This window comes from Enterobacter sp. 22499 (assembly GCF_052044815.1).
GTDB lineage: Bacteria > Pseudomonadota > Gammaproteobacteria > Enterobacterales > Enterobacteriaceae > Enterobacter > Enterobacter bugandensis.
Genome location: NZ_JBQENR010000011.1, coordinates 1 through 56,601, shown reverse-complemented (window position 1 = coordinate 56,601; position 56,601 = coordinate 1). Strand labels below are relative to the sequence as shown.

At 56.4% G+C, this 56,601-nt stretch carries 52 protein-coding genes and 6 tRNA genes (1 of these 58 only partly in view); 15 read left to right on the top strand and 43 right to left on the bottom strand.

The window, feature by feature from the left end:
* Together yigL and pldB are read right to left on the bottom strand one after the other, a co-directional pair.
* A protein-coding gene (yigL, locus tag ACTJI7_RS22000; protein ID WP_028014784.1) for a sugar/pyridoxal phosphate phosphatase YigL crosses the window boundary here: on the bottom strand, positions 1-291 show its beginning. It extends 510 nt beyond the left edge of the window; only the first 291 of its 801 coding nucleotides appear in the window; the start codon lies at positions 289-291; its stop codon lies off the left edge, out of view.
* Between the two features lie 25 nt (positions 292-316).
* The gene (pldB, locus tag ACTJI7_RS21995; RefSeq protein ID WP_063155596.1) at positions 317-1,309 is read right to left on the bottom strand and encodes a lysophospholipase L2; all 993 of its coding nucleotides are present in this window, start codon (positions 1,307-1,309) and stop codon (positions 317-319) included.
* Positions 1,310-1,420: 111 nt separating this feature from the next.
* Here pldB and rhtB point away from each other — a divergent pair, with 111 nt between their 5' ends.
* Entirely contained in the window at positions 1,421-2,041 is a 621-nt protein-coding gene (gene rhtB, locus ACTJI7_RS21990; RefSeq protein ID WP_028014786.1) for a homoserine/homoserine lactone efflux protein, read from the top strand.
* On the opposite strand, the gene rhtC is transcribed toward rhtB, so the two are convergent.
* The 3 genes from rhtC to pldA form a co-directional block, all read right to left on the bottom strand.
* A complete protein-coding gene (gene rhtC / locus ACTJI7_RS21985) occupies positions 2,038-2,658 on the bottom strand; it encodes a threonine export protein RhtC (protein WP_010426287.1) in 621 nt (206 codons plus the stop codon). The genes rhtB and rhtC overlap by 4 nt on opposite strands.
* A gap of 61 nt (positions 2,659-2,719) precedes the next feature.
* Positions 2,720-4,549: an ATP-dependent DNA helicase RecQ gene (gene recQ / locus ACTJI7_RS21980; RefSeq protein WP_063155595.1), complete on the bottom strand. Its 1,830-nt coding sequence runs from the start codon at positions 4,547-4,549 to the stop codon at positions 2,720-2,722.
* Positions 4,550-4,639: 90 nt separating this feature from the next.
* Positions 4,640-5,509 carry a phospholipase A gene (gene pldA, locus ACTJI7_RS21975; RefSeq protein WP_028014788.1) on the bottom strand — a complete coding sequence of 290 codons (870 nt, stop codon included), beginning with the start codon at positions 5,507-5,509 and terminating at the stop codon, positions 4,640-4,642.
* A 162-nt stretch (positions 5,510-5,671) separates the two neighbouring features.
* Here pldA and yigI point away from each other — a divergent pair, with 162 nt between their 5' ends.
* The gene (yigI, locus tag ACTJI7_RS21970; protein WP_028014789.1) at positions 5,672-6,139 is read left to right on the top strand and encodes an acyl-CoA thioesterase YigI; all 468 of its coding nucleotides are present in this window, start codon (positions 5,672-5,674) and stop codon (positions 6,137-6,139) included.
* Positions 6,140-6,190: 51 nt separating this feature from the next.
* Entirely contained in the window at positions 6,191-7,087 is an 897-nt protein-coding gene (gene rarD / locus ACTJI7_RS21965; RefSeq protein WP_048959726.1) for an EamA family transporter RarD, read from the top strand.
* 42 nt (positions 7,088-7,129) lie between these two features.
* Here rarD and corA read toward each other — a convergent pair whose 3' ends face one another.
* From corA to lptM, 8 genes are all read right to left on the bottom strand, one after another.
* Complete coding sequence (gene corA, locus ACTJI7_RS21960; RefSeq protein ID WP_008501540.1) at positions 7,130-8,080, bottom strand: magnesium/cobalt transporter CorA; 951 nt, start codon at positions 8,078-8,080, stop codon at positions 7,130-7,132.
* Positions 8,081-8,230: 150 nt separating this feature from the next.
* On the bottom strand, positions 8,231-8,287 hold the full coding sequence (gene ysgD, locus ACTJI7_RS21955) for a YsgD/CorL family protein (RefSeq protein WP_212743980.1): 57 nt from the start codon (positions 8,285-8,287) through the stop codon (positions 8,231-8,233).
* A 149-nt stretch (positions 8,288-8,436) separates the two neighbouring features.
* Positions 8,437-10,599, bottom strand: a complete 2,163-nt coding sequence (uvrD, locus tag ACTJI7_RS21950; RefSeq protein ID WP_045631335.1) for a DNA helicase II — start codon at positions 10,597-10,599, stop codon at positions 8,437-8,439.
* Positions 10,600-10,678: 79 nt separating this feature from the next.
* Complete coding sequence (gene yigB / locus ACTJI7_RS21945) at positions 10,679-11,395, bottom strand: 5-amino-6-(5-phospho-D-ribitylamino)uracil phosphatase YigB (protein ID WP_150145472.1); 717 nt, start codon at positions 11,393-11,395, stop codon at positions 10,679-10,681.
* Complete coding sequence (gene xerC / locus ACTJI7_RS21940; protein ID WP_041911832.1) at positions 11,395-12,297, bottom strand: tyrosine recombinase XerC; 903 nt, start codon at positions 12,295-12,297, stop codon at positions 11,395-11,397. Before xerC ends, yigB begins: the two co-directional genes overlap by 1 nt.
* Entirely contained in the window at positions 12,294-13,001 is a 708-nt protein-coding gene (locus ACTJI7_RS21935; RefSeq protein ID WP_045260992.1) for a DUF484 domain-containing protein, read from the bottom strand. The genes xerC and ACTJI7_RS21935 overlap by 4 nt, the downstream gene beginning before the upstream one ends.
* On the bottom strand, positions 12,998-13,822 hold the full coding sequence (dapF, locus tag ACTJI7_RS21930) for a diaminopimelate epimerase (protein ID WP_320701028.1): 825 nt from the start codon (positions 13,820-13,822) through the stop codon (positions 12,998-13,000). The genes ACTJI7_RS21935 and dapF overlap by 4 nt, the downstream gene beginning before the upstream one ends.
* A gap of 35 nt (positions 13,823-13,857) precedes the next feature.
* Positions 13,858-14,061: an LPS translocon maturation chaperone LptM gene (lptM, locus tag ACTJI7_RS21925; protein WP_041911830.1), complete on the bottom strand. Its 204-nt coding sequence runs from the start codon at positions 14,059-14,061 to the stop codon at positions 13,858-13,860.
* A 135-nt stretch (positions 14,062-14,196) separates the two neighbouring features.
* On the opposite strand from lptM, the gene cyaY reads away from it, so the two are divergent.
* Entirely contained in the window at positions 14,197-14,517 is a 321-nt protein-coding gene (gene cyaY / locus ACTJI7_RS21920; protein WP_041911829.1) for an iron donor protein CyaY, read from the top strand.
* A gap of 43 nt (positions 14,518-14,560) precedes the next feature.
* On the opposite strand, the gene cyaA is transcribed toward cyaY, so the two are convergent.
* Positions 14,561-17,104: a class I adenylate cyclase gene (gene cyaA / locus ACTJI7_RS21915; protein WP_028014798.1), complete on the bottom strand. Its 2,544-nt coding sequence runs from the start codon at positions 17,102-17,104 to the stop codon at positions 14,561-14,563.
* A gap of 350 nt (positions 17,105-17,454) precedes the next feature.
* Here cyaA and hemC point away from each other — a divergent pair, with 350 nt between their 5' ends.
* From hemC to ACTJI7_RS21890, 5 genes are all read left to right on the top strand, one after another.
* Positions 17,455-18,396 carry a hydroxymethylbilane synthase gene (gene hemC, locus ACTJI7_RS21910; RefSeq protein ID WP_032644935.1) on the top strand — a complete coding sequence of 314 codons (942 nt, stop codon included), beginning with the start codon at positions 17,455-17,457 and terminating at the stop codon, positions 18,394-18,396.
* Positions 18,393-19,133 carry a uroporphyrinogen-III synthase gene (gene hemD, locus ACTJI7_RS21905; protein ID WP_100171256.1) on the top strand — a complete coding sequence of 247 codons (741 nt, stop codon included), beginning with the start codon at positions 18,393-18,395 and terminating at the stop codon, positions 19,131-19,133. The genes hemC and hemD overlap by 4 nt, the downstream gene beginning before the upstream one ends.
* A 20-nt stretch (positions 19,134-19,153) precedes the next feature.
* Entirely contained in the window at positions 19,154-20,341 is a 1,188-nt protein-coding gene (gene hemX, locus ACTJI7_RS21900) for a uroporphyrinogen-III C-methyltransferase (protein WP_041911826.1), read from the top strand.
* A 2-nt stretch (positions 20,342-20,343) separates the two neighbouring features.
* Positions 20,344-21,543 (top strand): protoheme IX biogenesis protein HemY, encoded by a 1,200-nt coding sequence (gene hemY / locus ACTJI7_RS21895; RefSeq protein WP_440671012.1) that lies wholly within the window; start codon positions 20,344-20,346, stop codon positions 21,541-21,543.
* 173 nt (positions 21,544-21,716) lie between these two features.
* Positions 21,717-22,928 carry an MFS transporter gene (locus ACTJI7_RS21890; protein WP_440671004.1) on the top strand — a complete coding sequence of 404 codons (1,212 nt, stop codon included), beginning with the start codon at positions 21,717-21,719 and terminating at the stop codon, positions 22,926-22,928.
* 506 nt (positions 22,929-23,434) lie between these two features.
* Here ACTJI7_RS21890 and ACTJI7_RS21885 read toward each other — a convergent pair.
* From ACTJI7_RS21885 to trxA, 17 genes are all read right to left on the bottom strand, one after another.
* Positions 23,435-23,511: transfer RNA gene (locus ACTJI7_RS21885), tRNA-Pro, on the bottom strand.
* Positions 23,512-23,557: 46 nt separating this feature from the next.
* A tRNA-Leu gene (locus tag ACTJI7_RS21880) sits at positions 23,558-23,643 on the bottom strand.
* 21 nt (positions 23,644-23,664) lie between these two features.
* A tRNA-His gene (locus ACTJI7_RS21875) sits at positions 23,665-23,740 on the bottom strand.
* A gap of 68 nt (positions 23,741-23,808) precedes the next feature.
* Positions 23,809-23,885, bottom strand: a tRNA-Arg gene (locus tag ACTJI7_RS21870).
* Positions 23,886-23,987: 102 nt separating this feature from the next.
* Positions 23,988-25,373 carry a bifunctional threonine/serine APC transporter ThrP gene (thrP, locus tag ACTJI7_RS21865; RefSeq protein ID WP_041911824.1) on the bottom strand — a complete coding sequence of 462 codons (1,386 nt, stop codon included), beginning with the start codon at positions 25,371-25,373 and terminating at the stop codon, positions 23,988-23,990.
* A 197-nt stretch (positions 25,374-25,570) separates the two neighbouring features.
* Positions 25,571-26,311, bottom strand: coding sequence for a lipopolysaccharide N-acetylmannosaminouronosyltransferase (wecG, locus tag ACTJI7_RS21860; protein ID WP_045631338.1), 741 nt, complete (start codon positions 26,309-26,311; stop codon positions 25,571-25,573).
* 12 nt (positions 26,312-26,323) lie between these two features.
* Positions 26,324-27,676: an ECA oligosaccharide polymerase gene (wzyE, locus tag ACTJI7_RS21855; protein ID WP_232949152.1), complete on the bottom strand. Its 1,353-nt coding sequence runs from the start codon at positions 27,674-27,676 to the stop codon at positions 26,324-26,326.
* On the bottom strand, positions 27,673-28,752 hold the full coding sequence (locus tag ACTJI7_RS21850; RefSeq protein WP_041911821.1) for a TDP-N-acetylfucosamine:lipid II N-acetylfucosaminyltransferase: 1,080 nt from the start codon (positions 28,750-28,752) through the stop codon (positions 27,673-27,675). Before ACTJI7_RS21850 ends, wzyE begins: the two co-directional genes overlap by 4 nt.
* Positions 28,749-29,999: a lipid III flippase WzxE gene (wzxE, locus tag ACTJI7_RS21845; protein WP_045260999.1), complete on the bottom strand. Its 1,251-nt coding sequence runs from the start codon at positions 29,997-29,999 to the stop codon at positions 28,749-28,751. Before wzxE ends, ACTJI7_RS21850 begins: the two co-directional genes overlap by 4 nt.
* A 1-nt stretch (position 30,000) precedes the next feature.
* The gene (gene rffA / locus ACTJI7_RS21840) at positions 30,001-31,131 is read right to left on the bottom strand and encodes a dTDP-4-amino-4,6-dideoxygalactose transaminase (protein WP_041911819.1); all 1,131 of its coding nucleotides are present in this window, start codon (positions 31,129-31,131) and stop codon (positions 30,001-30,003) included.
* 4 nt (positions 31,132-31,135) lie between these two features.
* On the bottom strand, positions 31,136-31,813 hold the full coding sequence (gene rffC / locus ACTJI7_RS21835; RefSeq protein ID WP_049138385.1) for a dTDP-4-amino-4,6-dideoxy-D-galactose acyltransferase: 678 nt from the start codon (positions 31,811-31,813) through the stop codon (positions 31,136-31,138).
* Positions 31,810-33,072: a UDP-N-acetyl-D-mannosamine dehydrogenase gene (gene wecC, locus ACTJI7_RS21830; protein ID WP_049001415.1), complete on the bottom strand. Its 1,263-nt coding sequence runs from the start codon at positions 33,070-33,072 to the stop codon at positions 31,810-31,812. Before wecC ends, rffC begins: the two co-directional genes overlap by 4 nt.
* Positions 33,069-34,199 (bottom strand): non-hydrolyzing UDP-N-acetylglucosamine 2-epimerase, encoded by a 1,131-nt coding sequence (wecB, locus tag ACTJI7_RS21825; RefSeq protein ID WP_028014812.1) that lies wholly within the window; start codon positions 34,197-34,199, stop codon positions 33,069-33,071. Before wecB ends, wecC begins: the two co-directional genes overlap by 4 nt.
* Before the next feature lie 56 nt (positions 34,200-34,255).
* Positions 34,256-35,302 (bottom strand): ECA polysaccharide chain length modulation protein, encoded by a 1,047-nt coding sequence (wzzE, locus tag ACTJI7_RS21820; protein ID WP_028014813.1) that lies wholly within the window; start codon positions 35,300-35,302, stop codon positions 34,256-34,258.
* Between the two features lie 13 nt (positions 35,303-35,315).
* Entirely contained in the window at positions 35,316-36,419 is a 1,104-nt protein-coding gene (gene wecA, locus ACTJI7_RS21815; RefSeq protein ID WP_028014814.1) for a UDP-N-acetylglucosamine--undecaprenyl-phosphate N-acetylglucosaminephosphotransferase, read from the bottom strand.
* 241 nt (positions 36,420-36,660) lie between these two features.
* Positions 36,661-37,920 carry a transcription termination factor Rho gene (gene rho / locus ACTJI7_RS21810; RefSeq protein ID WP_008501566.1) on the bottom strand — a complete coding sequence of 420 codons (1,260 nt, stop codon included), beginning with the start codon at positions 37,918-37,920 and terminating at the stop codon, positions 36,661-36,663.
* Positions 37,921-38,264: 344 nt separating this feature from the next.
* Positions 38,265-38,594 (bottom strand): thioredoxin TrxA, encoded by a 330-nt coding sequence (trxA, locus tag ACTJI7_RS21805; RefSeq protein WP_006179218.1) that lies wholly within the window; start codon positions 38,592-38,594, stop codon positions 38,265-38,267.
* A 144-nt stretch (positions 38,595-38,738) separates the two neighbouring features.
* Here trxA and rhlB point away from each other — a divergent pair, with 144 nt between their 5' ends.
* Together rhlB and gppA are read left to right on the top strand one after the other, a co-directional pair.
* Entirely contained in the window at positions 38,739-40,007 is a 1,269-nt protein-coding gene (rhlB, locus tag ACTJI7_RS21800) for an ATP-dependent RNA helicase RhlB (RefSeq protein ID WP_028014815.1), read from the top strand.
* A 6-nt stretch (positions 40,008-40,013) separates the two neighbouring features.
* Positions 40,014-41,498: a guanosine-5'-triphosphate,3'-diphosphate diphosphatase gene (gppA, locus tag ACTJI7_RS21795; RefSeq protein WP_047366695.1), complete on the top strand. Its 1,485-nt coding sequence runs from the start codon at positions 40,014-40,016 to the stop codon at positions 41,496-41,498.
* A 51-nt stretch (positions 41,499-41,549) separates the two neighbouring features.
* On the opposite strand, the gene rep is transcribed toward gppA, so the two are convergent.
* Positions 41,550-43,574: a DNA helicase Rep gene (gene rep, locus ACTJI7_RS21790; protein WP_028014817.1), complete on the bottom strand. Its 2,025-nt coding sequence runs from the start codon at positions 43,572-43,574 to the stop codon at positions 41,550-41,552.
* 85 nt (positions 43,575-43,659) lie between these two features.
* On the opposite strand from rep, the gene ppiC reads away from it, so the two are divergent.
* Entirely contained in the window at positions 43,660-43,941 is a 282-nt protein-coding gene (gene ppiC, locus ACTJI7_RS21785; RefSeq protein WP_004886861.1) for a peptidylprolyl isomerase PpiC, read from the top strand.
* A gap of 86 nt (positions 43,942-44,027) precedes the next feature.
* Here the strand turns inward: ppiC and ilvC are convergent, their stop codons facing one another.
* On the bottom strand, positions 44,028-45,503 hold the full coding sequence (gene ilvC / locus ACTJI7_RS21780) for a ketol-acid reductoisomerase (protein ID WP_021242831.1): 1,476 nt from the start codon (positions 45,501-45,503) through the stop codon (positions 44,028-44,030).
* Between the two features lie 152 nt (positions 45,504-45,655).
* Between ilvC and ilvY the strand changes: the two genes are divergently transcribed.
* Complete coding sequence (gene ilvY / locus ACTJI7_RS21775; RefSeq protein WP_088204696.1) at positions 45,656-46,546, top strand: HTH-type transcriptional activator IlvY; 891 nt, start codon at positions 45,656-45,658, stop codon at positions 46,544-46,546.
* Here ilvY and ilvA read toward each other — a convergent pair.
* The 7 genes from ilvA to ilvL all read right to left on the bottom strand — a co-directional run bounded on the left by ilvA (position 46,543) and on the right by ilvL (position 53,094).
* Positions 46,543-48,087, bottom strand: coding sequence for a threonine ammonia-lyase, biosynthetic (gene ilvA / locus ACTJI7_RS21770; protein ID WP_032660750.1), 1,545 nt, complete (start codon positions 48,085-48,087; stop codon positions 46,543-46,545). The genes ilvY and ilvA overlap by 4 nt on opposite strands.
* A 2-nt stretch (positions 48,088-48,089) precedes the next feature.
* Positions 48,090-49,940: a dihydroxy-acid dehydratase gene (ilvD, locus tag ACTJI7_RS21765; protein ID WP_047366694.1), complete on the bottom strand. Its 1,851-nt coding sequence runs from the start codon at positions 49,938-49,940 to the stop codon at positions 48,090-48,092.
* A gap of 60 nt (positions 49,941-50,000) precedes the next feature.
* On the bottom strand, positions 50,001-50,930 hold the full coding sequence (gene ilvE, locus ACTJI7_RS21760) for a branched-chain-amino-acid transaminase (protein WP_003860182.1): 930 nt from the start codon (positions 50,928-50,930) through the stop codon (positions 50,001-50,003).
* A gap of 19 nt (positions 50,931-50,949) precedes the next feature.
* Positions 50,950-51,213: an acetolactate synthase 2 small subunit gene (ilvM, locus tag ACTJI7_RS21755; protein ID WP_006179206.1), complete on the bottom strand. Its 264-nt coding sequence runs from the start codon at positions 51,211-51,213 to the stop codon at positions 50,950-50,952.
* The gene (gene ilvG / locus ACTJI7_RS21750) at positions 51,210-52,856 is read right to left on the bottom strand and encodes an acetolactate synthase 2 catalytic subunit (RefSeq protein ID WP_069733812.1); all 1,647 of its coding nucleotides are present in this window, start codon (positions 52,854-52,856) and stop codon (positions 51,210-51,212) included. The genes ilvM and ilvG overlap by 4 nt, the downstream gene beginning before the upstream one ends.
* 2 nt (positions 52,857-52,858) lie before the next feature.
* Positions 52,859-52,909, bottom strand: a complete 51-nt coding sequence (ilvX, locus tag ACTJI7_RS21745; RefSeq protein WP_166792073.1) for a peptide IlvX — start codon at positions 52,907-52,909, stop codon at positions 52,859-52,861.
* Between the two features lie 86 nt (positions 52,910-52,995).
* On the bottom strand, positions 52,996-53,094 hold the full coding sequence (gene ilvL / locus ACTJI7_RS21740) for an ilv operon leader peptide (protein WP_001311244.1): 99 nt from the start codon (positions 53,092-53,094) through the stop codon (positions 52,996-52,998).
* A 341-nt stretch (positions 53,095-53,435) separates the two neighbouring features.
* On the opposite strand from ilvL, the gene ACTJI7_RS21735 reads away from it, so the two are divergent.
* Positions 53,436-54,956, top strand: coding sequence for a YifB family Mg chelatase-like AAA ATPase (locus ACTJI7_RS21735; RefSeq protein ID WP_440670999.1), 1,521 nt, complete (start codon positions 53,436-53,438; stop codon positions 54,954-54,956).
* A 27-nt stretch (positions 54,957-54,983) separates the two neighbouring features.
* Here ACTJI7_RS21735 and ACTJI7_RS21730 read toward each other — a convergent pair whose 3' ends face one another.
* Positions 54,984-55,322: a DUF413 domain-containing protein gene (locus ACTJI7_RS21730; RefSeq protein ID WP_008501577.1), complete on the bottom strand. Its 339-nt coding sequence runs from the start codon at positions 55,320-55,322 to the stop codon at positions 54,984-54,986.
* A gap of 118 nt (positions 55,323-55,440) precedes the next feature.
* Between ACTJI7_RS21730 and hdfR the strand changes: the two genes are divergently transcribed.
* Positions 55,441-56,262, top strand: coding sequence for an HTH-type transcriptional regulator HdfR (gene hdfR / locus ACTJI7_RS21725; RefSeq protein WP_028014823.1), 822 nt, complete (start codon positions 55,441-55,443; stop codon positions 56,260-56,262).
* 99 nt (positions 56,263-56,361) lie between these two features.
* Here the strand turns inward: hdfR and ACTJI7_RS21720 are convergent.
* Together ACTJI7_RS21720 and ACTJI7_RS21715 are read right to left on the bottom strand one after the other, a co-directional pair.
* A tRNA-Trp gene (locus ACTJI7_RS21720) sits at positions 56,362-56,437 on the bottom strand.
* Between the two features lie 54 nt (positions 56,438-56,491).
* Positions 56,492-56,568: transfer RNA gene (locus ACTJI7_RS21715), tRNA-Asp, on the bottom strand.
* Positions 56,569-56,601 lie beyond the last annotated feature (33 nt).

The window sequence follows — 56,601 nt, the reverse complement described above, 5'->3', positions numbered from 1 at the left end:
GTTATGCACCACGCCGAAGAGATCGGCAGCAATATCGCGATCCAGGTTATGGGTGAAGATCAGGTTGCCGTCGGTATCATGCACGCGCGCACCGTTGGAGGTGATCATGTACGACTTGATCTCCAGATTATCGCGGATCTGCCCCACGTCCACGTGGTGGCGGCCGGTAGCGAACACAAAGTTCACGCCACGGGCGGTCAGAAGCTTTAAGGTCTCTTTCGCATAAGGCGACAGGGTGTGGTCGGGGGAAAGCAGCGTGCCATCTAAATCAGATGCAACAACCTGGTACATAGGAAAATTTAACCTCAATAGAAAATCAGTTATGCCGGTCGAAAAACTCGACGATGGCGTTAAGCGCGACTGAGCGCATAGCGTCCTTTTCAAAAAGGATCTCATGGTACGCGCCGTTGATGACCAGCGGTTTCCCCCCTTCACAAGGGTGACCGGCGGCAGCGCGCAGTTCACAATAGCGGTCATGCATGCGGTTATCCACCACACGCTCTTCTTCCGCCTGAATCAGAAGCGTCGGCGTGTCATCATCGCCTACGCCTGCCAGCACCTGCTCACCGGCCAGAATACCCTCACGCACCCAGTGCCAGGTCGGGCCGCCGACGCGCAAGCGCGGTTCATCGGCATAAAAGCGCAGGTTGCGGCGATAGCGCTGCCGACTGTGGGTTAAGACGTTGATGGCGAACGGCAATGCGCGCCAGCGTCCGGTTCCGATGGCATAGCCTTCACGAATGCGCTGATGGCCCTCAGCCCAGTCGAGAAGATGGCGCACCATCCAGTCGGGAAAACGAATGACAATACCGTACATCGGCGCGGTGAGCGCAATGGCGTTGCACTGGTGCTCATACCGCTGCAAAAACAGCGTCGAAATGGCGCCGCCCATGGAGTGCGCAAGGATGTACCGCTTGCGCCAGGGGCCGGGCTGAACTTCCTGCTGCCAGAACGCGGCAAAATCGTCGACATAATCGCTGAAGTGATCCACATGCCCGCGGTGCGTATCCGGCAGCATGCGCCCGGACAGCCCCTGTCCACGGTGGTCGATGATCAGCACGTCAAACCCCATGTTGACCAGGTCGTAGGCCAGTTCGGCATACTTAACGTAGCTTTCGATACGCCCGGGGCAGACCACGATCACCCGGTCATTTTTTTCATTGCGGAAGCGAACGAAGCGCACCGGGATGCCACCGACGCCCGTAAACTCGTCTTCCTCACGCTGCCGCCAGAAATCGGTCAGCGGCCCCATTGAGAAAGCAGCAAACGCGTTTTCTCGTGTTTCCCAGTCCTTTTTCTGCTGAAACATTGGGTTTCCACTCACGTAATCCAGGGAATATCGTTTTTTTTCGTCACTGGTCACAAAATGACTCAACAATAGCGTATTGTGGCATAAAAATAGACGGTTCGGGAGCTTCAAATGACCTTCGAGTGGTGGTTCGCCTACCTGCTGACATCCATTATCCTTAGCCTTTCGCCCGGCTCTGGCGCCATTAACACTATGACCACTTCCATCAACCACGGCTATCGCGGTGCGGCGGCGTCCATTGCCGGTTTACAGACCGGGCTCGGCATTCATATTGTGCTGGTGGGGATTGGTCTGGGGACGCTGTTCTCTCGTTCGGTGCTGGCGTTTGAAGTGCTGAAGTGGGCCGGTGCGGCGTATCTGATTTGGCTCGGTATCCAGCAGTGGCGCGCGGCAGGCTCGATTGACCTGAATACGCTCTCCAGGACGCAAACGCGCGGCCACCTGTTTAAGCGCGCGGTGTTCGTGAACCTGACGAACCCGAAAAGCATTGTGTTCCTCGCCGCCCTGTTCCCACAGTTTATCGTGCCACATCAGCCCCAGGTGATGCAGTACGTGGTGCTGGGAGCGACCACCATCATCGTCGATATCATCGTGATGATTGGTTACGCGACGCTGGCGCAGCGGATAGCGGCGTGGATTAAAGGGCCTAAGCAGATGAAGGCCCTGAATAAAGTCTTTGGTTCGCTGTTTATGCTGGTTGGCGCGCTGCTTGCGTCAGCGCGTCATGCTTAGCGAGAGATGATGAGATGAATGCCGAAGCCGGCGAACAGCGCGCCGGCAAAGCCGTCGATCCACTTCGCGATGCGCTGATAGCCGCGGCGCATCGCCGGTAAGGCGAACAGGCTGGCAACAATAGTGAACCAGGCGAACGTCTCAACAACGATCAGCAGGAAGATCCCCCAGCGCGCGCCTGCGCCGACGCTGTCACCCACAAACAGCGAGAACACGGAGCCGAAATAGATAATCGCTTTCGGGTTTGCCAGGTTAGTCAGGAGCCCTTTTACGAAGCTGCGGCCGCCCGTTGCCAGCTCTACCTTTGGCTCTTCCGGTTTTTTCTCTTCTTTCTTCAGCGCCCCGCGCAGCATCTGGTAGCCCATCCAGCACAGGTACAGCCCGCCGCCAACCATAATGATGTTATGCAGCCACGCCATCTTCGCCAGGATCAGGTTCAGACCGAGCAGCGCGACCGCCGCCCAGACCATAACGCCCATGGTAATACCGAGCACGCCCATCATCGCTTCTTTGCGGGAGCGGCTGACGGCAGTTTGCGACACGAAGAAAAAGTCTGGGCCAGGGCTCATCAGCGCAACGATGTGCACTAACGCCACGGTGAGAAATAGCATTAACATAATTAGCTCGCGGGGAAATAATTCAGTGAGTCATCATCCTGGCACTTTTTCGCCCGTCTGACTACTCCTCATCATCACCATCGGCGTGAGAGCGGATAAGCGCCATAAACTCTTTACCGAAGCGCTCCAGCTTGCGCGTCCCCACGCCGTTAACGCTGAGCATTTCGCTGGCGCTGAGCGGCATCTGCTCGGCCATCTCAATCAGCGTCGCGTCGTTGAACACCACGTATGGCGGGATGTTCTCTTCGTCAGCGATAGCTTTACGCAGCTTGCGAAGCTTGGCAAACAGCTTGCGGTCATAGTTACCGGCGTAGGATTTCTGCATCACGCGCGGCTTGAGGGCAACCACGCGCGGCACGGCGAGCTTGAGCTCAACATCACCGCGCAGCACCGGACGCGCTGCTTCGGTCAGCTGTAGCGCGGAGTGCTGGGCAATGTTCTGTGTGGCAAAGCCGAGGTGGATCAGCTGACGAATAATGCTGACCCAGTGCTCGTGGCTCTGGTCTTTACCGATGCCGTAAACCGGCAGCTTGTCGTGGCCCATGTCGCGGATACGCTGGTTATTGGCACCGCGCAGTACTTCCACCACGTAGCCCATCCCGAAGCGTTGATTCACGCGGTAAATGGTCGAGAGCGCTTTGCGCGCGTCCATCAGGCCATCGTACTGCTTTGGCGGATCCAGGCAGATATCGCAGTTGCCGCACGGCTCCTGTCGCCCCTCACCAAAGTAGTTGAGCAGCACCAGACGGCGGCAGGTTTGCGCTTCAGCGAAGGCACCCATCGCGTTGAGCTTGTGGCGCTCAATGTCCTGGAGTTGTCCCTGCGGCTTCTCTTCCAGACAGCGGCGCAGCCACGCCATATCGGCCGGATCGTAAAACAGCATCGCTTCCGCAGGCAGGCCGTCACGGCCAGCGCGGCCGGTCTCCTGATAGTAGGATTCGATATTGCGCGGAATGTCGAAATGCACCACAAAGCGCACGTTGGGCTTGTTGATCCCCATCCCGAACGCCACCGTTGCGACCACGATTTGCAGGTCGTCGCGCTGGAATTTCTCCTGCACGTCGGCGCGGATGTGGTTCTCCAGCCCGGCGTGATATGCGGCGGCGCTAAAGCCGCGATTTTGCAGACGCGCGGCGGTGTCTTCCACCTTCGCACGGCTGTTGCAGTAGATGATACCGGACTTGCCGCGCTGCTCCTGAACGTAGCGCAGGAGCTGGTCCAGCGGCTTGAATTTTTCCATCAGCATGTAGCGGATGTTCGGGCGGTCGAAGCTGCTGACCTGAATATACGGGTCGTTCAGCCCCAGCAGGCGAACGATATCCAGGCGCGTGGTGTCATCCGCCGTGGCGGTAAGCGCCATAAACGGCAGTTCAGGGAAGCGCTGACGCAGCTGGCCGAGGGCGGCATATTCCGGGCGGAAATCGTGTCCCCACTGGGAGATACAGTGCGCTTCATCCACCGCCAGCAGAACCGGGTTCCAGTGCGCCAGGTGATCGAGGAAGTTGTCCAGCATCAGGCGTTCCGGCGCGATATACAGCAGGCGGATCTGCCCGGTGCGGCACCCGGCCATCACCTCTTGCTGCTGCTCGCGGGTTTGCGTCGAGTTCAGGCAGGCCGCCGCCACGCCGTTGGCGAGCAGCTGGTCGACCTGGTCTTTCATCAGGGAAATGAGCGGGGATACCACGACCGTCAGGCCGTTCAGCACCAGCGCGGGCACCTGATAACAGAGGGATTTACCGCCGCCGGTCGGCATCACCACCAGGCAATCGCGGCCTTCCAGCACGGTTTCAATGATGGTTTCCTGGCCCGGGCGGAACTGCTGGTAGCCAAAGGTTTCATGCAAAACCTGTTTAGCCAGCGACTCCTGATTCAATACTTCCGCCTGCGCCACGTTAACCCCATTTGCGAAAAATAAAACAGGCGCTATTTTCAGCGCCTGAGAGAGAAACTTCAACGTTTAACGCAAAAACATTCGAGCAGCTTAGAGAATATCGTTCAGCATTACGCCCACGCCAACGCGAGTCTGATTGAAGTTGTAGTCGATCAGCGACTCGCCGTAGCCGCTATACACCTGGGTATAGAGACGCACGTGCTTCGTCACCGGGTAGCTCAGACCGAGCTCCGCACCGCCGTAGCCGGTGTTCCAGTTGTACTGCCCTTTCGCGCTCAGCACGGCATCACCAAGCTGGTAGCCGACCTTGAGCTGGTAGTAGCCCATATATTTGGTGATATCCGGGTTGTCATCGGTGCTGCCGAGCACATACCACGGCTTCACTTCCACCATCCAGTTACCGTTCTGCGCCATCAGGCGCGTATAGGCGCGGTTCCAGCTACGGGAGGTAGGATCGGAACGTCCGTTAGAATCATGGTTAAAGCCCACTTCGACGTCGCGCAGCGTCCAGCCAGCAAATTCATAATCCGTTGCGAAGCCGAGGAAAAGCTGCGGCTCATAGTTGGTTTCACGGAACGGTGAAGATTCCCCGCTGTTGGAGAGCTGCCACCAGGATTTCTGCGTATAAGACGCGCCGAGCACCGAGTTTGGCCCCAGAATACCGCGCCAGAACGGGAACGCGAGGCTAAGCTGGAACTTCACCTCATCCTTACGCGCATTATCAGACCAGTTATAGGAGCTTATCGCCTCTTTGTTGAGATCGCTGGTTTGGGTATAAATCACGTAGTTCGTGTCATACGGGTAGAGCGTGAACGGATTGTCATGCTCCTGCAGCATATTGGCGATAATGCTGCCCTTAACGGCAGGTTTATCATGGACTTCTTTAATCGTCGCTTCCTGCGCATATGCTGTGAGGGGCAGCGCAACCGCCGCCAGTAACCAGGCCAGATACGTCCGCATCGGTGGTGTTCTCCTGCAAAGAGTAAAATTACCTGAATAGTTATGAGGCGAACATTCTACAGACTTCTGCGATAACTGCTGCATCCTCGTTTCTGAAAGTGGAATTCCTTATTGCTGAAGCATAAAATCAACATTTCATTAACAATAAGGATGTAATGCCTCATGTCAGCCATGCTTACCGCCGAAGAAGTGTTAAAACTCGTGGGCGAGATTTTTGTTTACCATATGCCGTTTAACCGTGCACTGGGTCTTGAGCTGGAGCGTTACGAGAAGGAGTTTGCCCAGCTGAGTTTCAACAACCAGCCGATGATGGTGGGTAACTGGGCGCAAAGTATTCTGCACGGCGGGGTGATTGCCTCCGCGCTGGACGTGGCGGCAGGCCTGGTCTGCGTGGGCAGTACGCTGACGCGCCATGACACCATCAACGAAGATGAACTCCGCCAGCGTCTGGCGCGCATGGGCACCATTGATTTACGCGTCGACTATCTTCGCCCGGGGCGCGGAAACCGCTTTACCTGCACCAGCAGCCTGCTGCGTGCCGGGAATAAAGTTGCCGTTGCCCGCGTTGAGCTGCATAACGAGGAGCAGGTTTATATCGCCAGCGCAACCGCCACTTATATGGTGGGTTGAGGCGGCAAATTCGGGTAAAATTGATTCACTTTTTTGTCACGGATTTTCCCGATGGATGCTAAACAGACGCGGCAGGGCGTTTTACTCGCCCTTGCCGCTTATTTTATTTGGGGTATCGCCCCGGCGTATTTCAAATTTATCGCCTATGTTCCGGCCGACGAGATCCTCACTCACCGCGTCATCTGGTCGTTCTTCTTCATGATCGCGCTGATGAGCATCAGCCGTCAGTGGTCCGGCGTTAAAACGCTGCTGCAAACCCCTAAAAAGGTCTTCCTGCTGGCGCTTTCTGCGGTGCTGATCGGCGGCAACTGGCTGCTGTTTATCTGGGCGGTGAATAACCACCACATGCTCGAAGCGAGCCTGGGGTACTTCATTAACCCGCTGGTGAATATCGTGCTGGGGATGATTTTCCTCGGCGAACGCTTCCGCCGGATGCAGTGGGTGGCGGTGATTCTCGCCTTCTGCGGCGTGCTGGTGCAGCTGTGGACGTTTGGCTCGCTGCCGGTTATCGCCCTCGGTCTGGCGTTCAGCTTTGCTTTTTACGGCCTGGTACGTAAGAAAATTGCGGTGGAAGCGCAAACCGGGATGCTGTTTGAAACCCTGTGGCTGCTGCCGGTGGCGGCGATCTATCTGTTCGGTATCGCCGACAGCGCCACCAGCCATATGGGCAGCAACCCGTGGTCGCTGAACCTGATGCTGATGGCGGCGGGCGTAGTGACCACCATTCCGCTGCTGTGCTTCACCGGTGCGGCAACGCGCCTGCGCCTCTCCACGCTGGGCTTCTTCCAGTACATTGGCCCGACGCTGATGTTCCTGCTGGCGGTGGTGTTTTACGGCGAAGTGCCGGGTGCGGATAAGATGGTCACCTTTGCCTTTATCTGGGTGGCGCTGGCGATTTTCGTCGCCGATGCGATTTATACCCAGCGCAGAACCCGCAGAGGAATGTAGGTGTTTTGTAGGGCGGGTAAGCGCAGCGCCACCCGCCAGATTTTACAGCCAGTTCCGACGCTTAAAGTACAGATACGGTGCCAGCCCGGCGAGGATCATAAAGATAATCGCCCCCGGGTAGCCAAAGCTCCACTTCAGCTCCGGCATAAACTCGAAGTTCATCCCGTAGCTGGACGCCACCAGCGTCGGCGGCAGGAACACCACGGACACTACCGAGAAGATCTTGATGATGCGGTTCTGCTCGATGTTGATAAAGCCCATCGCCGCCTGCATCAGGAAGTTCACCTTCTGGAACAGAGATTCGTTGTGCGGCAACAGGGATTCGATATCGCGTAAGATCTCACGCGCCTGCTCCAGCTGACCGCCCGGCAGACGCGCCTTGCGCACCAGGAAGTTCAGCGCGCGCTGGGTATCCATCAGACACAAACGCACCTTCCAGCCGATATCTTCCAGCTCTGCCAGCGTCGAAAGCGCTTCGTCGTACTCATCCCCCTGATGGCCTTCCATGATCACGCGGCTCAGCTTTTCCAGATCGCTGTAGATGTTTTCAATTTCGTCCGCCAGCTGTTCAATTTTAGTTTCGAACAGATCGAGCAGCAGCTCGTAAGCGTTGCCGTCCACCATCGCCTGGCTGCGGGCGCGCATGCGGTAGAGACGGAATGCCGGCAGTTCGCGTTCACGCAGAGTAAACAGACGACCGTCGCGAATGGTAAACGCCACGGTGGAGTTGCCCGCGTGATCTTCCGCATCTTCAAAGAAGAAGAAGGAGTGAATGTGCAGGCCGTCTTCATCTTCAAAGAAACGCGCGGAGGCTTCGATGTCTTCCAGTTCCGGGCGGGTTGCCAGGCTTTGCCCCAGCTCAGATTGTACGCGAAGGCGTTCATCGTCGTCCGGCTCGACCAGATCCACCCATACGGCATCAATGAGGGGCTGTGACTCTTCGGCTTCAAGCCGAGTCAGTCGGTTATTTTCGAGTTGAAATGCGCTCAACATGACCGGGACTCCCAATGCAAAAAATATCGGACAGTTCGGTGGGCACACAGAAACAAATTGGGTTTCAGACCATTAAACAGCCTGACTCAGCGCGACGGGAATAATGCAGTCGCTGACAACCACTAAGGCCATCAGCATGAGGAGATAGCCTTAGGAGTTGTTCCTGGATGACAGGGAATTGAGCCAGTATCTACTGGGTGTGTCCAAGGCGAATGTCCTCTTAGCGTAATCGTGCGCGCATGTTACGCCAGCAATAACTGTGGCGTCAACACGCAACGGAACGCTGAAGGGCATTAATTGACCTTCACTGTATAAGGCTAGCAGATTATTACAAAATAATGATATTTTTCTGAATGTTAGACTGTTTCCAGCTTCGCGTAGGCCGCCACCAGCCATTTGATCCCCTGCCCCTGGAACGCCACCTGCAGGCGGCTGTGCTCGCCGCTGCCTTCCAGATTCACAATGGTACCTTCGCCAAACTTCGAATGGCGCACGCGCTGGCCCAGCTTGTAGCCGGTGTCGGTTTCAGAGATCGGCGAGCCCATGCGCGGATGGCTAACCGGACGGCTGATGCTCGCCCGCAGACGCACCTCTTCCACGCACTCTTCCGGCAGTTCGCCGATGAAGCGCGACGGACGGTGATAGACCTCTTTACCGTACAGGCGGCGGGTTTCAGCGTAGGTTAGCGTCAGCTTCTGCATCGCTCGCGTCACGCCCACGTAAGCCAGACGACGTTCTTCTTCCAGACGCCCGCCTTCATCGAGCGACATCTGGCTTGGGAACATGCCCTCTTCCATGCCGACGATAAACACCTGCGGGAACTCCAGACCTTTGGCGGAGTGCAGGGTCATCAGTTGAACCGCGTCCTGCCAGGTGTCCGCCTGCCCTTCACCCGCTTCCAGCGCGGCGTGAGAGAGGAATGCCTGCAGCGGCATCAGGTCTTCGTCTTCTTCGTTGTAGCTGAACTGGCGCGTTGCCGTGACCAGTTCCTCTAAGTTCTCTATACGGGTCTGCCCCTTTTCGCCTTTTTCCTGCTCGTACATGGTACGCAGCCCGGAGTCTTTAATCACCCGGTCGGTCTGCACGTGCAGCGGCATGTCGGCGGTTTCCTGCGCCAGGGCATCAATTAATTCCAGGAAGCGCTGGAGCGCGCTGGCGGCGCGTCCGGCGAGGGCTTTTTCCTGCAGCAGCTCGCGGCACGCCTGCCACAACGTCAGCTGGCGATCGCGCGAGGCCTGACGCACCACGTCCAGCGTACGGTCGCCAATCCCGCGGGTCGGCGTGTTCACCACGCGCTCAAACGCCGCGTCGTCGTTGCGGTTGGCGATCAGGCGCAGATACGAAAGCGCATCTTTGATCTCCTGACGTTCGAAGAATCGCATGCCGCCGTAAATGCGGTACGGCATGCTCACCTGCAGCAGCGCCTCTTCCAGCACGCGCGACTGGGCGTTGCTGCGGTAGAGAATGGCGCACTGCTCCAGCGCGCCGCCGTTGTCCTGCCAGGTTTTGATGCGGTTCACCACGAAGCGCGCTTCGTCGAGCTCGTTGAAGGCGCAGTAAATCGAGATCGGTTCGCCGTCGACGCCGTCGGTCCACAGCTTTTTGCCCAGACGCCCGTTGTTGTTCTCAATCAGGGCGTTGGCCGCGCTCAGGATGTTGCTGGTTGAGCGATAGTTCTGCTCCAGACGGATGGTTTCCGCGCCGGGAAAATCGTTGAGGAAGCGCTGGATGTTCTCCACCTGCGCGCCGCGCCAGCCGTAGATCGACTGGTCGTCATCGCCCACGATCATCACCTTGCCGGTATCTCCGGCCAGCAGGCGGATCCACGCGTACTGGATGTTGTTGGTATCCTGGAATTCGTCCACCAGGATGTTGGTGAAACGTTCGCGGTAGTGCTGCAGGATATGCGGTTTGTTCAGCCACAGCTCGTGGGCGCGCAGCAGCAGCTCGGCGAAATCCACCAGGCCGGCGCGGTCGCACGCTTCCTGATAGGCCTTGTAGACGTTCTGCCAGGTCTGCTCGACCGGATTACCGAAGCTCTGGATATGGTGCGGGCGCAGCCCTTCGTCTTTCTGACCGTTGATGTACCACATCGCCTGACGCGGTGGCCACTGCTTCTCGTCGAGGTTCATCGCCTTGATCAGGCGCTTCAGCAGACGGAGCTGATCTTCGCTGTCGAGGATCTGGAAATCCTGCGGCAGGTTAGCGTCCATATGGTGCGCGCGCAGCAGACGGTGCGCCAGGCCGTGGAAGGTGCCAACCCACATGCCGCCCTGGCTGGTGCCCATCAGCTGGGCGATACGGTGACGCATCTCCGCCGCCGCCTTGTTGGTAAACGTCACGGCCATAATCGAGTACGGCGAGCAGTTTTCCACGCTCTGCAGCCAGGCGATACGGTGAACCAGCACGCGTGTCTTACCACTCCCCGCCCCAGCCAGAACCAGCAGGTTGGTGCGCGAGGCGGCAACCGCGTCACGCTGTTTGTCATTAAGGCTGTCGAGCAGGTAAGAAACGTCCATTGGCACCGTCACGTCATGTCGGGCAGGCAAATGTTTCCACTCGCCAAAACCCTGTTAATTTATACAGAACAATTGATGATTATATCAGCGTCGTGAGGGATGCCAACCGCGAAATTTCCACGTGCGGCAGAAGACGGCTGTCTGTTGCGGTCATCAGCTCCGCATTTTCTGGCTTGATCCAGCAGGCCTGCATGCCGCAGCGGATGGCACCCGCCACGTCGGTGGTCAGATCGTCGCCCACGTGAAGAATGTTACCGAGCGGCAAATTCAGTTTTTCCGCTGCCAGGTGATACATGTCGCTGAACGGCTTCGCGCGCCCGTGCGGACCCGCGCGCAGCACGAATTCAAAATAATCGCTGAGGCCAAACAGCTCCGGCTGGGCATTGCCGTTGGTGATGGCCACCAGCGGCCACTTTTCGGCAAGCTTCGCCAGCGTGTCGTGGGTTTCCTGCGGCACGTCGATACGGCTGCGCCATTTGGCGAAGTTTTCCATTGCCGCTTCGGCACCGATGGCCGCATCCTGTGCGCTCAGACCCGCGTTCAGCATCGCCTGCTCAACCGCGCGACGACGCCATTCGGTCACGTCGTGGTAAATGTCCGGCTCGGTCTCCCGCAGGGACTGGCGCAGCTTCTGGAAGTCCTTGTTTTGCATCGCTTTCAGCGCCGGATGGTAGTTCTGCACAAACGCCAGTGACTCCTGCTCGGTACGCAGGATCACCTCGCGGTTGTCATAAAGGGTGTCATCAAGGTCAAATGTCAGGGCTGAGATCTGACCGAGTGGGCGGTAAAAACGCATTATTTCCCCCGTTTGGCGCGTGGATGCGCCGCGTCATACACCGAGGCAAGGTGTTGGAAGTCTAAGTGGGTATAGATTTGAGTGGTCGACAGATTCGCGTGGCCAAGCAGTTCCTGTACGCCACGCAGATCGCCGCTCGATTCCAGCATGTGTGTCGCAAAGGAGTGGCGCAGCTTGTGGGGATGCACGTGGCTGTTCAGCCCCTGCTTGATGCCCCACTCCGCAAAGCGCTTCTGCACGTTACGCGCGGAGATCCGCTTGCCGAGCTTTGATAAAAACAGCGCATCCTCTTCCGCGCCAAACAGGCCGCGCAGATCCAGCCAGTGCTCAATCCAGGAGACGGCGTTGCGGCCAATCGGCAGGCGGCGCTCTTTGCTGCCCTTGCCCATCACCCACACTTCGCCGGATTCCAGATCGAGATGCTTTAAGTCGAGGTTCACCAGTTCGGAGAGACGCAGGCCCGCGCCGTACATCACCTCCAGCATCGCGCGGTCGCGCACGGCGAGCGGATCGTTAAGATCGATATCCAGCAGGCGGTTTACGTCGTCGACGTCGATATTTTTCGGCAGATGGCGCGGGGCCTTTGGCGTGGCGATCCCTTTTGCCGGGTTAGCTTTCAGCTTGCCCTGGCTGACCAGCCAGTCGAAAAAGCTGCGCAGCGCAGAGAGCCGGAGCGCAAGGCTCGCCGGGCTAAGATTTTTTTTACGGCTACGCACGACGAACCCGCGTACCGTGGCGGCGTCACATTGTTGCCAGCTTTTCAGGCCGATTTCTTCGGCAATCTGCATGATGGCATCAAGCTGACGCTGATAGTTAAGCAGCGTGATGGGGCTGAGCTGACGCTCAACGCCCAGATAGCGCAGAAACCGGGTGACGTCAGTGGCGAGCAATCCGTCCGTCATACGCGTTCAATCCAGCGCTCCAGCAGCTCGGGCAGCATCAGGGCGATCTCCTGCAGCAGGTGCGTGGCTTGCCCCTGCTCATAGTGGTGCGCGTCGCGGCTGGTAAATAATATGACCCCCAGGTCGCCATCGCGCCCCATCAGCGACATCGCCACCGAGCCAATCGCTTTGGCTTCCGGTAACACCACCAGCAGTTCGGGTCCGTTCAGCGGCCCCAGATAGTGATGCTCATGGCCCAGGCGCTGAATGCGCAGCGGCTCAAACGCCTGACGGCTGAGCGCCAGATGGGTGAACCCCGACGGTGCGCCAATGCGCCAGCGGTCAGGGAACAGACGAATCGTTGCGCCCGCCAGCCCCAGCTCGCGCGCCCAGCGGTGGAAGCGGCTGAGAAACTCTTCAAGGCTGTGCGCCGAGGCCAGACGCGCCTGCAGGTGCAGAAGGCGATAGAACAGGCTTTCGTTGGTGCTGGCCTGCTCCATCAACAGCGTCATGTTCTCTTCAAGCTGGTTGATGTGGTTACGCGCGCGCGCCATATGCCATTCGACCAGCGACACGGTCCCGCGAACCGGATGCGGCACGCGCATTCGTTCGACGACGCGTGCATTGCGAATAAAAAACTCAGGATTGTTCAGCAGATAATCAACAACAGCGCTGTCGTCCAGTTCCGTCACTGTTTCCTGCAGTTCTTCCCCTGGTTGTTTCATAGATGGATAAACCCGTCATAAACATGTGTCGCCGGGCCAGTCATGTACAGTGGATGACCCGCTCCTTTCCAGGCGATATCAAGACGACCGCCCGGTAATTCCACGCGAACCTCTTCTGCCAGTAACCCCTGGGAGATACCGACGGCCACCGCCGCACAGGCACCGCTTCCGCAGGCCTGGGTTTCGCCCGCGCCGCGCTCGTAAACCCGCAGACGGATGTGTTCACGCTTCACCACCTGCATAAAGCCGATGTTCGCCCGCTCCGGGAACCGCTCGTGGCTCTCCAGCACCGGACCGAGCGTTTCAACCGCCGCAGTTTCCACGTCATCCACCTGAATCACGCAGTGCGGGTTACCCATCGAGACAACGCCGCACAATACTGTCTGCTCGGCCGCCCGCATAATATAGGTCTTTTCCGCTTTGTTTGCGCGAAACGGCACGGCGGAAGGCTCGAAGTCAGGCTCGCCCATATTGACGCGCACCAGCTCATCGTCGGTAACGCTGAGCACCATACGACCGTTGGCGGTACTGACGCGGATATCGCGCTTATTGGTGAGCCCTTTCAGGCGGACAAAGCGGGCGAAACAGCGCGCGCCATTGCCGCACTGGTTAACCTCACTGCCGTCAGCGTTGAAAATACGGTAGTGGAAATCGAGGTCAGGATCGTAGGGCGGCTCAACCACCAGCAGCTGATCGAACCCCACGCCCACGTGCCGATCCGCCAGGCGGCGGATCAGTTCCGGGGAGAAAAACACATTCTGCGTTACCGCGTCGACGACCATAAAATCGTTGCCAAGGCCATGCATTTTAGAGAACTGCATCATTTGCTCCATTGCGCGGGTACAGAACGTTGTCGTCAGAGGTTAACCTGAGTCGGACCGCCGTTATCGCCACGATCGTTAGTCTTTGGCGTGGAAGACTCGATGCCGCTGTTAACCGGTTTTGTCGGCGGCGGCGCGGTTTTATCCGCAGGCGGGAAGTAGAGTGGTCCCTTCAGTCCGCAGCCGGTCAGGCTAAACAGCGTGATGAGAACGGCAAGCGTTCGGAAAGCGTTTTTCATTATAAAGTTGCCCGTAAGTTCAAATCTGTTTCTATCATCGCAGGAGAAGACACAAAAGCAAGAGTTTGCCGCTTTCCTGCAACGGGAATTATTTAGCGTTATACTGCCGCCATCACGAAAAACAGGAACAAAACCATGAACGACAGTGAATTCCATCGCCTTGCCGACACCCTGTGGATGACCATCGAAGAACGTATCGACGACTGGGACGGCGACAGCGATATCGATTGTGAAATCAACGGCGGCATTCTGACCCTGAGCTTCGAAAACGGCAGCAAAATTATTATTAACCGTCAGGAGCCGCTTCACCAGGTGTGGCTGGCGGCCAAACAGGGCGGTTATCACTTTGATTTGAAGGGTGACGAGTGGGTTTGCGATCGCAGCGGCGAAACGTTCTGGGATCTGCTAGAACAGGCGGCGACCGCGCAGGCGGGCGAGGAAGTGCGTTTCAGGTAGTTTTGTTGCCCGGTGGCGGCTGCGCCTTACCGGGCGAAAAGCCTCAGGAAAAATACTGCTGCAACAGCGGTGCAGTATCCTGATTCGCAGGCGCCGCAGGGGTAATCGCCTGCGTACGGAACGGGATCACCTGCGCTCGGCCATCCACGTTCACAATCTGATAGAACTGCGGCAGGTTGAAGTTGATAAAGCTGGAACCGTAGGTGAAACGGTCATGCGAGGAAGAGTAGAAGCGGCTGACGTCGCGCACCAGCTCCTCTTTGCTGCCTTCACAGTGGTGATACACCTCGGCGCGGTTGGTCTCATCCAGAATGTAGATGTTGAACCCGGCATCGTCGCCCGACTCTTCAAAGAAGAACTGAATAATCCCTTCACTGGCAAAGCCATCCACCACCTGCGGCAGCTTGACGTGGTTGGTTTCCACCTGAACTGAGAGGCCGTGCAGCTTGTTGTGTGAAATCGCGCCGTAGAACTCGATAGCGTTTTCCAGCTTCTGCACCGACACGTTCAGACGCTCGAAGAACAGGCCCCACGTCTGCCCGGAAACGCGCAGCGCTTTGAAGCGCCCGGTTTCCTGACGGGTGCTGGAGAGACGCAGTTCGATGCATTCAGACACCAACTGCTGCACGCGAGTACGAATTAAACCGCGAAGGTGCTGGCTGTAGCAGAACACTTCGACGCTGTCCGGCGGTGCGGCGTCCTGGTGCATCTTGCCGAGAATGGTTTTCAGCGCTTCAATCATCGCCTGCTCGCCGTTGAAGTGCAGGGTACGCACTTCGTTCCACGAGTTGCGGTAAAGCAGGTCTACGCTGCCCACCAGGCAGTTTTGCTGCTCGCCAAAGCTGAAGACGTCCAGCTTGCGGAAGTCAAAATGGACTACCTGATTGCGGAAGGCCGCCGTCGGATCGTATTCCAGGTTGACGATGATCGCCAGATGGCGGATCTCGCACGGGCTGTAGAGCGCTTTTGGCGTCGGCGCAGGCAGACGCAGCGGGAAGTGGTGCGAGACATCCGCCACCATCTCCTGCAGCTTGGCTAAATCGACAACCTCATTGCCCTTGATAAACAGGCGCGTGCGCGAGGTCAGCAGGCCGTTAAACCAGGCCCACGCCACCAGCTTGTTCAGATAGCGGTTATATTCCAGCGGCTGATGGCTGATAATCGAATCCATGCTTGGCGCACGGTTGTACAGATACCACCCGGTGCGGTTCGCGCGGCCCGGCGGCACATAGATAAAGGTCAGGTTTGGTTCAGACAGGTCAGGCGAAATCTGCGGGTTAACCAGGGTCACTTTGCCCGGCAGCGCTTCAAACGCGGCGTACAGCTTACGGGTTAACACCCCGATATCCTGCGGGCTGGCGGAGACGCTAAGGTTATTGCGGCGCGCAAAGCGGATCAGGTTACGGTAGCTTTGCATCATCGCGTCGAGCAGTTCGTTGTGCGCTTCACGCACCTGATCGATCTTCCAGTTGGCGCGGTTATCAAGCATGGACAGACGCGCTTCGTCCCATCCCCACTCTTTCACAAGCTGACTGACCACTTCACGACGCCAGCCCACGCAGGCGCGCTCACGGCTCAGCTTTTCACAGACCTTGAGATAGAAACATCGACGCACCAGGTCAAGACGCGTGGTGTCATCAATGGCTTTCAGGTATTCGGTAACGCGCTCCAGCATCATGCAGTAGGCGTCGAGCCCGTAGGAGACAATTTCGCCATCGTGCAGGCGCTGCTTGATATCTTTCGCCAGCAGGCGCGGCGTAGGGTATTCCCACGAGTAGGCTTCCAGCAGCAGGGTTTTCAGCACCGCTTTGTACGGTGAATCAATGCTCTTGTAGAGCTGCCAGAGGCTTGCGCCAAAGTACTCTTCGGCGGACAGGGAGCTGAGGCCGCCCAGGTCCAGCCATTCGTTTGGCGTCAGTACGCCCTGCGCGTAAAGCGACATGACGTAGTCGTCGTAATGCTCTTCTTCTTCGCACGGGACCATATTCCACAGAATACGCTTCCCGGCCAGACGAACGGCAGTACGGTAAAATTCATCCAGCAACAGGATGTGCTGAGTCGAGCCGCAGTCCTCACCACCCAGACTGCCGCTTTCATTATGGCGGAAACGGTTTTCATCAATCAGGAAGAAGCTCACTTCCACGCCAAGCGAGGCCGCCCAGCTTTCCAGCAGGCTGCATTTACGCTGCAGCAGCTGGCGCTCTTCGTTATCGAGCCAGGATTGATGGCAGACCCAGATATCCAGGTCCGAAGAACAGCTCTGCCCTACCGATGAGGTGCTCCCCATCGAGTAAACGCCGGTAATCGGCAGTTCACCTTTCGGAGAAACCTGAGGCGGCATGCCGCGGTAGAGTTCCAGCTCGTTCAGATAATGCTGTTGGGTTTCATCAGGCGTGAAGAGGCAAATGCCCTGGGGAACGTTACCATCAAGGTAGCCAGGCATTAGCGGGTGGTGATAGTGCAATAATGTCGGCAGCAGACTGTATACCTGCTGGAAAGCAGGGCCCATGGCAGCAAGCGCGCGATCCACACGCAGTTGATTTATGGCATCCAGTCTCTGTTTCAGAGTCTCAATATAGAGGTACAAGACGTATCGCCTGATGTTTCCGGGTGTCGTAAGCTATTCAAAACACGAATAACAGCGAGCCCGCAGTATTTCAAAAAGATAACCGTTACCCTTTTTTCGCCCTTGTCATTATGGTGGTACCGACGAAAAAATGGTCTAAAACGTGATCAATTTAACACCTTGCCGGTTGACCGTAAAGAAAGATGCGCTACATACAAGTGTAGCACCGTTCTGTACGTGTAAATTCCTGAATACGGCTATGGCTGACGAATACGCCGCCTTGTCCCTCTCACGCTTCATCAACCGTAAAACTGCCATCCCAGAGTCAACAATGTTAGGATGGTTAGCGATTGATAATGACGGTAACAAGCATGTTAGACAATGTTTTGAGAATTGCCACACGCCAAAGCCCTCTCGCGCTCTGGCAGGCACATTATGTTAAGCAGCGCCTTGAAGCCTGCCACAGTGGATTGCGCGTCGAGCTGGTGCCGATGGTCACGCGCGGTGACGTGATTCTGGATACGCCGCTGGCGAAAGTGGGCGGCAAGGGCCTGTTTGTCAAAGAGCTGGAACTGGCATTGCTTGAGAACCGCGCCGATATCGCCGTACATTCGATGAAAGACGTGCCCGTCGAGTTCCCGGAAGGGCTGGGGCTGGTGACCATCTGCGAGCGCGAAGATCCGCGTGACGCGTTTGTCTCGAACCACTATGACTCGCTCGACGCGCTGCCGGCGGGTAGCGTGGTTGGCACGTCCAGTTTACGCCGTCAGTGTCAGTTGGCGGAGCGTCGTCCTGACCTTATCATCCGCTCGCTGCGCGGTAACGTTGGCACGCGTCTGGGCAAGCTGGATAACGGCGATTACGATGCCATTATTCTTGCGGTTGCAGGCCTGAAGCGCCTGGGGCTGGAGGAACGCATTCGCGTGGCGTTGCCACCAGAGTTGTCGCTGCCGGCCGTCGGCCAGGGCGCCGTCGGCATTGAGTGCCGTCTGGACGATGCGCGCACCCGCGAGCTGCTCGCTCCGCTGAACCATGACGAGACCGCAACCCGCGTAAAAGCCGAGCGGGCGATGAATACTCGCCTCGAAGGCGGGTGTCAGGTGCCGATTGGCAGCTATGCTGAATTAACAGACGGTGAACTGTGGCTGCGCGCGCTGGTGGGCGCACCGGACGGTTCACAGATGGTGCGCGGCGAACGTCGCGGCAAGCCGCAGGATGCCGAAGCGCTTGGCGTGTCGCTGGCGGAAGAGCTGCTGAATAACGGCGCACGTGAAATTCTGGCCGAGGTCTATAACGGAGAACCCCCTGCATGAGTATTCTTGTCACCCGCCCTTCTCCCGCAGGAGAGCAGTTAGTGAGCCGTCTGCGCGCACTGGGGCAGGTGGCCTGGAGTTTTCCGCTCATTGAATTCTCCCCCGGTCGGGAGCTCTCTGCGCTCGCCGACCAGATGAATACCCTGCAGGAAGGCGACCTGCTGTTTGCGCTATCGCAGCATGCCGTGGAATTTGCCCATGCGCAGCTGCAACAGGCGGGGACACGCTGGCCGACCGCTCCGCGCTATTTCGCTATCGGCAGAACCACCGCGCTGGCCTTACATACCGTGAGTGGAACAGACGTTCGCTACCCGTTGGATCGGGAAATCAGCGAAGTCTTGCTACAATTACCTGAATTACAAACTATTGCCGGAAAGCGCGCGCTCATTTTGCGCGGCAACAGTGGCCGCGAACTGCTGGGTGAAACGCTGCGGGAACGCGGGGCTGACGTGACGTTTGTTGAGTGCTACCAGCGCTGTGCGAAACACTACGACGGTGCTGAAGAGGCGATGCGCTGGCATGCGCGCGGTATTAATACGCTGGTGGTCACCAGCGGTGAAATGTTACAACAGCTTTGGTCGCTGATACCGCGTTGGTATCGCGAAAACTGGTTACTCCGCTGTCGGCTTCTGGTCGTCAGTGAGCGTCTGGCGAACCTCGCCCGGGAACTGGGCTGGCAGGATATTCGGATCGCTGATAACGCCGACAACGATGCGCTGCTGCGCGCATTACAATAACTCTCAAATGGGAAGCCATAATGACGGAACACGAAAAATCCTCCGCCGTGGTTGAAGAGACCAGGGAGACTGTGGAGACAACGCCACAGCCAGAGACGACTGAGAAAACCGCTGAGAAGAAAAACGGCAGCAATAAAACCAGCCTCGCGCTGAGCGCGATTGCCATCGCCATTGCGCTGGCAGCAGGCGTCGGCCTGTATGGTCTGGTAAAGCAACAGAGTGCTAACCAGACGGCCACCAGCGATACGCTGGTCAATCAGCTTACCTCCCTGCAAAAAGCGCAGGAAACGCAGAAAACCGAGCTGGAAGCGGTGATTAAGCAGCAGGCCGCCGCGCTTGCCGAGGCGAACAGCAAACAGGAAGAGCTGACCAAACAGCTGGGCGAAGTACAGCAGAAAGTCGCCACCATCTCCGGCACCGATGCCAAAACCTGGCTGCTCTCGCAGGCCGATTTCCTCGTCAAACTCGCCGGGCGTAAGCTGTGGAGCGATCAGGACGTGACCACCGCCGCCGCGCTGCTGAAAAGCGCCGATGCGAGCCTGGCCGACATGAACGATCCGAGCCTCATTACCGCGCGCCGTGCGATTACCGAAGATATCGCCAGCCTCTCCGCCGTTTCACAGGTGGATTACGACGGCATTATCCTCAAGGTGAACCAGCTTTCGAATCAAATAGATAACCTGCAGCTGGCGGATAACAATGACGACGACTCCCCGATGGACTCTGACGGTACCGAGCTGTCCAGCTCCCTGAGCGAATGGCGCATAAACCTGCAGAAAAGCTGGCAGAACTTTATGGACAGCTTCATCACCATCCGCCGTCGCGATGAAACCGCCGTACCGCTGTTAGCGCCGAATCAGGATATCTATCTGCGCGAAAACATCCGTTCCCGCCTGCTGGTCGCGGCGCAGGCCGTGCCGCGCCATCAGGAAGAAACGTACAAACAGGCGCTGGATAACGTCTCGACGTGGGTACGCGCCTACTACAACACCGATGATGCAACGACCACCGCCTTCCTCGAAGATATCGACAAGCTGAGCCAGCAGAACATCACCATGAACGTGCCGGATAAACTGGCCAGCCAGCCGATTCTGGAGAAGCTGATGCAGACGCGCGTGCGTAACCTGCTGGCGCAGCCGGGCGTTCCGGCCGGGCAGACCGGCACAGCGGCGGCACCAGCGCCTGAAAGCGCGCCACAGGGAGAGTAATGATGCTAAAAGTCCTTTTACTCTTCATCCTGCTGATCGCCGGGATCGTCCTGGGCCCGATGCTTGCGGGTCATCAGGGATACGTCCTGATCCAGACCGATAACTACAACATTGAAACCAGCGTAACAGGTCTGGCGATCGTTCTGATCCTCGGCCTCGTAGTCCTGCTTGCCGTTGAATGGATCCTGCGCCGTATTTTCCGCACCGGTGCCCATACCCGCGGCTGGTTCGTTGGCCGTAAGCGCCGCCGCGCCCGTAAGCAAACGGAACAGGCACTGCTAAAGCTGGCCGAAGGCGATTACCAGCAGGTTGAAAAGCTGATGTCGAAAAACGCCGATCACGCGGAACAGCCGGTGGTGAACTATCTTCTGGCCGCCGAAGCGGCGCAGCAGCGCGGTGATGAAGCCCGCGCTAACCAGCATCTGGAACGCGCGTCAGAGCTGGCGTCTGGCGACCCGATCCCAGTGGAAATTACCCGCGTCCGCCTGCAGCTCGCGCGCAATGAGAACCACGCGGCGCGCCACGGCATTGACCGTCTGCTGGAAATCGCACCGCGTCATCCGGAAGTCCTACGCCTTGCGGAGCAGGCCTATATTCGTACCGGAGCGTGGGGCTCGTTGCTGGACATCATTCCGTCGATGGCGAAGGCCGAGGTGGGTGATGATGAACATCGTGATGAACTTCAGCGTCTGGCATGGATTGGCCTGATGGATCAGGCGCGCGCCGACCTGGGCAGCGAAGGCCTGAAAACCTGGTGGAAGAATCAGAGCCGGAAAACGCGCCAGCAGGTCCCCCTGCAGGTGGCCATGGCGGAACATCTTATTGAATGTGACGATCATGACACCGCCCAGGAGATCCTTCTCGACGGCCTGAAGCGCCAGTACGACGATCGCCTGGTCATGGTGATCCCGCGCCTGAAAACCAATAACCCTGAGCAGGTCGAAAAAGTGCTGCGCCAGCAGATCAAAACCGTCGGTGACCGTCCGCTGCTGTGGAGTACCCTGGGCCAGTCGCTGATGAAGCACGGCGAATGGCAAGAGGCGAGCCTGGCCTTCCGTGCGGCACTGAAACAGCGTCCGGACGCGTTTGACTACGCGTGGCTTGCCGATACGCTGGACAAACAGCATAAGCCAGAAGAGGCGGCCGCCATGCGGCGCGATGGGCTGTTGCTGACGCTGCAAAATAACGGTAACCCGCAATAAATAAAAAAGGAGGCCAGACGGCCTCCTTTTTTTATCGCCTTTCTCCTGCTACATTCTTTACACCCACATCTGTAAACGAACCCGCCAATGTAACGAAGTCTTTTCATTAACCTTTTTTCACACACGCGCACTTTCTGCAGCGTGGATTAAATCGTTTTTGAAAGGAAATCTTCATGAACTCGCTTTTGTATGCGCTTATTGAAGCGCTGCGCTGCCACCGCTGGCTGCGCCTGCTTGCCTGTGCTTTTATCTTTTCTTCGCTGGGAAATGGTTTAACCCAGGTCGTGGTCTTTGGTTTACTGTTAGCGTGGTCGGCACCGCCCGCCCTGCTCACCCTCGCTTTTCTTTTCGCAACGGTTCCGGGATTCATCGGCAGCGCGATCGGCGAAAAGCTGTGCTCGCGCTATTCTCCAGTATTCCTGCTGATAGTGACCGAGGGGCTGGGATTGCTCGCCCTGCTCTTCCCCCTGCTCGGTGCGGGTTATCACAGCATTGCCTCGCTACTCGCCGTGCAATCCACCGAAGCGCTGCTCAGCGGGATGAGCTGGCCCGCGCTGACATTGCTCTTTAAACGCGGACTTAGCGAAACAGAGCTGCCTGCTGCGACCTGTCTGGAAAATGTGATTTTTGCTTCTCAGGTGTTATTAGGTACTGGACTCGGCGTGGTGCTATTCAAGCAGACCTCCGTGTTTACCTTGCTGGCTATTGATGCCGCCAGTTTTCTCGGGTCGCTGCTGCTGCTGTGGCTTGCTGGGCGGCGGTTTTCTGCGCCATTGCTACCTCTCCCCGGTGAAGAGGCAGCCCCCGCGCCACTGCGCTGGCGGACGTTGACCGTTCGGCAAAAGCGCAGCCTGCTCATTTTGCCGGCGCTGGCGGCCGTCGGCTCACCGGCTATGGCGCTACTTCCGGCCCTGGCGCAGCAGCTCCATCCTCAGGATGCGGCGGGCCATGCTCTGCCTCTGCTTTTCGCAAGGAGCATGGGGCAACTTTGCGGCCCCATGCTGCTAAAAAAAGAGAGCCTGACGCGCTTTGCCGTCCACACGCCGCGAATCATCGTTTGTCTCGGTATTTTTCTTGCCGCTTATGGAATGCTGCCGTTGTTGTCCGGGTGGATGGCATGTGCGCTGGGGATGATCTTTATCGCGCATCTGGCCTCAAACGTTCTCTTCGCAGCCGGCACGTTTGGCATACTCAGCAGTTTTCATATCACGCAAACCGCGTCAGCCAGCGGTAAAGCCTGGCGCTGGCAAACGCTCAGCGCCTCGCTTTTCACCGGCATTACAGCGATAGTGGCTGTTGGGCTTGGCTCAGTGCTGGCGCTCTATACGGTCTCGTCAGCCGCCCTGCTGTTGGTCGCCCTGATCATGCGTGGGTATCGGGAATAAGACATAAAAAAACGCCTGCTATAAAAGCAGGCGTTAAAACAGGTCTGTAAGACAACATATTTGGTGCTTCACTCAACGTTATGTCCATGGTGTCTGATGAGGCCGAAGCGACATCTGTCAGTGGACGATAAGCACCGTAAATGGCTCTGCGTCATTCCTGAGTTTATGAGGCACTAAGGCGAACATAAGAGATGGAATGAGCATCTACGCGTATATTATTGCACGTAACGTGCCAGATTTACACGCAGAACTTTTACATGGCGCAACATTTTAAGATAAAAGGAAATTATGCTGTTAAGTAGCCTCTGAAGCTTCATAGCGTATCGGCAAAAGCAGAAATATGTCGCCAGGAAGAGACAGTAAATCCCATAAATAATTATTTATTTTATTTTCAATGGATTGCATGTCACTGAATCGCGACAATGATAAAGGGTACTTTCTGGAGATAACGACAGGGGAGAAAACTTACAGAAAACAAAAAACCCCGCCGAAGCGGGGTTCAAAATTGGTCGGCGAGAGAGGATTCGAACCTCCGACCCACTGGTCCCAAACCAGTTGCGCTACCAAGCTGCGCTACTCGCCGATGTACTGCTTTTTTGAATTTTTAGTTCAATTCATTTAAAAAGTCGTGGTGCGAGGGGGGGGACTCGAACCCCCACATCCTAAGGACACTAACACCTGAAGCTAGCGCGTCTACCAATTCCGCCACCTTCGCAATTCACAACTCTTTCAATAATGGGGTGGCTAATGGGATTCGAACCCACGACAACTGGAATCACAATCCAGGGCTCTACCAACTGAGCTATAGCCACCACTGTATTCTTTCACGCGGTACTGACTACTTCTCAGACCACCGCAGCTCTAGCGCCGGGAACTAAAATGGCGCGCCCGACAGGATTCGAACCTGAGACCTCTGCCTCCGGAGGGCAGCGCTCTATCCAGCTGAGCTACGGGCGCTTAGCGCCGTTGCGGGGCTGGATATTACGTACCTCCGTCCCCGCTGTCTAGTGCTTTTTTGAAAAAAATGCGCGTTTGGTTATGGTTTGCACATTTTGCCGCTTATTCCTCCACTTTCTGCGTAGTGGCACGGCGACCCAGGCCAAAAAGCTTATACGCGGCCGTCACTGCCGCCAGGAAGATCAGCCCGACAAACAGCGACATGCGGGTATCTTCATTAAAGTACATTCCAATTAATACGCAAATCAGGAATGCCATCGTCAAATAGTTCGCATACGGGAAAAGGATCGAGCGGAACGGATGGCTGGCGATCGCTTTTTTATGCGCATGGCGAAAACGCAGCTGGCTGATGAGGATAACAAACCACGGCACCATGCCCGGCAGCACGCTGGCGCTGTAGACATAAACAAACACGCGCTGCGGATTAGGGATGATGTAATTCAGGCAGGAGCCAATCAGCAGGATGACAATGGAGACCGCCACGCCCGCTACCGGCACGCCAGCACGTGAGACTTTACTCATTGCCGCAGGCAGCTGATTATTTTTCGAGAGCGCGTAGAGCATACGGCCACAGCTGTACATCCCGCTGTTACAGCCTGAAAGCGCTGCCGTCAGGACCACAAAGTTGATGATGCCCGCTGCTGCTGTAATCCCAATCTTCGCAAAGGTTAATACGAACGGGCTCCCCGTCGTGCCGATTTCGTTCCACGGGAAGATGGTCACAATAACGAAGATTGCGCCCACGTAGAAAATCAGGATGCGCCACAGCACTTTGCCCACCGCGCTACGCAGCGTAACCTGCGGGTTTTTCGCTTCCCCGGCGGTAATCCCGATCAGTTCCACGCCCTGATACGAGGCCACAACAATACACAGCGCCGTCAGGAAGCCCTTCCAGCCGCCGGCGAAGAAGCCGCCGTGTTCAGTCAGGTTGCCAAAGCCGATGGCGTGTCCGCCGTTGCCAAAGCCATAGAAAATCACGCCCAGGCCAATAACAATCATCACGATGATGGTGGTTACTTTGATCATCGCAAACCAGAACTCGATTTCACCGTAAAGGCGCACGGCGGCCAGGTTTGCCAGCGCCACCAGCCCCACGGCAATGAGTGCCGGTATCCACTGGACCATGTCCGGGAACCAGAACTGGACATAAACCCCTATGGCGGTGATTTCAGAGATGCCCACCGCCATCCACATAAACCAGTATGACCAGGCCGTCAGGTAGCCGAAGAACGGGCTCATATAGCGGTGTGCGTAAACGGCGAAGGAACCGGTCACCGGCTCCAGAAAGAGCATTTCGCCCATTGAGCGCATGATGAAGAAAACAAACAGCCCGGCGATGATATACGCCAGTAATACGGAAGGGCCTGCCCATTTGAGGGTGCTTGCGGAGCCCATAAACAGGCCAACGCCGATAGTGCCGCCCAGCGCTATCAGTTCGATATGACGAGCTTCCAGCCCACGCTGTAGCTCCGGTTGTTTCTCTGCCATAGATCCTCGATTGTGTTTGCTGTTTCCCGGCTTAATACCGGTTATTGTTTTTTAGGGGTACTAAAATACGGTGCGAATGGTTTCTTAAAATCGGCCAAATGGCAAACGATGCATTAAAAAAATGAATGCATTGCACAAATTATCAGCAGCTTTGCAGGTGAGTTGCAGCGCGAACAGCATATCGCGCTACATTTTGATTACATTTTACCGGTATAGTGCCAGGTGAGGTAGCGAAGCAGTCGAATCTGTCGTTTAATGCGGGTGGGTTGGGAGAGCAGGCGGTAGAGCCACTCCAGCCCCATATTTTGCCAAATCTTCGGCGCGCGCTTCACGTGGCCGGTAAAGACATCGTAGGTGCCGCCGACGCCCATATAAAGCGCATCCGGGCAGACCAGACGGCAGTCGCGCATCAGGATCTCCTGGCGCGGGGACCCCATCGCCACGGTGACGATTTTTGCCCCGCTGTCGCGCACGCGGGCAAACAAAGCCTGCTGGTCTTCAGGCTTGAAGTAACCATTCTGGCTACCAACAATATTAACATTCCATTGACGACGCAGTTTCTCTTCGGTCTCGGCCAGCACCTCAGGCTTACCGCCAATCAGGAACACCGGCGTACCCTCCGCACCAGCGCGGGCCATAAGCTGCTCCCAGAGATCGGCACCCGCCACGCGAGATACATTAGCGTCAGGATATTTTTTACGGATAGAGCGGACCACGCTGATACCGTCCGCGTATTTAAATTCAGCCGCTTCTATCAGGCTTTTGACTTCGGCGTTATCTTCCACCGCCAGCATCTTTTCCGCATTGATAGCGACCAGCGTACCGGATTTCATCTGCCCGTCGGCGAACAGAAAATCCAGCGCGTGCTGCATGTCGCGCCAGCCAATCAGCTGCAAACCACGAAGCGCATAGCGCGGTGCAGAAGTTTTATCAGTCATTACTTTCCCTACTCAGACTTGCGACAGCGTTGTGCTGCCCTGTGGCTCACGCTTGTGCACAAGCCCTGCGCTGTCGAACAGCCAGTACAACAGTTTGGCCAGTAACAGGCAGATGCCAAAAACGACCATGAAGAACACCACGCGCGAAACGAACGAGTCCAGCCCCTCGCGCGCCAGAACGATCATATTGAAAATGGCACCAAAGCAGAAACTGTGCAAAATGGCCGCTTTATAGCGGTTGGTCTCTTCGTTACCGCGCACGTAAAGCCAGTCAAACCACTTAATAATCAACCCTACGACAAACGCGCCCGGCAGGATAAACCAGCCTCCCCCCATCACCACCAGGGAACCAATCAAGGTTGGCGAGATCGCCAGGCCCGAATGGTTGTTCAGCACTTCCCAGGTAAAATAGTTCGCGGTATTGAGTACTACGCCAGGGCGGTCCGGCCACAGCCAACTCGGGATAAAGACGTAGAAATCGCGCACAATCGGCGCCAGCCCCTGGAAATCAATCTTGTCGTAGTTTTGCAGCAACAATGCCAGGTTTTCCCACGGCGAGAAGGTGTCGCGCGTCAGGTAGAGGAACGTGTAAAACGCCTCGTCGCCCGCCACGTTCATCCCGTAGCGCTTCAGCGCCAGCCAGAACATCCCCACAATGCCAAATACCCCTGCCGCAACCAGCATCCACAGCGAGATCCAGCCGCGGATGATGCCGATGAACAGGAAGATAGCGAAAGCGATGATAATGTTGGCACGCGTACCGCCCACGATCATGTAGGTCAGGATACCGAACGCAACCGTACTGACCAGGAAGAACAGCCATGCCTTGCTGTCCTGGCGAAGGAAGAAGATCACCAGCATCGCCGGGATGAAGAAATAGAAGAATCGCTTAAGCGCCACGCCTGAGACTTCAGCCGAAAAAATCTGGCTGTAGGAGTGGAGCTTAAACAGCAGGAAGCCGTTATGCATGAAGAAGATGCCGACGCTGACCAGGGCGATCGTCATGAGCATCACCCACGTCAGATGGGTCTCCACCCGGTTCATGGTAAAGAGCGCCCGACGCGGGGCAGCGGTCTGCGCTGGTCGCAGACGCGTTTTATAGGTGACGTAGTAAACACCATAGAAGCAGGTCGCCGCCAGCAGGGCCTGGAGAAGAATTTCCGGCGGCGCGACGCTCACGTCAAAACGGAAGACCAGAATGCTGGTCAGCGGGAAGCCGAAAAAGAAGGTCAGCAGAAACAGCAACGAGAAGAACACGTTAAAGTTGAAGCGCACCCGGCGGAACTCAAACCAGGTGAGCGTGGCGATAAATAGCGTGCTCAGAAGCCAGACAACCAGTAAGCCGCTAAACTGCAACTGACTCATGCGTTGTCTCCTGAAGCGATACGCAGCGCGCGGTGCCACGGCGTGAGGTAATTCGGGCTGAAAAAGTCGATGCTATTTTTATCCACCAGCGTGAGCTGGCGTTGTGCTTCACGTACCACTTCGACATTCAGCGCGTCTGAGGTGAACAACACCGGAATATGCTGCTCGGCCATGTCCTGCCAGAACGGGTTTTCACGATTAAGCACGCACGGTACACCCGCCTGAATCAGCAGGCACAGCGTACCAATCCCCTGCTGGCGAGCAAAGATGAAATAGCCCAGATCGCATTTTCGCAGCAGCGCAAGATAGTCATCAAACTCCAGCTTTTCGCTGAGAATGTGCAGATTTTCTTCGCTGAATAACGCAAGCCCCTGCTGACGAACCTCATCAATGTAGGCGTCGTTGTTGGCCGGATAACCCATCGGCACCACCACGTTCACCGTGTCGCCAAACTGCTGGTGTACCGCCCGGAGCGCGGCGACATGTTCGTTACTGCGGTCGCCGGAATTCCCCACCAGCACCGTCAGCTTGCCTTCGCGAACCGCGTCATTCGCCATGGTGTTCAGCGCCGGATCCATACGGGTTGGGAAATAGAGTAGCTCACCGCGCACGTTAGGGTGCTGCTTCGCAAAATAATTCAGATCGCCACGGGTGGCAAAAACGCGGCCCACCCTTCCCTGCGCCATGCGACGCAGCGGATAGAAAAGACGGAATTTCCAGCCGCGCGAGACTTCGTAGAGATCGGCTCCCCAGATATGCCAGCTGCACTGGGAGGGTTTAATTCCCCCGCTGAGCAGAGCCAGCCACAGGCCGGTATTGAACTGCCCGTGGAAAAAGAAACGTTGCTCACGATCCGCTTTGGCTTTGGCAATAACCGCCTTCGCCAGGGTAGCTTTATCCGGCCAGAAGGTGATTGTCAGCGCCGGAAACGCCGCGCTCAGGCCATTATCCTGACCTGCAACCATAAACTCGCGCGCATCAGGATTGCCCGATGCCAGCTCGTCGTTGAAGAACCGCAAAACGGTCTGGTTATGGTGTGGGATATCCGATCCCAGGATGTGAATCAGTGCAGTCATGCGCGTTTACGCCACAATAAAAATACGCCGCAGCAGGCAGCGAAATAAACGATATAGGTTGCCATGTAGGCCTGAGCCGCCCCCAGCGCACCGTGCGCGGGTATCAGCCAGTGCGAAAATGCTGTCAGCAATGCAAACTGGCTAACCTCCGCGAGGATATACAGCCGCAGCGAGGCTTTCGCAATCACCAGATAGCCGAAAACGTAAGCACCCACTTTCAGTACATCACCCACCAGTTGCCAGGCAAAAAGATCGCGCATGGCGGTAAACTTCGCCGAGAACAGCAGCCAGATGGCGACATCACGCAATAACCAGACGGTCAAACTGGCCGCCGCCACTGCGGGTAATACAAAACGCAGGGAGCGGAAAATTTCGCGGGTAATATCCTGCCTGGACGTCAGACGCGATAAGGTTGGCAGCAAATAAACGCTAAAGGAAGCCGTTATAAACTGGAGGTAAGCATCGGAAATACTGCTTACGCCCTGCCAGATCCCCACCTCATCCCAGCTGTAATGCGCCGCCAGCAGGTTTCGCATCATCACGTAAGCCACCGGCAGCGTGACGGAAGTAATGAGCGCCATCAGGGTAAACTTACCCAGCTGGCTGGCAAGCACCTTGTCCCATTGCGGTTTCAGGTAGCTCAGAGGGATAACGCCCTGGCGCATCAGCATGAACGCCGCAGGCACAACAACCAGTGCCGGAACCAGCGCCAGCCCAAGCAGTGCGCCTTCATAGCCACCCAGGCGGTAGCAGAAATAATAGGCAATCACGCCGATGACGCTACCCAGGATGAGTGCAAGCGCGTTCCCGGCAGCATCGCGAAAACCTTTCATCAGCGCCAGCAGCAGGTTAGCCCAGGCAATGCCCATCTGGACCAGCGCGACCAGACGCACCAGCCCCTGATAATGGGTGTGCCCGAACAATCCCTGGCTAATGGGCGCCGCGGCCAGCAGAAACACAATCGCCAGCAGGGTCGAAAAGCCCGTGACCATTGCCGACGCGGTGCCCACTACCCTGCGAAGCTGGGCCGCATCATCATGATACTGAGCAACGTATTTGGTCACGCCGTTGAAGATTCCGGCACCGGCCAGCACCCCAAGGACGGTAACAAGCTGGCGGAAGTTGCCCGCCAGCCCGACGCCTGAGGGGCCGAATGAGACGGCCAGCAGCTTGACGACCAGCAGTCCGGCACCAATTTTTACAAGCGTGGACGCGGCGGTCCACACCGATGCTTTTGCCAGAGACATATCAGCCGAAATAGCTCAGAAGGGTATTGATCACCGTACGCTGGTTAACTGGCGCGAGGTTGAAGAACAGTGGCAGGCGAAGCAAACGCTCACTTTCTTTCGTGGTGTAACGGTCTTCACCTGCGAACATCCCAAACGCTTCGCCCGCCGGGCTGGAGTGCAGCGGAATATAGTGAAAGACCGCCATAATTTCGGCTTCTTTAAGCCAGGCGATGAGCTGGCTGCGATCGTCGTTATCGCGCAGCTTGATGTAAAACATGTGGGCGTTGTGGACGCAATCGGCCGGAATGGTTGGCAGTTCAATGCGTCCGGCTTTTGCCAGCGGCTCAAGCGCATCGTAATAGGTTTGCCACAGGGACAGGCGCTGGAGATTAATTCGCTCTGCCGCTTCCAGCTGTGCCCACAGGTACGCTGCCTGCAGGTCGGCCATCAGATAGCTTGAGCCGATATCGCGCCAGGTGTACTTATCAACCTGACCGCGGAAGAATTGGCTGCGGTTGGTGCCTTTTTCACGGATCACTTCCGCACGCTCAACCAGGGCACGATCGTTAATCAGCGTCGCACCGCCCTCACCGCCGGCAGTGTAGTTTTTCGTTTCGTGGAAGCTGAAGCAGCCGATGTGGCCGATAGTGCCCAGCGCGCGCCCCTTGTAGGTGGACATCACGCCCTGCGCGGCATCTTCTACCACAAACAGGTTGTGCTTTTTGGCGATTGCCATGATGGTGTCCATTTCACAGGCCACGCCCGCGTAGTGAACCGGCACGATTGCGCGCGTTTTGTCGGTGATCGCCGCTTCAATCAGCGTCTCATCAATGTTCATGGTATCCGGGCGGATATCCACAAAGACGATTTTCGCTCCGCGCAGGACAAATGCATTCGCGGTAGAGACGAAGGTATAGCTCGGCATGATCACTTCATCACCGGGCTGGATATCCAGCAGCAGGGCCGCCATTTCCAGCGATGCCGTGCAGGACGGGGTCAGCAGCACTTTAGCACTGCGAAAACGCTGCTCCATCCACTGCTGACAGCGACGGGTAAAACCGCCGTCACCGCAGAGTTTGCCGCTGCCCATGGCAGACTGCATATAGTCGAGCTCGGTTCCCACGACGGGTGGTGCGTTAAATGGAATCATCTTGTCACCTGTATAACCAGTAGGCGGTGGCGTCGATGTTGGCACCACTCGCAATATAACGTTTAAGCGCGGCGGTGTTGCCCACCTGGGTCGCCACCCGCAGCGTCTCAACCTGCTGCAGCTGCGCCCAGTGCAGCGCCGCCTGCATGAGTTTCTCCCCCATGCCGCGCCCGGCTAATAAGCCAATACGCGCCTCGCGCTCGTTAAGCTTGCGCAGCGAGACAAATCCCTGGATCTGGCCGTTCGCTGCACGGAAAATCAGGCAGACGTGGTCAAAGGTACCTTTGACCGCATTCTCTACCCACTGGGCATAGAAACGTCCGCTATCGTCAGGCGCATACCAGGGCGTGCGAAAGCGGCTCTGCGCAAACGCCCGGGCCGCCATCTGGCGCAGCACAGGAATGTCCTGTTCCGTTGCAATTTCCGCGCCGGACGCATCGTGCCGGGTGAGGGTGATGGAAAGGTCTACCTCGCCTTCAACCAGCTGAAAACCGTGTTGCTGGAGCGCATCAAGCAGGTCGGCACGGTCCGCCGGGATCTTAGCCTGCACGCGCTGCCAGGCGCTGAAGTCCACTTCCTGCAGGGCGGGCGCATTCTCGCGCCAGCGGACTATCGCCGAGGGGCGGGCAAAAAATGCGCTTTCCCACTCAAGGGATTCCAGCACGCCGTGGAGTGCACTCAACGCCAGACGCCTTTCGTATCAACCACATACTGCTGACGCACTGCATCACCGGACGTCGCTTTAAACTCTTTATGGTCCACCAGCAGCACCAGCACGTCCGCCGTCGCCAGCGCGTCATTGAGCGCCGTCAGCGTGCAGTGCCCCGCCAGTTTTGCCGGCAGTTCATGAATATTTGGCTCGACCACCAGCGTTTCGCCCTTGTGCCATTCGGCAATCATCTCAGCAATTTCCATCGCCGGGCTTTCGCGCAGATCGTCAATATTGGGTTTAAATGCCAGACCAAAGCAGGCAATTTTCAGCTCGCTGGCGCGCTTGCCGCTCTCTGCCAGACAATCCGCTACCGTCGCTTTAACCTGATTCAGTACCCAGTGAGGTTTGCTATCGTTCACTTCACGCGCGGTGCGAATCAGGCGCGCCTGCGCCGGGTTCTGCGCCACGATAAACCACGGATCGACGGCGATACAGTGACCGCCCACCCCTGGGCCAGGCTGGAGAATGTTGACGCGCGGATGGCGATTCGCCAGGCGGATTAACTCCCAGACGTTAATCCCCTGATCGGCACAGATCAGCGACAGTTCGTTTGCGAAGGCGATGTTAACGTCACGGAAGCTGTTTTCCGTCAGCTTGCACATCTCGGCGGTGCGGGAGTTGGTTACCACGCATTCGCCTTCCAGGAAAATCTTGTACAGCGCGCTGGCGCGTTCAGAACAGACCGGCGTCATGCCGCCTATCACCCGGTCGTTTTTAATCAGTTCGACCATTACCTGCCCCGGCAGCACGCGCTCCGGGCAGTAGGCGATGTTGATATCCGCCTGCTCACCGGCCTGCTGTGGGAAGCGTAAATCAGGACGCGCATCGGCCAGCCACTGCGCCATCTGCTCGGTAGCGCCGACGGGAGAAGTCGACTCCAGAATTACTAGCGCCCCTTTCTTCAGCACGGGGGCAATAGATTTTGCCGCCGCCTCGACGTAGACCATATCGGGCTCGTGGTCGCCTTTAAAGGGCGTTGGAACGGCTATCAGGTAGGCATCCGCTTCCACTGGCGTCGTGCTGGCGCGCAGGAAGCCGCCATCAACCGCCTCTTTCACCACGCGGTCAAGATCGGGCTCCACAATATGAATTTCGCCACGATTAATGGTTTCTACCGCACGTGCGTTGATATCCACACCAACAACCTGCTTTTGACGGGAGGCGAATGCCGCCGCAGTAGGCAGGCCAATGTAGCCAAGACCAATGACAGAGATGGTAGTAAAACTCATAGAGATACCCGATTGTGTTTAAGTGCTTGCAAAATACGGCCACAAGCCTGCCCGTCTCCGTAGGGATTGTGGGCCCGGCTCATCGCCTGATACGCTTCATCATCGTGCAGAAGGCGCGTGACCTCTTCGACGATGAGCTGTGCGTTGGTGCCGACAAGACGCACTGTCCCGGCTTTAACCGCTTCCGGACGTTCAGTGGTTTCACGCATCACCAGCACCGGCTTGCCAAGAGAGGGCGCTTCTTCCTGAATCCCACCGGAATCGGTGAGGATCAGCCAGGCGTGGTTCATCAGCCAGACAAACGGCATGTAGTCCTGCGGTTCAATCAGCAGGACGTTTTCGACGTGGCCCAGGATGCGGTTGACCGGCTCGCTGACGTTAGGGTTAAGGTGTACCGGATAGACAATTTGCACATCGTCGTTCTGCGCGGCGATTTCAGCCAGCGCGTGACAGATTTGCTCAAAGCCCCGACCAAAGCTTTCGCGACGGTGGCCAGTGACCAGAATGGTTTTTTTGCCGTTATTCAGGAAAGGATAGCGGGCAGCGAGTTCTTTCTGCAGATCGCTGTTTGCCAGCACGCGATCGCGTACCCAAATCAACGCGTCAATGACCGTATTGCCGGTAACAAAGATGTTGTTATCGGCGACATTTTCACGCAGCAGATTCTGGCGAGAGTTCTCGGTTGGCGCAAAGTGGTACATCGCCAGATGCCCGGTAAGCGTACGGTTGGCCTCTTCCGGCCACGGAGAATAAAGATTGCCGGTGCGCAGACCCGCTTCAACATGGCCGACGGGAATACGCTGGTAAAACGCGGCCAGGCTTGTTGCCATCGTCGTCGTGGTATCCCCGTGCACCAGCACGACGTCGGGCTTGAATGACTCCAGGATCGGCTTGAGATCCTGCAGAATGCGGCAGGTTATTTCCGTCAATCCCTGTCCCGGCTTCATAATATTAAGGTCGTAATCCGGGACGATGGAAAAGAGGGTTAGGACCTGATCGAGCATCTCACGGTGCTGGGCCGTGACGCAGACCTTCGCTTCAATATCAGGATCGCTGGCCAGCGCATGAACCAGAGGCGCCATCTTAATGGCCTCCGGCCTGGTGCCAAATACGGTAAGTACTTTCACATCGATTCTCTTCGATTAGGCGATGAAGTTCGCAGCCTTCATCGTAAACGGCGTTCTTAGTTTGTACGACGACGCGTTAACGCCACGCCAGCACCAACGAGTGCACCCACAATACCCCACATGATCATTAGGAATGCGCGGCGCGGACTGTCGCGTTTTACAGGTTCTTCAGGCGTTCTCAAATAACGATAGGTCTGAAAACGCGGGTCCAGGGAGGGACCGACATTAAGCGTGTTAAGCATCGCGCGGTTTTGATCGTAGTCGAGATCAAAATCAGGCCCAACGGCCTGCAGGTTTTCCAGACGCGCCTGCAGCATTGGGCGACCAAGAAGGAACATTTCAGAATCAGGCAATTCATCAGCCGGAACATCCGTCTCAGTGCGGGAAATGTTGTGCTGCTCCGCAATTTTCAGCGCCTGCTGAATGTTATGCACGCGGCGCGCAAAAATGGCGTTTGCCACCTCTTCCTGACGTTTGACCTGCGCCTTCATCTGGATAGTGCGCGCTGCCCAGGCGCCTTTAAGCTCTTCATTCAGATGGCTGGCGGCACGCTGGCTGGCAAACGCGACGTACTGGCGCAACAGGTTGTTTGCATCCGGGGCGGTTTCGGCAATCAGCTTGACGCTGTCGTTGACGTTACGCAGCACGTCGCCTGGCATGAACTGAATATTGTTAATCAGATCGTCCAGCAGCGCGGCATCGGCTTTGGTGTTATCAACCCGACGCTGCTTAAAGTAATCTGTCTGGGACCAGAAATCGCGGCGCGTATCCCACGAGGCCAGCTGCATCACAAACTCTTTGTAGGCCTCATCCATAACGGAAGCCTGGTCCGGGGTGGCAAGGCTGGCTTTAATATCCAGGTTTCGCAGGAACTGCTGCTGGGAGTAGTATCCTCCGAGCATGTTAACCGTGGGTCTGTCCGTGATTGCCGTGGCGCTCCACTCCTGTTTTGCAAAGAACGTGTAGGCTAGCGCTAACAGTGCAAACCCCAGCGCGATCCCCACAATCCAAAGTTTGCCTGCCCATAACACGCGAAACAAACCCCGAATGTCCAGTTCATTCTCTGTTACCACTGATTTCGCTCCCGCCAACGGTTGAGTCATCATAGTCCCGGTTTTACTTAGTTAATGTTGTGTTTTTGCTACTGTTACGTCGCATCCTGCGCTTAATACGTTTAATGAATCGCGCCACCTTCCATGCGCGCTTAATGCAGTAGCCGTAGAGAGAAAATGCTAGCAAGAACAATACCAACATGGCCCACTCAGGCACAAAGTGCGTATATTCCGCCGTCACGCCAATCCCCGCTAGAATAGCAGCCGCCAGCGTAATAAGCACAAATGCCTGCCGGGAAGTGAATCCGGCTCGCATGATCAAATGATGAATGTGCTGACGGTCAGCAGAGAATGGACTCATTCCTTTACGCAGGCGGCGATACATAATCGCAACCATATCCATTAAGGGGATGGCAATAATCCATAGCGCCGTTACCGGGCTGATGGGATGCACATCGCCCTGAGTGGTTTCCAGCAAGATCCAAATGACAGTAAAGCCGATAAGCGTGCTACCCGCATCGCCCATGAAGACTTTATAGCGTCGGCCCAATGCGCCGAGATTTAACAGGATATAAGGCAGGATGGCAGCAATCATGGCGAAACACCACATAGCAAGGCTATATTGCCCATCGAACCATAAAATGAAACCAATGGCGGCAAATGAGACGCAGGACAGGCCACCAAGCAAACCATCAATACCGTCAACCATGTTGAACGCGTTAATCGCCACCCACACGGCAAAAAGTGTCAGGAAATAGCCGAATGGGCCGAGTTCCATCTCCCAGGCCCCGAAAATATAGCCCAGGCTACTCAGGTGCAACTTAGCAAACACCATCATTGCAATAGCGACAGCTGCCTGAACGAAAGCGCGGATTTTGACGCTGATGTCGTATCTATCGTCCAGCGCACCAATCACAACAAGAACTGTTGAGCATATGAGATAAAGCCTGGCATGCGGAATATAGTAATCTGCAATAGCAAAAGTGAAGCAGATCCCCGCAAAAACAGAGATGCCACCGACCAGAGGGATCATGCCTTGATGACGTTTACGGAAGTTGGGTTTATCCACTAAGCCCAGATATTTTGCAACCTTACGTGCCAGAAACAAAAAGCAGGTGGTAAACAAGAAAATACTGGTTAGTTCAGTAAACGTATCAAGTAGGTTCACAATGGATGTTCTCAACAAATGTTAGTCAAGGAAGTATAACCATCAAGGGGCCGCGCCTGAAGTTATAAAGCAAACCTCTTACAATTCCATTTGTTTATTATTCAAGCTATTAATGTTTTTACTGTGCGAATTATCTTATTGTCGCACTGACCGGTCAAAATTGGGAGTAGGCGATACTAGCGTATAGTCCATAAAAGAAAAACGCCACGTAAAAACGTGGCGTTCGCTGGCTTTATTTACGTTACGAGCGCTTCATCATGTCGAAGAAATCGTCGTTGGTTTTGGTCATCGCCAGTTTGTTAATGAGGAACTCCATCGCGTCAATTTCACCCATTGGATGGATGATTTTGCGCAGGATCCACATTTTCTGCAGCTCTTCCTGCGTGGTGAGCAGTTCTTCCTTACGGGTACCGGAACGGTTGTAATCGATAGCCGGGAAGACGCGTTTTTCAGCGATCTTACGAGAGAGGTGCAGTTCCATGTTACCTGTACCTTTAAACTCTTCGTAGATAACCTCGTCCATTTTGGAGCCGGTATCGATCAGCGCCGTTGCGATGATGGTCAGGCTACCGCCCTCTTCCACGTTACGTGCCGCACCGAAGAAGCGTTTTGGACGGTGCAGGGCGTTAGCGTCCACACCACCGGTCAACACTTTACCGGAAGCTGGCACCACGGTGTTGTAGGCACGCGCCAGACGGGTGATAGAGTCAAGCAGGATGATCACGTCTTTCTTGTGCTCAACCAGGCGTTTCGCCTTCTCGATAACCATTTCCGCAACCTGAACGTGGCGAGATGCTGGCTCGTCGAAGGTAGAAGCAACCACTTCACCTTTAACCAGACGCTGCATCTCGGTCACTTCTTCCGGACGTTCGTCAATCAGCAGCACCATCAGCACGCAGTCTGGGTGGTTGTAGGCAATGCTCTGCGCGATGTTCTGCAGCAGCATGGTTTTACCCGCTTTCGGCGGAGCCACAATCAGACCACGCTGGCCGCGACCGATTGGCGATGCCAGATCCAGGACGCGCGCGGTTAAGTCTTCGGTAGAACCGTTACCACGCTCCATGCGCAGGCGAGAGTTCGCGTGCAGAGGCGTTAAGTTCTCAAAGAGGATCTTGTTACGCGAGTTTTCTGGTTTATCGAAGTTAACTTCATTGACTTTCAACAGCGCAAAGTAGCGTTCACCCTCTTTAGGAGGACGAATCTTACCTGAAATGGTGTCACCAGTGCGGAGGTTGAAACGGCGGATTTGGCTGGGGGATACGTAGATGTCGTCAGGGCCGGCGAGGTAGGAGCTGTCTGCAGAGCGGAGGAAACCAAATCCGTCTTGCAATATCTCCAGCACACCGTCGCCAAAGATATCTTCGCCACTCTTAGCGTGCTGCTTCAGGATGGCGAAAATGATGTCCTGCTTGCGCATACGAGCCTGGTTTTCCAGTCCCATATTTTCGCCGAGAGTGATCAGCTCAGAAACCGGCGTATTCTTTAATTCGGTAAGATTCATAATGGTGTGGGTTCTTAAACTCGGAGTGATTCTCGAACTTAATGTTGTGAATGGTATGGCAGGGTCATCCATGCCTGTTTAGCGGCCATCACCTCATGTCTGTTCGCTGTCTGGTCACAGGGAAAGAACGCAGAACTGAAACGACAAGACGGATTGAGTGACAAGCCCGGAATTTAGCCACTTCACGCATTGTTCATGTCAACAAAGGGAAGTATCGGGTAAAACAAGATTCAAACAATAGATATGTTTAAAACGAAGTCATAGCTAACTTAGCACGACTTCAGCCGGGCGTCCAGAGTTCCACATCATTTAGCCGAGGGCTCTGGACGCACAGCGGAGAAACCTTACGCCAGGTTAGCGTCCAGGAACTCTTTCAGCTGACCTTTGGACAGCGCGCCCACTTTGGTCGCCGCCACTTCGCCGTTTTTGAACAGCAGAAGGGTCGGGATGCCACGGATACCGTATTTCGGTGCGGTGCCCGGGTTCTGGTCGATGTTCAGCTTGGCAACCGTCAGTTTGCCCTGATATTCGTCAGCGATCTCATCCAGAATCGGGGCGATCATTTTGCAAGGACCACACCATTCAGCCCAGAAATCGACGAGGATCAGCCCGTCAGCCTTAAGTACGTCCGTGTCAAAACTGTCGTCAGTCAGGTGAATAATTTTATCGCTCATATATAACTCCACAGGAATAAGCCTGGTACGTTGGTTTTGTCTCCACCAACGACGTGTTGATGTCGCATTAACCAACTAAAGGTTGACTTTATTTCACCGGATACGCTTTCGTAAAGCAATAGTAAGCTGATATTCTACCACACTATGAGCAAAACACATTTAACAGAACAGAAGTTTTCCGACTTCGCCCTGCACCCAAAAGTGATCGAAGCCCTTGAAACAAAAGGGTTTCATAACTGCACGCCCATTCAGGCTCTCGCCCTGCCGCTGACGCTGGCCGGTCGCGATGTTGCAGGGCAGGCGCAAACCGGTACCGGCAAAACGATGGCGTTTTTAACGTCAACGTTCCATTATTTACTTTCTCACCCAGCGATTGCAGACCGCAAAGTTAACCAGCCGCGCGCGCTAATTATGGCCCCGACGCGAGAACTGGCGGTACAGATCCATGCAGACGCTGAACCCCTGGCACAGGCTACTGGTCTGAAGCTTGGCCTGGCCTATGGCGGCGACGGCTACGATAAGCAGCTGAAAGTGCTGGAAAGCGGCGTGGATATCCTGATTGGGACCACCGGCCGTCTTATCGACTACGCCAAACAGAACCATATCAACCTCGGCGCCATCCAGGTTGTGGTGCTTGATGAAGCTGACCGCATGTACGATCTGGGCTTCATTAAAGATATCCGCTGGCTTTTCCGCCGCATGCCGCCGGCAAATCAGCGCCTGAACATGCTGTTCTCTGCCACCCTTTCTTATCGCGTACGCGAGTTGGCGTTCGAGCAGATGAACAACGCCGAGTATGTGGAAGTGGAGCCGGAGCAGAAAACGGGCCACCGCATTAAAGAAGAGCTCTTCTATCCTTCCAATGAAGAGAAAATGCGTCTGCTGCAAACGTTGATTGAAGAAGAGTGGCCCGATCGCGCCATTATCTTCGCGAACACTAAACACCGCTGTGAAGACATCTGGGGCCATCTGGCTGCCGACGGTCACCGTGTTGGCCTGTTGACCGGCGACGTGGCGCAGAAAAAACGCCTTCGGATCCTCGACGAGTTCACCCGTGGCGATCTTGATATTCTGGTCGCAACCGATGTGGCGGCACGTGGTTTACACATTCCGGCCGTGACGCACGTCTTTAACTACGATCTGCCAGACGACTGCGAAGACTACGTACACCGTATCGGTCGTACCGGTCGTGCGGGCGCAAGCGGTCACTCGATTAGCCTTGCGTGTGAAGAGTATGCGCTGAATCTTCCAGCCATTGAGACCTACATCGGTCACTCTATTCCGCAGAGTAAATACAATCCGGAAGCGCTGTTAAGCGAACTGCCGCCGCCTAAGCGTCTATCCCGCCCGCGCTCCGGCAATGGTCCGCGTCGTTCAGGCGGCGCACCGCGTAATCGTCGTCGTTCAGGTTAATACATTATGCTCAGCTCCACCTCGCTCTATGCGGCAATTGATCTCGGTTCGAATAGTTTTCATATGCTGGTTGTGCGTGAGGTGGCGGGAAGCATACAAACGCTGACGCGCATTAAGCGCAAGGTCCGCCTCGCGGCGGGCCTGAGCAGTGATAATTACCTCTCGCCTGAAGCCATGGAACGTGGCTGGCAATGCCTGCGGCTCTTTGCTGAGCGTCTGCAGGATATCCCGCATGCTCAAATCACCGTTGTCGCCACAGCGACGCTCAGACTGGCGGTTAACGCCGTAGATTTTATTGCCAAAGCGCAGGAAATTCTGGGGTGTCCGGTTCAGGTTATCAGCGGTGAAGAAGAAGCACGCCTGATCTACCAGGGCGTTGCCCACACCACCGGGGGTGACGATCGCCGTCTGGTGGTGGATATCGGCGGTGCCAGTACCGAACTGGTAACCGGCACCGGCGCGCAGGCGACGTCGCTGTTCAGCCTGTCGATGGGCTGCGTAACCTGGCTTGAACGTTACTTTACTGACCGGAATCTGGGTAAAGAGAACTTCGACGAGGCGGAAAACGCCGCGCGCGCAGTGCTACGCCCGGTAATGGACGAACTGCGCTATCACGGCTGGAAAGTCTGCGTTGGGGCTTCGGGTACCGTGCAGGCCCTGCAGGAAATCATGATGGCGCAGGGCATGGACGAGCGGATCACGCTTGCCAAACTTCAGCAGCTTAAACAGCGTGCCATTCAATGCGGACGTCTGGAAGAGCTGGAAATTGAAGGCCTGACGCTGGAACGTGCCCTGGTTTTCCCAAGCGGGCTGGCCATTCTGATCGCCATATTCACCGAACTAAATATCCAGTGTATGACCCTGGCCGGCGGCGCGCTGCGCGAAGGTCTGGTCTACGGGATGCTGCATCTGTCGGTGGATCAGGACATCCGCAACCGTACGCTGCGCAACGTGCAGCGTCGATTTCTGGTTGATATCGATCAGGCTGGCCGCGTATCACAGCTGGCATCACGCTTTGCCGACCAGGTCGCTAACGCCTGGGATCTTGATCATCTGAGCCGCGATTTATTGCTGAGCGCCTGTGCGCTGCACGAGGTGGGGCTCAGCATAGATTTTAAGCAGGCACCTGCTCACGCAGCGTATCTGGTGCGCAACCTGGATTTGCCGGGCTACACGCCCGCACAGAAAAAACTGCTTGCAACGCTGCTGCTGAACCAGACCAACGCCGTCGATCTCTCCTCTTTGCATCAGCAAAATGCCGTACCGCCGCGCGTGGCCGAGCATCTGTGTCGCCTGCTGCGTCTGGCAATTCTGTTTGCCAGCCGCCGCCGCGATGATTTATTACCCGCCATTAATCTGCTAGCCGATGATGAGAAGCTGACGCTGACGCTGCCGGAAAACTGGATTGAGAATCACCCGCTTGGGGCAGAGATGATCGAGCAGGAGTGCCAGTGGCAGAGCTATGTGCACTGGGTGCTTGAGGTGAAGTAATACGCTGAACACTGCCGGGTGGCGGCTTCGCCTTACCCGGCCTACTCATCATTATCCCTTCTCTTTAGCTTTTGCCAGCATGGCGCGAATGTTCGCCACGTTAGCCTGTCCTTTGTGCATCCGCTCTTCCGCGGTAATCACTTTGCGCTCCTGTTCCCAGATCAGATCGTCCTGCGGCAGTTCCAGCAGGAAACGGCTGGGTTCCGGGCGCACGAGTTCACCGTACTGACGGCGCTCTTTACAGAGCGTGAACGTCAGCTCCTTTTGCGCGCGGGTGATCCCCACGTAGGCCAGACGGCGCTCCTCGTCGACATTATCTTCATCAATGCTGCTCTGGTGCGGCAATAAACCTTCTTCCATACCGACCAGATACACATACGGGAACTCCAGCCCTTTTGACGCATGCAGCGTCATCAGCTGAACCTGGTCGGCCTCTTCTTCGCTCTCGCCGCGCTCCATCATGTCGCGCAGGGTAAAGCGGGTGACCACCTGCGTTAACGTCATCGGCTCATCTATCTCAGAGCCTTCCAGCATTTCGGTCATCCAGCTAAAAAGCTGGTTAACGTTTTTCATACGCATTTCTGCCGCTTTCGGACTGGCAGAGGTTTCGTACAGCCAGGATTCGTAGTCAATGCCGTGGATCAGATCGCGTACCGCCGCCACGGGCTCGCGCTCAGCCAGGCGCTGCACTTCACCCAGCCAGTGGGTGAAGCGGGTTAAATTATCATACCCGCGCCCCGTCAGCGTCTGGCTCAGCCCCATATCAAAGCTGGCGGTAAACAGGCTCTTATTGCGGGTCATCGCCCATTCGCCTAGCTTTTGCAGCGTCGCCGGACCAATCTCGCGCTTTGGTGTATTCACGATGCGCAGAAACGCGCTGTCGTCATCCGGGTTCGTGAGCACGCGCAGATAGGCCAGCAGATCTTTAATTTCTGGCCGCGAGAAGAACGAAGTGCCGCCGGAAATTTTGTACGGAATGCGGTTCTGCATCAGCATCTTTTCAAAGACGCGCGACTGGTGATTGCCGCGATAGAGGATCGCGTAATCCTTGTATTCGGTTTTATTGACGAAGTGGTGGGCGATCAGTTCACCCGTCACGCGCTCCGCCTCATGCTCTTCATTATTGGCGCTGAGCACCTTCAGCTCCGTACCGTAGCCAAGCTCGGAGAAGAGACGCTTTTCAAAAACGTGCGGGTTATTGGCAATCAGGATGTTTGCCGCCTTCAGGATGCGCCCGGAGGAACGGTAGTTCTGCTCCAGCTTAATCACCTGCAGCGCGGGGAAATCTTTGCTCAGAAGCACCAGGTTTTGCGGGCGTGCGCCGCGCCAGGAGTAAATTGACTGGTCATCATCGCCAACCACGGTGAAGCGCGCGCGCTGCCCCACCAGCAGCTTCACCAGCTCGTACTGGCTGGTGTTGGTGTCCTGATATTCATCCACCAGCAGGTAGCGGATTTTATTCTGCCAGCGCTCGCGCACCTCTTCATTTCGCTGTAAAAGCAGCGTCGGCAAGAGGATCAGATCGTCGAAGTCCAGCACGTTGCACGCTTTCATGTGCGCGTCGTACAGACCATAGCAGTGGGCAAAGATCCGATCCCGTTCGCCTTTGGCGATCGCCGCAGCCTGGGCCGGGGTCATCAGATCGTTTTTCCAGTTCGAGATCGTTGAGATCAGCTGCTGCAACAGCACCTTATCATCCTCGATCAGCCCCTCGGTGAGCTCTTTGAGCAACGCCACCTGGTCGGTGTCATCGAACAGCGAAAAGTTGGATTTCATCCCCAACGCGGCGTATTCACGTTTAATGATATCCAGCCCCAGCGTGTGGAAGGTAGAGATCATCAGCCCGCGCGCCTCTTTGCGCCCCAGCGTCTGGCCAACACGCTCTTTCATCTCGCGCGCCGCTTTGTTGGTAAAGGTAACCGCCGCAATGTGGCGGGCCTGATAGCCGCAGCCGCGGATCAGGTGCGCAATCTTATTGGTGATGACGCGCGTTTTACCGGATCCTGCGCCCGCCAGCACCAGACACGGTCCGGTTACAAATTCGACGGCTTGTTGTTGTCCGGGATTTAAACGCATAAATGATCGCTCAATGAAAGTCAGGAGGGGAGAATAACAGCGTGGTAGTATAGCGAGCCTAATCCATACCACTCAAGGCACGATCATGGCAAAAACAGCAGCAGCACTGCATATTCTTGTTAAAGAAGAGAAACTGGCTCTGGATCTTCTGGAGCAAATCAAAAACGGCGCCGACTTCGGCAAGCTGGCGAAGAAGCACTCTATTTGCCCGTCCGGCAAGCGTGGCGGCGATTTAGGCGAATTCCGTCAGGGCCAGATGGTTCCGGCGTTCGATAAAGTGGTCTTCTCCTGCCCGGTGCTGGAGCCAACCGGTCCGCTGCATACTCAGTTCGGTTATCACATTATTAAAGTGCTGTATCGCAAATAAAAAAGCCGGGTGGCGGCTGCGCCTTACCCGGCCTACATCTTACGTTTTTGTAGGTCGGGTAAGCGAAGCGCCACCCGACAAGGTTGTTAACCTGCTACAGCAATACGTTTCATATCGGTCATGTAGCCACGCAGTTTGTGGCCCACTTTCTCGATCTGGTGGCTGCGAATCGCTTCGTTTACGTCGCGCAGCTGCGCGTTATCCACGGCACCTTCCGCAATCGCTTTGCCCAGATCGCCTGTCTGCAGTGTGGTCATGAACTCTTTCAGCAGCGGTACGCAGGCGTAAGAGAACAGATAGTTACCGTATTCTGCGGTATCAGAGATAACCACGTTCATTTCGTACAGACGCTTACGGGCGATGGTGTTCGCGATCAGCGGCAGCTCGTGCAGAGATTCGTAGTACGCCGACTCTTCGATGATGCCGGAATCCACCATGGTTTCGAACGCCAGCTCAACGCCTGCTTTCACCATCGCAATCATCAGTACGCCTTTATCGAAGTACTCCTGCTCGCCGATTTTACCTTCATACTGCGGCGCAGTTTCGAACGCGGTTTTACCGGTCTCTTCACGCCAGGTCAGCAGTTTCTTGTCGTCGTTGGCCCAGTCCGCCATCATGCCGGAAGAGAATTCGCCGGAGATGATGTCGTCCATATGTTTCTGGAAAAGCGGCGCCATAATGGTTTTCAGCTGTTCAGACAGGGCGTAAGCACGCAGTTTTGCCGGGTTGGACAGACGGTCCATCATCAGCGTAATACCGCCCTGCTTCAGCGCTTCGGTGATGGTTTCCCAGCCGAACTGAATCAGTTTTTCTGCGTATGCCGGGTCGGTACCTTCTTCCACCAGCTTGTCGAAGCAAAGCAGAGAACCCGCCTGCAGCATGCCGCACAGAATGGTCTGCTCGCCCATCAGGTCAGATTTCACTTCCGCAACGAAGGAAGATTCCAGCACGCCAGCGCGGTGACCGCCGGTCGCCGCAGCCCAGGCTTTGGCAATCGCCATGCCTTCGCCTTTCGGATCGTTTTCCGGGTGAACTGCGATAAGCGTCGGCACGCCGAAGCCACGCTTGTACTCTTCACGCACTTCGGTACCCGGGCACTTCGGCGCCACCATCACTACGGTGATGTCTTTACGGATCTGCTCGCCCACTTCAACGATGTTGAAGCCGTGGGAGTAACCCAGCGCGGCGCCGTCTTTCATCAGCGGCTGTACGGAACGCACCACGTCAGAGTGCTGCTTGTCTGGCGTCAGGTTAACGACCAGGTCCGCCTGCGGGATCAGCTCTTCATAGGTACCCACTTTGAAGCCGTTTTCAGTCGCTTTACGCCATGAAGCGCGCTTCTCGGCAATCGCTTCTTTACGCAGGGCGTAAGAGATATCCAGACCGGAGTCACGCATGTTCAGGCCCTGGTTCAGACCCTGTGCGCCACAGCCGACGATGACCACTTTTTTACCCTGAAGGTAGCTCGCGCCATCGGCAAATTCATCGCGCGCCATGAAGCGGCATTTGCCCAGCTGCGCCAACTGCTGGCGCAAGTTCAGTGTATTAAAGTAGTTAGCCATGGGTGATACCTCGTGATGTTGTGTGTCTTATTGTTCGGTTCGCGTTTCAGCGAGAATGTACCCACATTACAACAGGAAATTTATTGCGGAAATTGATATATTCACAACGTCACATTGCAATTTTTGCAATGTAAAAAGAGGGAGTGGAATCGGTGGATTTACGCGATCTAAAAATGTTCCTGCACCTGGCGGAAAGCCGTCACTTTGGCCGCAGCGCCCGGGCGATGCACGTCAGCCCGTCCACGCTTTCGCGCCAGATCCAGCGCCTTGAGGAAGACCTCGGCCAGCCGCTTTTCGTGCGCGATAACCGTACCGTTACCCTTACGGAAGCAGGCGACGAGCTGCGCATCTTTGCCCAGCAGACGCTGTTACAGTACCAGCAGCTGCGGCACTCTATTGATCAGCAGGGGCCATCACTCTCCGGTGAGCTGCATATTTTTTGCTCCGTGACCGCCGCCTACAGCCATCTGCCCCCCATTCTCGACCGCTTCCGCGCAGCGCATCCGTCGGTTGAAATTAAGCTCACCACCGGCGACGCCGCCGACGCAATGGAAAAAGTGGTGACCGGCGAAGCGGATCTCGCCATCGCCGGAAAACCCGAAACCCTGCCGGGCGCGGTGGCGTTCTCGATGCTGGAGAATCTGGCGGTGGTGCTGATTGCCCCGGCGCTGCCCTGCCCGGTGCGTAATCAGGTATCGGTAGAAAAACCGGACTGGTCGACGGTGCCGTTTATCATGGCCGATCAGGGGCCGGTGCGCCGCCGCATCGAGCTGTGGTTCCGCCGTCAGAAAATCAGCAATCCGTCGATTTACGCCACCGTTAGCGGTCATGAGGCGATGGTGTCGATGGTGGCGCTTGGCTGCGGCGTGGCGCTGCTGCCGGAAGTAGTGCTGGAAAACAGCCCGGAACCGGTGCGTAATCGCGTGATGATTCTGGAGCGCAGCGACGAGAAGACGCCGTTTGAGCTAGGCGTGTGCGCACAAAAAAAGCGGCTGCATGAGCCGCTTATTGATGCGTTCTGGACGATATTGCCGAACCACTAGCCAGCCAGAAAGAACCTGAACGCCGGGTTATGGGTTTCGTCATGACATTCATAGCCCAGTTCGTTCAGGCGCGTTTCGAAATCCGGCTCGTGCTCGCCCAGTTCGAACGCCGCCAGCACGCGACCGTAGTCGGTGCCGTGGCTGCGGTAGTGGAACAGGGAGATGTTCCAGTGCGTGCCCAGCGTGTGCAGGAACTTGAGCAACGCGCCCGGTGATTCCGGGAACTCGAAGCTGAACAGGCGTTCCTGGAGCGGCTTTGAGGGACGCCCGCCAACCATATAACGCACGTGCAGCTTAGCCATTTCATCATCGGACAGATCGACCACGCTGTAGCCGCCATCGTGCAGCAGGCTGAGGATCTCTTTACGTTCTTCCACGCCCCGGCTCAGACGCACGCCGACAAAAATGCAGGCATCTTTCGCATCGGCAAAGCGGTAGTTGAACTCCGTTACCGAACGTCCCCCCAGCAGTTGGCAGAACTTGAGGAAGCTGCCCTTCTCTTCCGGAATCGTCACCGCCAGCAGCGCTTCACGCTGTTCGCCCAACTCGCAGCGCTCGGAAACGTAGCGCAGGCCGTGGAAGTTCACGTTCGCACCAGAGAGCACGTGCGCCAGCCGCTCGCCGCGAATGTTGTGCTGCGCGATGTATTTTTTCATCCCCGCCAGCGCCAGCGCGCCGGAGGGTTCCGCCACCGCACGCACGTCCTCGAACAGATCTTTCATCGCCGCGCAGATGGCGTCGCTGTCGACGGTGACGATATCGTCCAGATACTCCTGGCACAGACGGAACGTTTCATCGCCAATGCGCTTCACCGCCACGCCCTCGGCAAACAGCCCGACGCGCGGCAGGTCTACCGGATGACCGGCGTCCAGCGCCGCCTTCAGGCAGGCAGAGTCTTCCGCCTCAACGGCGATGACTTTGATCTGCGGCATCAGCTGTTTAATCAGCACCGCCACGCCTGCGGCCAGCCCGCCGCCGCCCACTGGGACGAAGACGCGGTCGAGATGGGCATCCTGCTGCAACAGCTCAAGCGCCAGCGTGCCCTGCCCGGCAATCACCATCGGGTGATCGAACGGCGGCACCCAGGTAAAGCCCTGCTGCTGCGCCAGCTCGATCGCTTTGGCTTTGGCTTCGTCAAAGTTCGCGCCGTGGAGCAGCACTTCCCCGCCAAAACCGCGCACCGCGTCGACTTTGATATCCGCGGTGGCAACCGGCATCACGATCAGCGCCTTCAGCCCTAAACGGGCCGAGGAGAATGCCACGCCCTGGGCGTGGTTGCCCGCCGACGCGGTAATGACGCCGCGCGCTTTCTGCTCATCCGTCAGCCCCGCCATCATCGCGTAGGCGCCACGCAGCTTAAAGCTGTGTACCGGCTGGCGGTCTTCGCGCTTCACCAGAATGACGTTGTCGAGGCGCGAGGAGAGTTTTTCCATTTTTTGCAGGGGCGTGACCTGCACGGCTTCATAGACCGGCGCGCGTAGCACCGCTCTCAGGTATTCCGCCCCCTCAGGGGCGGCGGATAAGGGTTGTGACTCGGCCATCATTAGCCCCCAAGTTTAGATTTATCGCGCACCGCGCCTTTATCTGCACTGGTTGCAAGGCTCGCGTAGGCGCGCAGGGCGAAGGAGACTTCACGCTGGCGATCTTTCGGCGTCCAGGCTTTGTCGCCGCGCGCTTCCTGCGCTTCACGACGGGCCGCAATCTCCTGGTCGCTCAGCTTCAGCTGAATGCCGCGATTCGGAATGTCGATTTCGATCAGGTCGCCATCTTCGATGATCGCGATGTTGCCGCCGCTTGCCGCTTCCGGGGAGACGTGGCCGATGGAGAGACCAGACGTGCCGCCGGAGAAACGCCCGTCGGTGATCAGCGCGCAGGCTTTACCGAGGCCCATCGATTTCAGGAAGGTGGTTGGGTAGAGCATCTCCTGCATGCCCGGGCCGCCTTTCGGCCCTTCGTAGCGAATGACAACCACGTCGCCTTCCACCACTTTGCCGCCGAGGATGGCGTCTACCGCCTCGTCCTGGCTTTCGTACACTTTCGCCGGACCGGTGAATTTCAGGATACTGTCGTCCACGCCTGCGGTTTTCACGATGCAGCCGTTTTCTGCAAAGTTACCGTACAGCACCGCCAGACCGCCGTCTTTGCTGTAGGCGTGCTCCAGCGAGCGGATGCAGCCTTCAGCACGGTCGTCATCCAGCGTGTCCCAGCGGCAATCCTGCGAGAACGCCTGGGTGGTGCGAATACCGGCCGGACCGGCGCGGAACATCTTTTTCACCGCGTCGTCTTTGGTCAGCATCACGTCGTACTGGTCCAGCGATTCCGGCAGCGTCAGGCCGAGGACGTTTTTCACGTCGCGGTTCAGCAGCCCGGCGCGATCCAGCTCGCCCAGGATACCGATGACGCCACCCGCGCGGTGCACGTCTTCCATGTGGTACTTCTGGGTACTCGGCGCGACTTTACACAGCTGCGGCACTTTGCGGGAGAGCTTGTCGATGTCGCTCATGGTGAAGTCGATTTCGGCTTCCTGCGCGGCGGCCAGCAGGTGCAGAACGGTGTTAGTGGAGCCGCCCATGGCGATATCCAGCGTCATGGCGTTTTCGAACGCCGCTTTACTGGCGATATTGCGCGGCAGCGCGCTGGCATCGTCCTGCTCGTAATAGCGTTTGGTCAGCTCAACGATACGTTTACCGGCGTTGAGGAACAGCTGCTTACGGTCGGCGTGGGTCGCCAGCAGCGAGCCGTTGCCCGGCTGGGAAAGGCCCAGCGCTTCGGTCAGGCAGTTCATGGAGTTGGCCGTGAACATGCCGGAACAGGAGCCGCAGGTCGGGCACGCGGAGCGTTCCACCTGATCGCTCTGTTCGTCAGAGACTTTCGGGTCTGCGCCCTGGATCATCGCATCGACCAGGTCGAGCTTGATGATTTTGTCGGAGAGCTTGGTTTTACCCGCCTCCATGGGACCGCCGGAGACGAAGATCACCGGAATGTTCAGGCGCAGGGAGGCCATCAGCATCCCCGGGGTGATTTTGTCGCAGTTGGAGATACAGACCATCGCATCGGCGCAGTGGGCGTTGACCATATACTCCACCGAGTCGGCGATCAGCTCGCGCGACGGCAGCGAATAGAGCATTCCCCCGTGGCCCATTGCGATACCGTCATCCACCGCAATGGTGTTGAACTCTTTCGCCACGCCGCCGGAGGCTTCGATTTGCTCGGCAACCAGCTTACCGAGATCGCGCAGATGCACGTGGCCCGGTACAAACTGGGTGAAGGAGTTCACCACGGCGATAATCGGCTTGCCGAAATCGGCGTCGGTCATTCCGGTGGCGCGCCACAATGCGCGGGCACCCGCCATGTTACGGCCGTGGGTGGTGGTGGCTGAACGATACTTAGGCATGCTTTATTGACTCCCGTCTGACTATTTAATGGGACGGTGCGTGCCGTCCCACATTTATATTTAGTGATTAACCTGATCCAACCAGCCGTATTTGTCTTCTGTTTCGCCGGTGAAGAGGCCAAAGAACGCTTGCTGAATGCGCTTGGTGACCGGGCCACAGCGGCCTTCGCCCACCTGGATACCGTCGACGCTGCGAACCGGCGTGATTTCAGCCGCGGTACCGGACATGAACACTTCGTCTGCCAGGTAGAGGGATTCGCGGGACAGCACCTGCTCGCGCACTTCGATACCCAGATCTTTCGCCAGCTTGATGATCGCGTCGCGGGTGATGCCCGGCAGCGCGGAAGAGGTGAACGGCGGAGTAAACAGAATGCCGTCTTTTACTTCAAACAGGTTTTCGCCCGCGCCTTCTGAGATGTAGCCGTTCACGTCGAGGGCGATGCCTTCCTGATAGCCGTGGCGGCGCGCTTCGCTGCCGACCAGCAGTGAGGAGAGGTAGTTACCGCCCGCTTTTGCGGCAGTCGGGATGGTGTTTGGCGCCACGCGGTTCCAGGAAGAAACCATTGCGTCGATCCCCTGATCCAGTGCTTCTGCGCCCAGGTAGGCGCCCCACGGGAACGCAGCAATGATCACATCGGTGTTGTAACCGGCTGGCGGGTTCACGCCCATGCCCACGTCACCCACGAAGACCAGCGGACGAATATAGGCGCTGGTCAGTTTGTTCTGGCGAATCACTTCGCGGCAGGCTTCCATCAGCTCATCAACGCTTTGAGAGACCGGGAAACGATAAATTTTGGCTGAGTCATGCAGACGCTGCATGTGTTCGCGATGGCGGAACACCACTGGCCCTTTGTGAGAATCGTAGCAACGGATGCCTTCAAACACGGAGGTACCGTAATGCAGCGCGTGGGACATCACGTGGACCTTCGCGTCCTCCCAGCGAACCATCTCACCGTTGAACCAAATGTAATCAGCTTTTTTTGTCGTCATTTTTTTCGTCCTGTCGCGCTCAAGCGCGGATTTGTTGTGATGTGGTTGTGCTCTGGCAGATGGCAACATGGGCAACGTCTACCAGCTTTGATAACTGACTAAACAGTAAGTCGACCGACCGCGGGCTGGCAACGGTTAATTCGATACTGATGTTCTGGGCATCGGTGGCCGTTTCCATATTCATAGAGCAAATCTGAAAGCCACGGTGGCGAACCACGCGCAATACGCGTTCTAACGTTTCCGGGTTGAAGCGAGCCTGCACGGCGACCTGATGTTGCATCATGATAATTTCTCCAGCATTTGTGAGTTACTGGCACCGGGCGGTACCAACGGCCAGACGTTCTCAAGCTCGTCGATTGAGACATGAAGCAGGTATGGCCCTTCGCTTGACAGCATGGTGTCGAGTGCCGCTTCAACCTGGTCTTTACGGGTGATGTGCTGGCCAGGAATGCCGAAGGCGCTGGCCAGGGTGAGGAAATCGGGGTTATCGGTCAGGGTTGTTTCGCTGTAACGCTCCTGGAAGAACAGCTGCTGCCACTGGCGAACCATCCCTAAACGCTGGTTATCGAGCAACACGATCTTCAGCGGTAACTGCTTGCGCTTCACGGTGCCGAGCTCCTGAACGTTCATCATGAAGGAGCCGTCACCGGAGATACAGATCACGGTATCGTTCGGGCGGGCCACCTGTGCGCCAACGGCTGCCGGCAGGCCAAAGCCCATCGTGCCTAAGCCGCTGGAGGTGATGAAGTTCTCCGGGCGGGTGTAGGTCATGTGCTGGGCTGACCACATCTGATGCTGGCCCACATCCGTCGTCACCACGCTGTCGGCGGGTTTACGGTCGGACAACTGCTTCAACAGCAGCGGCGCATAGATGGCATCGCCTGGGTGATCGTAACGCCAGGCATGCTCAGCGCGCATGTCTGCGGTGTGCTGACGCCATGCGTTGATATCCAGCGGCTGCTCCAGCGCCGGTAACAGCGCGTTAAGATCGCCCTGCAACGCCACGTGCGCCTGACGCAGTTTGTTCATCTCCGCCGGGTCGATATCCATATGGATCACTTTGGCATTCGGCGCGAAGGTATTCAGCTTGCCGGTGACGCGGTCATCGAAACGGGCGCCTGCGACGATAAGCAAGTCGCACTCCTGCACCGCCAGGTTTGCCGCTTTAGTGCCGTGCATTCCCAGCATGCCGAGGTAGTACGGGTAGTCCGCGTCTACCGCACCCAGACCTTTCAGAGTGCAGGTGGCGGGCATTTGCGTGGTTGCAAGGAACGCGCGAAGCGCCGGAACAGCCTGCGCCATCCCCACCCCGCCGCCGACGTACAGCATCGGCTGCTTCGCCTGCGCCATCATCTGACGCGCCTCTTCAACCTCTGCATGCGGAAACGCATCGTCGCTTTTCACGGTGGAGAAATGCGGCTCCAGATCGCCAGGTGCAACCTGGATATCTTTCGGGATATCCACCAGAACCGGGCCAGGACGGCCAGAACTGGCAACCTCGAACGCTTCGGCCATCACGCGCGGTAGCTCTTCGAGGGACTGAACGAGGAAGCTGTGCTTGGTGCAGGCCAGCGATAAGCCGAGGACGTCTACTTCCTGGAAGGCATCGGTGCCGATGAACGGAGAGGCCACCTGACCGGTAATCGCCACGACAGGAACGGAATCGAGCAGCGCGTCAGCCAGGCCGGTGATCAGGTTCGTTGCACCCGGACCTGAGGTCGCCATGCACACACCGGTTTTACCTGTCGCGCGGGCATAACCAATGGCTGCCATCGCTGCGCCCTGCTCGTGTCGGCACAAGAGGTGTTCCACGCCGCCGTCATACAGTGCATCGTAAATCGGCATAATTGCGCCACCCGGATAACCGAATACGGTTTCGACTCCCTGCGCGCGCAACGCATGTACTACCCATTGTGCCCCATTCATAGTTAGTTCCCCGTCATAAATCTGGAGAAACAGAATTTTGTGCTAGTCGTCATTCTCTGCTCCTCATTTAAGTTTTTTAGTCATAAAAAAACCCCCGGACCTTTCGGTGCGGGGGTCTTAGTTCGTTAAGGCTTGATTTCTAAGCCTTTCCTCGTCCAAGTGCAGCCCCGCACGGTGGGATAATAATCACCACCACGCTAATCACGACCAGGCTAATCACTCGTAGAAGGGCTGTCATTTTCAGTTCTTTTTGCATCTTGTTCGAAGGAATACCTAAAGAGTTATCACAGTTTTTAAATCAAACACAAGATTTATTTATGAAGGATTTGGTTAGCAAGCGAACCAAATTTTATGAACGCATTGTTTTATATGAGGAAATTTGGAAGTGAATATTTTTCATTTTTTTATTGCAGATCTAACCGTTGAAGCGCGCCTTTTTACATTTTACGAGTGTGCTTCCACGGTGATGCAATGGTTTCAATGCTCCCTGAAAATCTCTGAACAGGCGGCGTAAATACGTAAAAAGACGCTAAACAGAGAAAACAGGCACTGGCATAGTCAGACCAGGAGGTAGTACAAATGTCACTGTCAGTTGTTTATACGCGAGCAGCTCTCGGGGTAAAGGCTCCGCTTATTTCCGTAGAGGTTCATTTGAGTAATGGGCTGCCCGGACTCACGCTTGTCGGGTTACCTGAAACCACGGTTAAAGAGGCCAGGGACCGCGTTCGTAGCGCAATAATAAACAGCGGTTATACCTTCCCCGCAAAGAAGATCACCATCAACCTTGCTCCCGCTGACCTGCCCAAAGAGGGTGGGCGATACGATTTACCTATCGCAATTGCGCTTCTCGCGGCTTCTGAGCAGCTTAATACGACCAGGCTAGGCTCGTATGAGTTCGTGGGTGAACTCGCGCTCACAGGCGCACTGAGAGGCGTTCCCGGTGCGATATCGGGAGCGCTGGAAGCCATACGTGCAGGGCGGCAAATCGTTGTGGCCAATGAAAACGCATCAGAAGTGAGTCTTATTGCAGAAAAGGGATGTCTCATCGCCGGGCATCTTCAGGAAGTGTGCGCCTGGCTGGAAGGCCGCCATGAACTTTCCGAGCCGGAAGAGTGCGACGAGGCTATAGCGGATGCGCCAGAAGACCTCAGCGAGATCATGGGACAGGAGCAAGGGAAACGGGCGCTGGAGATTACGGCAGCGGGTGGGCACAATCTCCTGCTGATTGGCCCGCCGGGTACAGGCAAAACCATGCTGGCGAGCAGGCTAAGCGGGTTGCTCCCGCCGCTTAATAACCATGAAGCGCTGGAAAGCGCCGCCATCTATAGCCTGATCGGTTCGACGTCGTTGCACAAACAGTGGCGTCGACGTCCCTTTCGTTCCCCGCATCATAGCGCGTCACTGACGGCAATGGTCGGTGGTGGGTCTATTCCGGGGCCGGGTGAGATCTCGCTGGCACATAATGGCATTCTGTTTCTCGATGAGTTGCCTGAGTTTGAGCGCCGCGTGCTGGATGCACTGAGGGAGCCCATTGAATCCGGTGAGATACATATTTCACGCACGCGAGCCAAAATAAGCTATCCCGCCCGTTTTCAGCTCGTGGCGGCGATGAACCCCAGTCCGACGGGGCATTATCAGGGCAACCATAACCGCTGTACGCCAGAGCAGACGCTGCGCTATCTGGGAAAGCTGTCTGGCCCGTTTCTCGACCGTTTCGATTTATCACTGGAAATCCCCCTTCCGCCGGCGGGCCTGCTCAGGCAGACGGATAAACTGGGTGAAAGCTCCGCGCATGTTCGCGAGCGGGTTATCGCGGCACAGGCGAGACAGTATGCCCGTCAAAACAGGCTGAATGCACGACTGGATAATGCAGGGATCCGACAGTTTTGTTCTCTTAACGTTGAAGATGCGGCTTGGCTGGAGGAGACGTTGACGCGCTTTGGGCTTTCCATACGTGCGTGGCAGCGCTTGTTAAAAGTAGCCAGAACCATTGCGGACGTGGAGGGCTGTACTGATATTGCGAGGAAACACTTGCAGGAAGCGCTGAGCTATCGGGCGATCGATCGTTTGCTTTTGCATCTGCAAAAGTTACTGGCATAAAAAAAGGGGCCGTAGCCCCTTTTTTTATTAGTCGTCAGACTCGGTGTAGTCTTCTGCACCTTCCATCTGCGGTTTACCGCCAGACAGCGTATGGAAACGTTTTGGACGCTTAATGCGAGCCATGTACTTGATCCATACACGTTCTGCTTCAGACTGCGGCTCACGCTCACCACGGCACACTGAGACAAACTGTTTTTCATCTTCAGTTGCAGGCTCACGTTTACCCAGATCCAGCTCGTTAAAGGCATAACCATGACGCTCAAGCAGCTGCGCCTCTTTGATGGTGAAATCGCCGTGACGAGAGAACCCGCGCGGATAATGTTTATTGTCGAAAAAACGATTAGTCGTCGTAAAGCTTTCCGCCATCCTACACGCTCCTAATTCTTTGGCCGAGCTATTTATGGCGCGGAGTATTAGTTACGCTTGACAGAGTGTAAAACAAAACATTTAAATCATAACGACAAATTATTTTGCGGAGAAAGATGTGGATACGGAATTGCTAAAAACTTTCCTTGAAGTGAGTAGAACGCGTCACTTCGGGCGAGCCGCAGAAGCCCTTTACCTGACGCAGTCAGCAGTCAGTTTTCGTATTCGACAGCTGGAAAATCAACTGGGTGTGAATCTTTTTACCCGCCATCGCAACAATATCCGCCTCACGCCTGCCGGTGAAAAACTTCTTCCGTATGCGGAGACATTGATGAATACCTGGCAGGCAGCGCGCAAAGAGGTTGCGCATACGTCGAGGCACAACGAGTTCTCGATAGGTGCCAGCGCATCTCTGTGGGAATGCATGCTCAGTCAGTGGCTTACCCGGCTATATCACTCCCATGGGCATTTACAATTTGAAGCCAGAATTGCGCAACGTCAGTCGCTGGTTAAGCAACTTCATGAGCGTCAGTTGGATCTGCTGATCACTACAGAAGCCCCCAAGATGGACGAATTTAGCAGCCAGATTGTTGGACAGTTCGGTCTGGCTCTTTATGCTTCTGAACCTTCAAAGATGAAAGCAGACCTGACCTATTTGCGGCTGGAGTGGGGACCTGATTTTCAGCAACATGAGACGGGATTGATCGCACCTGATGATGTTCCACAGTTAACAACCAGTTCTGCCGAGATTGCCTGTCAGCAACTCCCCTTGCTGAAGGGTTGCACCTGGTTACCAGTCCGTTGGGCAGATACCAAGCCTGGACTGCATACCGTGGTGGATTCCACTACCCTTTCGCGGCCGCTGTATGCGATTTGGTTGCAAAATAGCGACAAGCAATCGCAAATAAAAGATCTATTAAAAATCAATGTAATGGATTGATGCTGAGGCCAGCAGGGACGCTGGCTGCATTTAAGAATGCTGAAATCTCATCGGGTTTCAGGCAAAAAAAAATCCTTTGCCGAAGCAAAGGATTCTATATGGCAGGGGCGGAGAGACTCGAACTCGCGACACCCGGTTTTGGAGACCGGTGCTCTACCAACTGAGCTACGCCCCTAAAGTTTTTTGCCATTAAGCCTGCCATTACTGGCAGGCTTAATGTCTTAATAAGTGGCGGAACGGACGGGACTCGAACCCGCGACCCCCTGCGTGACAGGCAGGTATTCTAACCGACTGAACTACCGCTCCACCGAAGACTGCTTGTAACCACCGGATTAATGC

Bases quoted from the DNA above. Each gene is read 5' to 3' on its own strand.
- pldB (WP_063155596.1), bottom strand. From the start codon at position 1,309: ATGTTTCAGCAGAAAAAGGACTGGGAAACACGAGAAAACGCGTTTGCT.
- rhtB (WP_028014786.1), top strand. From the start codon at position 1,421: ATGACCTTCGAGTGGTGGTTCGCCTACCTGCTGACATCCATTATCCTT.
- rhtC (WP_010426287.1), bottom strand. From the start codon at position 2,658: ATGTTAATGCTATTTCTCACCGTGGCGTTAGTGCACATCGTTGCGCTG.
- pldA (WP_028014788.1), bottom strand. From the start codon at position 5,509: ATGCGGACGTATCTGGCCTGGTTACTGGCGGCGGTTGCGCTGCCCCTC.
- yigI (WP_028014789.1), top strand. From the start codon at position 5,672: ATGTCAGCCATGCTTACCGCCGAAGAAGTGTTAAAACTCGTGGGCGAG.
- rarD (WP_048959726.1), top strand. From the start codon at position 6,191: ATGGATGCTAAACAGACGCGGCAGGGCGTTTTACTCGCCCTTGCCGCT.
- corA (WP_008501540.1), bottom strand. From the start codon at position 8,080: ATGTTGAGCGCATTTCAACTCGAAAATAACCGACTGACTCGGCTTGAA.
- uvrD (WP_045631335.1), bottom strand. From the start codon at position 10,599: ATGGACGTTTCTTACCTGCTCGACAGCCTTAATGACAAACAGCGTGAC.
- yigB (WP_150145472.1), bottom strand. From the start codon at position 11,395: ATGCGTTTTTACCGCCCACTCGGTCAGATCTCAGCCCTGACATTTGAC.
- xerC (WP_041911832.1), bottom strand. From the start codon at position 12,297: ATGACGGACGGATTGCTCGCCACTGACGTCACCCGGTTTCTGCGCTAT.
- ACTJI7_RS21935 (WP_045260992.1), bottom strand. From the start codon at position 13,001: ATGAAACAACCAGGGGAAGAACTGCAGGAAACAGTGACGGAACTGGAC.
- dapF (WP_320701028.1), bottom strand. From the start codon at position 13,822: ATGCAGTTCTCTAAAATGCATGGCCTTGGCAACGATTTTATGGTCGTC.
- lptM (WP_041911830.1), bottom strand. From the start codon at position 14,061: ATGAAAAACGCTTTCCGAACGCTTGCCGTTCTCATCACGCTGTTTAGC.
- cyaY (WP_041911829.1), top strand. From the start codon at position 14,197: ATGAACGACAGTGAATTCCATCGCCTTGCCGACACCCTGTGGATGACC.
- hemC (WP_032644935.1), top strand. From the start codon at position 17,455: ATGTTAGACAATGTTTTGAGAATTGCCACACGCCAAAGCCCTCTCGCG.
- hemD (WP_100171256.1), top strand. From the start codon at position 18,393: ATGAGTATTCTTGTCACCCGCCCTTCTCCCGCAGGAGAGCAGTTAGTG.
- hemX (WP_041911826.1), top strand. From the start codon at position 19,154: ATGACGGAACACGAAAAATCCTCCGCCGTGGTTGAAGAGACCAGGGAG.
- hemY (WP_440671012.1), top strand. From the start codon at position 20,344: ATGCTAAAAGTCCTTTTACTCTTCATCCTGCTGATCGCCGGGATCGTC.
- ACTJI7_RS21890 (WP_440671004.1), top strand. From the start codon at position 21,717: ATGAACTCGCTTTTGTATGCGCTTATTGAAGCGCTGCGCTGCCACCGC.
- thrP (WP_041911824.1), bottom strand. From the start codon at position 25,373: ATGGCAGAGAAACAACCGGAGCTACAGCGTGGGCTGGAAGCTCGTCAT.
- wecG (WP_045631338.1), bottom strand. From the start codon at position 26,311: ATGACTGATAAAACTTCTGCACCGCGCTATGCGCTTCGTGGTTTGCAG.
- wzyE (WP_232949152.1), bottom strand. From the start codon at position 27,676: ATGAGTCAGTTGCAGTTTAGCGGCTTACTGGTTGTCTGGCTTCTGAGC.
- ACTJI7_RS21850 (WP_041911821.1), bottom strand. From the start codon at position 28,752: ATGACTGCACTGATTCACATCCTGGGATCGGATATCCCACACCATAAC.
- wzxE (WP_045260999.1), bottom strand. From the start codon at position 29,999: ATGTCTCTGGCAAAAGCATCGGTGTGGACCGCCGCGTCCACGCTTGTA.
- rffA (WP_041911819.1), bottom strand. From the start codon at position 31,131: ATGATTCCATTTAACGCACCACCCGTCGTGGGAACCGAGCTCGACTAT.
- wecC (WP_049001415.1), bottom strand. From the start codon at position 33,072: ATGAGTTTTACTACCATCTCTGTCATTGGTCTTGGCTACATTGGCCTG.
- wzzE (WP_028014813.1), bottom strand. From the start codon at position 35,302: ATGACTCAACCGTTGGCGGGAGCGAAATCAGTGGTAACAGAGAATGAA.
- rho (WP_008501566.1), bottom strand. From the start codon at position 37,920: ATGAATCTTACCGAATTAAAGAATACGCCGGTTTCTGAGCTGATCACT.
- trxA (WP_006179218.1), bottom strand. From the start codon at position 38,594: ATGAGCGATAAAATTATTCACCTGACTGACGACAGTTTTGACACGGAC.
- rhlB (WP_028014815.1), top strand. From the start codon at position 38,739: ATGAGCAAAACACATTTAACAGAACAGAAGTTTTCCGACTTCGCCCTG.
- gppA (WP_047366695.1), top strand. From the start codon at position 40,014: ATGCTCAGCTCCACCTCGCTCTATGCGGCAATTGATCTCGGTTCGAAT.
- rep (WP_028014817.1), bottom strand. From the start codon at position 43,574: ATGCGTTTAAATCCCGGACAACAACAAGCCGTCGAATTTGTAACCGGA.
- ppiC (WP_004886861.1), top strand. From the start codon at position 43,660: ATGGCAAAAACAGCAGCAGCACTGCATATTCTTGTTAAAGAAGAGAAA.
- ilvC (WP_021242831.1), bottom strand. From the start codon at position 45,503: ATGGCTAACTACTTTAATACACTGAACTTGCGCCAGCAGTTGGCGCAG.
- ilvA (WP_032660750.1), bottom strand. From the start codon at position 48,087: ATGGCCGAGTCACAACCCTTATCCGCCGCCCCTGAGGGGGCGGAATAC.
- ilvD (WP_047366694.1), bottom strand. From the start codon at position 49,940: ATGCCTAAGTATCGTTCAGCCACCACCACCCACGGCCGTAACATGGCG.
- ilvE (WP_003860182.1), bottom strand. From the start codon at position 50,930: ATGACGACAAAAAAAGCTGATTACATTTGGTTCAACGGTGAGATGGTT.
- ilvM (WP_006179206.1), bottom strand. From the start codon at position 51,213: ATGATGCAACATCAGGTCGCCGTGCAGGCTCGCTTCAACCCGGAAACG.
- ilvG (WP_069733812.1), bottom strand. From the start codon at position 52,856: ATGAATGGGGCACAATGGGTAGTACATGCGTTGCGCGCGCAGGGAGTC.
- ilvL (WP_001311244.1), bottom strand. From the start codon at position 53,094: ATGACAGCCCTTCTACGAGTGATTAGCCTGGTCGTGATTAGCGTGGTG.
- ACTJI7_RS21735 (WP_440670999.1), top strand. From the start codon at position 53,436: ATGTCACTGTCAGTTGTTTATACGCGAGCAGCTCTCGGGGTAAAGGCT.
- ACTJI7_RS21730 (WP_008501577.1), bottom strand. From the start codon at position 55,322: ATGGCGGAAAGCTTTACGACGACTAATCGTTTTTTCGACAATAAACAT.